Source organism: Aeribacillus sp. FSL K6-8394 (genome assembly GCF_038008865.1).
Taxonomy (GTDB): Bacteria; Bacillota; Bacilli; order Bacillales; family Aeribacillaceae; genus Aeribacillus; species Aeribacillus composti.
Window position 1 is genome coordinate 92501 of the sequence record NZ_JBBPAA010000002.1, and the last position, 56932, is coordinate 149432.

The following is a 56932-nucleotide window of genomic DNA, read 5'->3' on the forward strand; positions in this document are numbered from 1 at the left end:
TTATTATGCCGGTGTAGCTCAATTGGCAGAGCAACTGACTTGTAATCAGTAGGTTGGGGGTTCGATTCCTCTCGCCGGCATCATTTTAGTTGTTTTATTATGAATATGTCTTTCAATCAGTTGTCAGACAAGCAATGCTTCATCAAATTTGTGGCAGGTTGTTTTGCCCTGATGTCATTGATCGTTTTCCCAATAGTTAAGACAGAAGAGACAGCTGAAAAAATATTTTTGATCATGAGCCATTGCTCAGCAGGTAGTGCAACGAGCAAAGCCTCGTCGAATAAGCGGCGAGTTGTCCCGACGCATCTATCTTCCTCCAGAAGCTGGCAGAGGAAGGGACATCTGACAAATGAAAAATGGATTAGGAGAAAAAAATTTTTTATGAGCCATTAGCTCAGTCGGTAGAGCAACGAGCAAGGCTTCATCGAATAGGCGACGAGTTGTCCCGACGCATCCAGCATCCTCGAAAAGACTGGAAGAGGAAGGGACATCTGACAAATTTAAAATGAATTAGAAGAATAAGTTTTTTATGAGCCATTAGCTCAGTCGGTAGAGCAACGAGCAAGGCTTCATCGAATAAGCGACGAGTTGTCCCGACGCATCCAGCATCCTCGAAAAGACTGGCAGAGGAAGGGACATCTGACAAATGAAAAATGGATTAGGAGAAAAAAATTTTTTATGAGCCATTAGCTCAGTCGGTAGAGCAACGAGCAAGGCTTCATCGAATAAGCGACGAGTTGTCCCGACGCATCCAGCATCCTCGAAAAGACTGGCAGAGGAAGGGACATCTGACAAATGAAAAATGGATTAGGAGAAAAAAATTTTTTATGAGCCATTAGCTCAGTCGGTAGAGCAACGAGCAAGGCTTCATCGAATAAGCGACGAGTTGTCCCGACGCATCCAACATCCTCGAAAAGACTGGCAGAGGAAGGGACATCTGACAAATGAAAAATGGATTAGGAGAAAAAAATTTTTTATGAGCCATTAGCTCAGTCGGTAGAGCAACGAGCAAGGCTTCATCGAATAAGCGACGAGTTGTCCCGACGCATCCAACATCCTCGAAAAGACTGGCAGAGGAAGGGACATCTGACAAATGAAAAATGGATTAGGAGAAAAAAATTTTTTATGAGCCATTAGCTCAGTCGGTAGAGCATCTGACTTTTAATCAGAGGGTCGGAGGTTCGAATCCTCCATGGCTCACCATTTTGACGCGGGTGTGGCGGAATTGGCAGACGCACTAGAATCAGGATCTAGCGCCTTTATGGCGTGGGGGTTCAAGTCCCTCCACCCGCATCATATGCGGAAGTAGTTCAGTGGTAGAACACCACCTTGCCAAGGTGGGGGTCGCGGGTTCGAATCCCGTCTTCCGCTTTTCTCTGCCGGGGTGGCGGAATTGGCAGACGCACAGGACTTAAAATCCTGCGGTAGGTGACTACCGTACCGGTTCAAGTCCGGTCCTCGGCACCATATTGGCGCCCGTAGCTCAATTGGATAGAGCGTTTGACTACGGATCAAAAGGTTAGGGGTTCGACTCCTCTCGGGCGCGCCATATACGGGAAGTAGCTCAGCTTGGTAGAGCACATGGTTTGGGACCATGGGGTCGCAGGTTCGAATCCTGTCTTCCCGACCAGGAATTTAAAGGGGCCTTAGCTCAGCTGGGAGAGCGCCTGCTTTGCACGCAGGAGGTCAGCGGTTCGATCCCGCTAGGCTCCATCTAAATATTTATTCATACAACCAATTCCAATAATCCGCTGAACCTTAGGGAGATTCCTAAGGTTTTTTTTATTGCCCATGAAAAATGGACATGGACGTATGGATGCGAAAAAATTATCAATAGCTGCTAACATATTCGAAACAGTTGTCAAGCAATTATTTGTGTTGCTTAACATAGTGCTTTGAAGCCGTTAGTATGATCCGAAAAGTGTATAGCGATGGGGGCAAACAAAACTATCGATATCGATCGAAACATAAAAAATGGGAGAATTTCTAATAAATCGCTAAATATGGTTGATTAATGGTATATTTGGTAATATTATTTAATTGATCAGATGAAGAGAAAGTGAGAGTTTAAATATGAGTTCAGCTACACAATGGCTCAGCAGCTTCATTATTTTTTAGTAAAAATTTAAGAAAATAGATAAACATCGCGTAATGAACATTGTTTCTAAATTTCGTTTTATGGTTTTATTGATGAGGTGCAGACTATGTCAAATGTAAGAATTTTTTTTCTTATTGCAATCAATGCTTTAAGAGCATATCAAAGCAATTTGTATGAAAAATTCGAAAAAATTTTACCTGAATTTAAGTATCTGGCGAAATATTATATATACTTTTATGCAGCGTCAAATATTTTATTATTAGGGATTATTCTTTTACTAGACCCTTCTCAAAATGTACATATTCATCGTATATTACATGGCTATAAATGGGAAATTTTAATCGCAAAATATTTAATGGAATTATTTATCATTATAAATTTGTTAAGATTTGAAGTTCCAAAAGGATTTAAAAAAGTTTATGGATTAATGCCGTCTATTTTTTATGTAATCACTGCTAATTTTAAAAACGTTTATACATGGATACTGATACAGTTTATATATCATACATTTTTAGATAAACAACTTTTTTTGATCTTATTTATTTTAAGCTGTATAATCATTTATCTTTCTTTGTTTGCCAAAATATCAGAATTTCAATACATATTAAATATTTTAAAAATGGCTCGTCTCATGTTTGTAATATTGTTAAGTTATCAAATCATTCAAGAAGTATCGCAAAAAGCAGGTTTTAGCTTCGCGAGTGCAACCAATAAAATCGAGGTTTTATTATTTTTATGGGTGGCTTTTCTATTAATTCTGTTAATATCTAACTATTTTTTATTAAGATATATTAAAGCTACTACACGAGTTTTCCAGGAAAAACAATTGATCCATTATTTCAAACTATTTTTTATACCCTTCATATTTTTGACTTTGATACAGATCGCGTCCAGCTTGTTTGTTTTCATCAGCAATATCGAAGAATCACTGATAATCATGTCCTATTTAATTTCATCTCTTTTTGTTAAAATCAAATTTATTGATTTTTTAACTATGGAAACTTATGGTTATTATTTATTTTATTTAAAGTCTTTAGACAAAAAAATTCAATCTGAGTTTATGATGAATATTAACTTAAATAATTTCTTCTTATTATTGCCCGTTTTACTATTTCACCTCTGTTATCTCATTTTAAATCAGCAATATATTTATGCTTTCCTGCTGATGCTTGTATACATATTAGACATTAAGGCAGATGAACTAATCATTTTAATCACGAGAAAAATATTGAAGAAAAGTGAATTGCCTAATTTGTTTATACACACAAAAAAAGGTTTATCCAACGTATTATTAATAGCGTTTGTTCCCAGTGCCATTATTAGCATTCTTGTAAACAGTAGCAGCATAAAGAGCTCCAGCTTAGCTACAACGATGTTGCTGCTCGTTTCCGTCATACTATTTTGTGTGTCAATATTGGCGCATTATTGGAGGAAGAGCTTTTTTGACGAATTACATAAGTGAGGTAAAAAATAAATGTTAGAAATTAAAAATTTAACGTATAGCATAGGGGAGAAAAAAATTTTAGATCATATATCTTTTTCAATACCTGAAAATGAAGTGACAGCCATTGTCGGGCCAAATGGCGTGGGCAAAACTACAACCGTGCAAATATTGTCGAATATAATCAAAACGGAAAATGCTTCTGTTAAGAGCTTAAATCGTAATAAGAAAATCGTTTACTTGGATATTGAATATTTAGTTTTTGATGAATTGACAGCACAAGAGTTTCTCGAGTTACATTCACGAATTCATAATAAAAATAAAGAAGAGCTTGAAGAGCTATTAAACGAATTTGAAGTATTGAATATTAAAGAATTTTTACCGAACAAGTTAAAGGGTCTTTCTTTAGGGCAAAAGCAAAAATTGATTATATTAATGGGATTTATGTCCAATGCAGATATTTTAATATTTGATGAGCCATTTAACGGTTTAGATTATAAATCTGAAATGAATTTTAAAGAGCTGCTCAGAAAAAATAAGTTTAACTTCACAATTATCATCACTACCCATAATTTTCATGATATCGAAAGGTACACTAAGCAGTGCATTGTGATGGAAGATAGCAAAACGATTAAGCAGATTACAAACGTAAATACTCAAAGTTATAAAAAAAATATATTTCAGTATTTAGGTTTAGAACAGGAGCAGTATAGATGAATCGTCAGTTCGTCATAAAAAGGGAAGAGTTCATGAAAATTCCTCTGCTTATATTTGGTTTTTTATTGGCAGGATTCTTCTTTGGCGCATTATTAGAAGTCGATTTAAAAAGGGAAGCTCTCGATCTAAATTTTATTGATATTTTTTTCAATAACGCCTCAATCGGCATTATGTTAGTTCTGCTAACAAGTTTCATATCTTATCCGATTATTTTATATAATTCATTTTTTTAGGGTTAAACATATATTTTGGCATAGAGCTCTTTGGCGTATATAAAACTTTCATGACTTTAATTTTCCATACGCCGATAGAAATAGTAGGATGGATCATATGTATCATCGCTTCGAAAAGAATGAAAGATTTTTATAAAACTGTGTTAAAAAAAGAAATAAACAAAGAAAATATAAAGGCTGTTTGTATGTTATTGCTGACAATGATAGCTGTTTACTTTGTTGCAGCCATAGTGGAATATTATGCTTTTGAATTTCTGGGGGGACATAAATGGTTAAATTAAAAGCAAATGAAAAAATATTATTAATACTGTTTACGCTTTGGTATTTATTATCCATACAATTTATCAGTCAATACATGATCATGAATCAAGGCAGTGTAATCTATGAAATGAACATTTTTAAAACGAAAGAAATCATGTTTGTATTCCTAAATTTTGTCATAATGATCTTTTCGATTGTTTTTCTTTTCTTTCAAGCTTTTATCTATCGATTTATCATACTATTATTTAAACCGCAGAAATATCCATCCATATTTTCAAGCTTTTTTTATTTAATGATTGGATATTTGCCATTTTCCATTACGATCATTATCACAAACTTTATTCATCAAGAGTATGTTTACAATATTTCAACGAATATATACGCAAAAATTTTCATAACGATTATTGTAAACGTAATATATATATTCATCATTGTTAAAAAAAATATCATCGATTCCAAAAAGGCGCTATTATTGTGTATGTTTTTAATCGTAATAAATGCTCTAGTTTTATTCATTAATTTCAATTCACTATAAAAAACGATCGCATGATCATTGACTGTTTTCCAGAGGAACTTTGCAAAATATATGAGAGGATATGAAAATGGTTAATGAAATAAAAATGTATTTTTCTCGTCACAAACCAATTTATGTTATACTTGCTGCAATCATGATAGGATGCGGACTGCAATATTTCATACTTAGCAATGAGAATATGAAGTCTGTACAGGATGCTTTATCGGAAGAATCGGAGTCATTGATTTTCCAAAGCTTCTCTGTCGATATCATTGCCCTAATTGCCTTGCTATATTATATTTTTTGCTCTGCTGCTTCAATCATGAAAGATGGAGTTTTTGAAAAAAATAAAAGCACCCGTAAAATGATTTTACATAAAATATACGCTTCTTATTTGTTCGTATTTATTTGCAACGGAATCATTGTATTATTGACTAGCATAATCGTTATCATACTTTATGGATTTCATCATGATATTTTTTATCATGCATTGTTATTACTTATTGCGAAGTCCTATACCGCAATTTTTTATGTAACATGATCTATGTTTTTGGCTGTTCTATTCAAAAAGTATATGTTTATTTTTTCCATGCTTTTTGTTGTGGAGATTGCAAAAATTGCGGTTTTTGCATTTCTGCGTAAATTTGCTGTTTTTGATTACGTTATATTCAATCATTTAGATATTTCTTCTTATTTCCATTTGCCGTCTTCAGGAATTGATAAGGGATATAACATATTATTTTCCATTGCCATATATTTAGCGTATATATTCCTTCTGCAAGCTTTGAGTGTTTATATATTCAACAAGAAAAGAGAGCGTGTAACCGATTAATTAACATTTATCGTTGTTATGGATGGCATTATCACCATTGTAAAGATTTTGAAAAGGCCGTTTAGCTCGCTAGATTAGCTGTTAAAAATACTTTGGCTTCATATCGAAAGAAAAGAAAAGTCAGACCTGTTCTCTTTTGTCCATTATATGATTAACTGAATATACCAATGGAAAATTTCCGTTTCATAAAAATATGAAAGCACGGCTCCAATGCTGATGAAAGGTCCGAATGGTATCGCCGATTTACGGCTTAATTGTTTCGTGATGATGCCAAATAGACCGAATAATGCACCAATTAAGGTAGACAGGAAAAAAGCTAATAAAACTCCTTTAAGACCTAAAGCATATCCTAAAACAGCAAATAGTTTAATATCTCCGCCTCCCATTCCGCCATTGCTTACAATGGCAATGATATAAAGAAGGACAAAACCGACAGTCATTCCAATTATCGAATCATACCAAGGATGAAGCGGAATCCAGGTCCGCAGGAGAACAAATAGAACGAAGAAAAATATTAAAATTCGATTCGGAATCAATTTGTACGATAAATCACTCACCGTAATAATGATAAGAAGTGAAACAAAGGGTAGTGCTACTAAAAGCTCCTCGTTAAATCCAATTTTGTAAAAACTAAAAACAAATAGTAAACCTGTGATCAGCTCCATCACTGGGTAAATAGCCGAAATCGGAACACGGCAGCTGCGGCATTTTCCTTTCTGAAGCACATATGAAAAGATGGGTATTAATTCATACCAGGATAAGAAATGGCCACAATGCGGGCAGTGCGACCTCGGCTGAACGATTGAGTGTTTTTTCGGGATGCGAAGACCGACAACATTAAAAAAAGACCCGAAAATGATTCCGATAGCAAAGAAAAAAAGGTAAACGAAAACCATTGCCAAACTCCTCGTACATTAGTATTTAGGGCTGTTTTTACCATTTTGCGATTCCTTATTTGTTTCTGATGAATGACTTTTATCTGCTGAATCAAAATAAAAGGTAGTTACTGTAGATGAGCAAATTCGCTAACATAAATTTACAACCAAACAAAAAAAGAGACATGAACCCGATTCCTTGATTAGAATAGATGTGTCACCAAAACTATTCACAAGGAGGTTCATGTCTCATGAATAGATTAGCACATCATCAAGGAATCCACAAGTTTTTCACGATGTTGGGGTTGGCACTTTATTTTTCAAAACCTGTCATGAAGCATCTCGTTCATATCGTGGATGCGCTGACCACCAAAGGATTTGCGGGAACATTGACCGATCTTCATCATTGGAGCTTTCATCCGAACCACCGCACGACACTCAGCCATTTTTTCACGAAAAGCCCTTGGGATGAAGAGACGCTGCTTCGCAAACTTCAACAGTGGATGCTTCGTCGTGTCGAACGCATCGCCAAACAGGAGAATCAACCCCTTTTTGTTTCGATCGATGATACGATTTGCCAAAAAACCAAGCCTTCGTCACAGGCAACGCACGCCATTCAAGGGTGTGATTGGCACTATTCTCACACAGAGAAAAAGTCGATCTGGGGACATTCTCTCGTTTGGCTCATGGTTCATACGATGACCCAGGCTTTTCCCTTTGCGTTCCGCCTCTACGACAAGGCGGCTGGGAAAAGCAAGGGGGAACTCGCGATCGAGATGCTTTCTTCTTTGGATGTACACCGTCCTGTTTATGTGCTGATGGACTCTTGGTATCCATCGCAAGCGCTCGTGGAAGCCTGTCTGAAAAAAGGATTTCACGTCATCGCAATGCTCAAAACGAACCGGATTCTCTATCCGAAAGGCATCGCCATCCAAGCCAAACAGTTTGCCCGCTATATCGAACCGAAAGACACTCACCTCGTCACGGTGGGAGAAGAGCGTTATCGGGTTTATCGCTACGAAGGCTCTCTCAAAGGTCTCGATGATGCCGTGGTGCTGCTCGCTTGGAAAGCCGATCAGCCGATGACACCCGAACATCTTCACTGCGTCTTGAGCACCGACCGGGATCTAAGCGATGAAGAGATCTTGCGCTACTATGCCCAGCGTTGGTCGATCGAATGTTTTTTCCGTCAAGCGAAAGACCAGCTGAAACTCGATGGATACCGCGTTCGCGGACGTCGGGCGGTGAAACGCTACTGGATCTTGGTGCAGCTTGCTTACGTGTACAGCATGTTCGAGTCGAACAGCGATTTTTCTGATGGGCTCGATCTTCTGCGCAAGAGAAAAGGACATAGCCTCGTGGAGTTCATTTACCGTGCAGCGAAACAAAATATTCCCATTGATACCGTGAAAAAACAGCTCCACGTGGCATAAGGGGTACCCTGTTTGTCTCTTTTACATGGTAATTATTGTAATTAAAATTGCTCAACTACAGGTAGTTAATTGAATTTCCATCGTAATGGTTTGATTCGTTTCGTCCTCTAAAAGCTCCTTTTCCCCCGGTTTCGTGAATGAAAGGACATCCACTCGGGTGATTCGCTCCAATTTTTCTATTTAAAGTAATAAATAATGCATTTTTGTATAATCATAGCAAATTTTGGAGAGAAAAATTTTTACGGATTTAGTAAAAATGTTCCATATACTTACATTCTATTATTATGATTCGTTTAAGACAATGGTTTTTAGTCAAAAAGTCCAATTTCAGAGGATATAGTTCCAATTCACTACAGCCATTGCGACTATTACTTAATATCTCAACTTTCGCACACAGAAATATTTAAGCATTGCTTGATATAATTAGGTATAGTGGCCAACCATTTATTCATTTGATTTTTAAAGATGTCCATGTTCAAAGAAACCTCAGCTTCCGCCAAAGTTTGGAAAAGGTCAATAAGTGATTGAAGGGCAGTAATAAAATCTATGTCTTTTACATCTTCGCAAAGGATGTAAAAAAGGTTGCCAATCGTCTTAGGATCCTCCTCTTTTCGCATTTGCCAAGCAATGAGAATATATCGTGTAAAAACAATGGTTGTATGGCTAATTAACATGTCGTAGGAACGTCCCTGGAATTCTTTCTCTAAATTTAAAAGGGATTTATTGCATTTGAAGAAGACTTCAATGTCCCAACGCATGCCGTAAATACGAATGATCTCTTCATTTTCTAATGTTGTATCTGTGCTGAGAATGGCAAGCCATTCGCTCCGTTTATTACGGTTTCGTACAAATAGAATTTTTACTGGAATTCCATTGTCTAAAGTAGCATAAACGGATCCGAGAATGTCTTTTTTACCCATGTGAGGTTTTGCCAATTTGTAAAGTTGATTCAGTGTGAAACGTTCACCATTGTAAACGTATCGCTGCTTTAATTGCTTCACCAAGCCAATGACAAATAACCCTTTGTTCGTAATCTTCTCAATTAAAGGCGCTTGTGTAAACCAGGAATCCATGAGAACATAGTCAGCTACAATCCCTTTTTCAAGCGCGTGATCAAGTAAAGCTGAAGCCACGTCCGGTTTTGATTTCAGAGCTTCCTGGCGACGCTTATAGCCAGATGTTCGTTTATCAATATTGGTATTGATTTCTTGCAGGCGATTTTCCTTTTTCGGTGAACTTAGAAGAGCAAAATCAACGGGAATAAAAGTAAAACTATCGGTCCAGCCAAGGGTAAGCATTTGAAACCCTTTCAAGTACTGATGGGTAGAGTGATCAAAAACCTTAGCCAACAGTTCAACCGACTTACTACGGTTTCTTGAAAAGACAGAATCATCAATCACAAAAGCTGTGACACGATCTTTTGAAGTTAATGGTTGAAGCAGACGGATCATTTCACTGCTTAATGAAAGCAGAAACTTTCTCCAATGATAGGTTGGTGTATTTAAAAAGCGATAGACTGTATCCTTTCCGGGCAGATCCTGAGATCGTTTACTCATAAAAGCACGAAACCAGTTCTTATATTGGAAGACTAAAAGAAAAATCAGTTTGAAAACAGTAAGACAAGAATACCCGGAAAGTTTCGTAATATTCGCTTTTCTTAAATGATATCCAATATTTAATTCGGAAAATCCTTGTTTAATTTCTTTTGGTAATTGCGCAAAGTAGTCTTTATTCGTTATCATAGTGGTGACACCTTTCTTTTGGATTTGGTTTCGTCACCAATAGTTTACCAAAAGAATAGGTGTCTTTCTTTATGTTTTAAAAAATGTCAAATGATAATTTTGTACTTCCCAAACCATTTACATCAAGCATTTAAACAAGATTTTGGACTGCGAAAGCTGAGTTAATATTTAAAAAAATGGGTGAATATTCTATGAAAATGAAGATTGTGAAGAAAATGGACGGGTTTACACTTGTGGAGATACTAATTTCTCTCGTCATTCTTTCCATCATTATTTTGGCATTTCTTAATCTTTTTGTTTTTACAAATAAAACAACTGTAGTAAACAATGATCAATTAGTGGCAATTCATCTGGCGAAATCAACAATGGAAAGAATTAAGATGAATCCTTTTTCTTATATTGATGAACCAGATAATGATCGCTTTAATCAGCCGCAAGTTTATACTTCTGACAGCTGCTCGAACCGTCCAGATCCCGATGAATGTGAACTTTTGTTTTCTCCACTTATAAATAATAAAACGTATGCAGTTCAAGTAACGGTCAGTCAAACTGCTAATGAAAAAGAGATTCGATTAATGAATGTACTTGTTGAAGTGAATTTACAAAATTCAAAAACACCCATTACTTCAAAGGTTGAAGGGTATGTGAGCTATGAGTAAAAAAATCATATCCTCTAGTAAAGGAATTACGTTAGTAGAAGTTCTTTCAGTGGTTTTATTGGGTTCTGTTATCGGACTGATCGCTTACTCTGTTCTTTTTAGCGGATTAAAAACATATGACCGTGCGATGGAAGAAGCAGCATTGCGCGATGAAGCAGATTATATACTCGCCCATTTAATTGATGAGCTGTTTGTGTTAAAGGTTAGTGAGATTAAGGAGCGGAAATTGCCGGATCCAAGCGGGAATTACTTTTTGATCAAACATGACGGCAGCAAAATTGGTTTTGATCATGAACATTCACGTGTAGTGATTAATAACAAAGAATTGTCGTTAACAAACGGAAATATCGTGCTTTCTCGCGAATCAAAATTGATAGAAACGGAACGAGAAGATGTGTTTGAAATTTTGTTAGTTTTACAATCTACTAAAACACAGCAAACAATGAAACTGAAAAGTATTGTGAACATTATTGATGATCGAAAAGGAGTGCAAAATAATAATGAAAATCATAATGAATGAAAAAGGATACTCCTTAATCTTAACCATGTTGATCTTTTTACTATTTACAGTCTTGTCTGTTTCCGTTTTGACAGTTGCTTTATCTGGAGTGAAAAGAAATCAAACAAGCGAGGATTATGTTCAAGCTCGTGAATTAGCCAATAAAGGAATTGAACATATTACGAATCAGATTCAAAGCGATTTGAAAAATGAACTCGGTGAAGAAGGAATCACCCGCAGCGAGTTTATAACGAAATTAAATACGATTTTAAATCGCTATAAAGACGTGATAAATAGTGTTCACAATACTGGCGCAACTGGTGAATATCGAGTATATATACGAAATATAGAAAATGTAATAGAAAATGGTGAAGAAAACCCGCTAAAGAAGAAGATAACCTTTTTAAGCAGAGGATTTGTTGATGGCAAGGAAAAAACGGTTATTTCAGAAGTTGAAATTGGTGCACAATCTGTTTTGGAGACGTTACATTATGCGCTCGGTGCCAACAAATTATGTAAAACTCCAAATACCTGTATACCTGGTGAAGGAAATTTGTTTTTGCACGGCGGGGTTTCAATCACAGGGGATATGAAGGTAGACGGGAATTTAATCATAACAAACCGCGGATATGCATATTTAAGTGGTGAGAAATGGATTGCGTCCGTTTACCCGAGCATTTTACCAACACAAGGAAAAGCAAACGCAAACTTACTACTTGGTGGAAATATTTTTACCTTTAATCATACCCCTCCATATGAACAACATATCACAACTTCTAATTTTGGAAGTTCTTATACAAAGCTAACAGATCGTATTGATGATGCTTTTTACAATCGGCAAGCCCCGGTTATTGTAAAAAGGCAGCCGATCCGTGATGACATTCAAATTCCTGCACAAAAATCGGTTTTTTATTATAAACATAATTCTCCCGGTGTAACGATCATAAAAGCTAATAATAGAATAATCTCAAACCAAAATCGGCCTAATGACAAAGTTTATGCGAGTCATGAATGTTTTTTTATATGGTGTAATGAGAAATACGATGGAGATTACACATTTACTGGGAATAATCTTTTTAAAAGCTTTGCCACTGCAGGTTCATTAACAATTCGCAATTTAGATAATCAATTCAAACAGACCACCTTTAAGGAGGGAGCCTATATAGAGAAAGATTTAACAATTGGCGACGAGTGGTCTGATTCGTACAACCCAAATAATTATGACAAAATTCGGGTGGACGGCCCCATATTTGTGAACGGTGATCTGACGATTAGAGGGGCTGATGCGGAATTTAATTCAATTATGTATGTAATGGGGGATGTGACGATTGAATATTCGCGCATCAATGGATTAGGTCAAAACGGTTCATTAATTATTTTTGCAAAAGGAAATATAAACATTAGAAATAATAGCGTTAACCAGGATGAACCTAGTAATATTAAAGGGTTTTTCTATTCAGAACAAGCATTAGAAATGTTTGGAGTTGGTTCAAATATTCGTATAGAAGGAGGAATATCAGCGAGGCGCATTGTTTTAAATGCGATAAGAGGGCGTGCTAGTAATCGATATTTTGAGGGAGCACAAAGGATTACGAATAACGATTATTTTGAAGGTGCACAAAACCAAATAGGCAAGCTTTCTAGGCTGCAAATTATTTATGATCCGGAAATTATCAATACGTATGCAGATATAAAGTCTAGAGAGCCCGTTATTAAAAACTTAGATCCGCCTAAAATTATTAATCGTGACATAGAATAAATACCTTTCATCTTATTTTTTTGCCGATATGACCGCCGTCTCTCGTGTATAGCGAAGGCGGTGGAGGAATCGGCTTCTTTTTTTGTTTTTTGTGATGTTTTTCCGTTGCAATACTTTCCGTTATGATCATAAAATGAAAAATTAAGAAAAAAAGCCAATTTTTCGAGAAAATTGTCGAAAGCCGAAATGGATATTTTTGCTGTTACAAAAACATCTTTAATTGATTTGAATGATGCAAACCGTTTTAATTAATCTGATAAAAGCGATGGAGGCGAGATTTGCTTATCCATGTAAAAAAGTATGGACGAAACAATTATTCGCTGCAATGCGGTTTGAGAAGCTCAAGCCTCTTTTATCCTCTTGTAAATGGAAATATACAACAAACAGAAGAAACAGCTTAAAACAGAACGAACAAAAACGACAAATTTACGAACAACTAAGAGCTCGCTTCTTCTGAAGATCCTCCACAGCTATTGCAATCAAGCTCGCTTTCTTTAAAACCTTCAATCGGAGTATAATTAATTGATCGCTACTTTAGAAACATAAACTGTTCCATTCTTGAAGCATATGAGCAGTGAAAGCTTCGTTTGATTTAAAAGCCAGCTCTAAATGTGCTTTTTTGTTTCATATCGCTCTTAGGCTCATACTCAAGAACGATTGAATATTGAGCACTGTTCATCGCATATAATGGGAAAGTATAATACTGTATCATTTCAAAATTCATATATGGCCAAAACAGAAAAAGTCATTTGGATGGTAAGGAGGAATGATAATGCCTGAGGAATGGCAAATTATGTTGATTCGCATTGTTTTAGCAGTCATTTTAAGTGGATTTATCGGCCTTGAACGAGAATTTAAACGGCATCCAGCAGGCTTTCGCACGCATTTGTTAGTTGGTGTCGGCTCCTGCATGATGATGCTGCTGTCTCTTTATGGCTTTGAAGAATATATGGATCGTTATGAAAATATTCGTTTTGACCCAGCAAGAATTCCTTCTTATGTCATTAGCGGCATTGGTTTTTTAGGTGCTGGAACGATATTAGTGAGAGGGGTTACGGTAAGAGGATTAACGACGGCAGCCTCGATTTGGGTTGTTGCAGGACTTGGCCTTGTTGTTGGGGCAGGAATGTATCCGTTGGCGATTTTTTCTACCTTGATTGTATTGTTGAGTTTGATCTTTCTCAATAAGGTGGAGGCTTTTTTTGCTGAGAAGTCAAGCAAAAAATGGATACAAGTTAATCTTCCAGAAGATGATTTGGTGGAATTTACTCGGAAACTTGAACAATTAAATATTTCTGTTTATAAAATTCATTTTACATTGTCAAAGCCAAAAGAAACTAAACATGCGAAGCGTTCATATTTACTTGAAATTGGCCTTCCAAAAGATGAAATGCCTGAAATCATAAACGAATTATTGAAATTTCAAGAAGTTAAAAAAGTTTTTTAAAGAGCGGGTTTTTTCCATATTGTAAAGGGCAATATTATTAGTGAGCTTTTTTGTTGAAATGACACAAAAAAAAATTTATATTATAATTAAGGTCAAATATAGTCAAAGTCAAGTGACTAGTTGTTATCGTTTAGGAAATAAGCATTACGTAAACATCTTGCCTCCTATCCCTCAAGGATATTGCACATTTCTTGAGCGTTTTGCAATTCCAATCAAAAAGTTGAAGGAGGTGTTTTTCGAGGTGCGGAATATATCTGATATTATCGAGCAATATTTAAAGCATGTATTAGATTCAAGCGGAAAAGAAATTGTTGAAATTAAAAGAAGTGAAATTGCGGATAAATTTCAATGTGTTCCATCGCAAATCAATTACGTGATCAACACTCGTTTTACAATTGAACGGGGTTACATTGTCGAAAGCAAAAGGGGTGGAGGCGGTTATATCCGAATTATGAAAATTCGAATCAATGACCGTATCCAGCTGATCAATCAAATTTTAAATGCCATTGGTAAAAGGCTGTCACAATCGTCGGCGGAGGATATTATTTTGAGATTGGCTGATGAAGAGGTTATTTCAGAAAGAGAAGCGAAAATTATGTTGAGCGTAATTGATCGGTCTGTTTTATATATTGATTTGCCTGATCGAGACGAATTGAGGGCAAGGATGATGAAGGCGATGCTCACCTCGTTAAAATACAAGTGAGGATGTGATGGACGATGATTTGTCAAGAATGTCATGAAAGGCCCGCTACTTTCCACTTTACAAAAATCATCAACGGCGAAAAGACTGAAGTGCATATATGTGAAAAATGTGCACAGGAAAAAAGTGATGTATTCATATTCAATATGAATCCAGGCTTTTCTATAAACAACTTATTGTCCGGATTATTAAATATGGACAGCGCCATTAGCAGCCAAGGGCAAAATGTTTTCAAGAAAAATCAGGTCATTCAATGTGAGAAATGTAATATGACGTTTGATCAATTTACGAAAATTGGTAAATTCGGGTGCTCCCATTGTTACAAAACGTTTTATCACCAAATTACCCCGATTTTAAAACGTGTTCATGGCGGGAATACAACTCACGGCGGTAAAGTACCGAAACGGACCGGTGGAAGTATTCATTTGAAAAAGCGCCTGAAAATGCTTAAACAGGAACTGCAAGAATTAATTGCGAAAGAGGAATTCGAAAGAGCAGCTCAAGTTCGGGATGAAATTCGGTCCATTGAAGCGAAGATAAATGGACGGAACGAAAGGGGAGTATGACATGTCCTTTCAAAAATTTATTCGTTCAGCCATGAGCCCTTGGATGAATCAAGAAGGACCTGATTCCGATATTGTGCTGAGCAGCCGAGTCAGATTGGCGCGAAATATAGAAAATATCAGCTTCCCTACCATTATGTCGAATGAAGAAGCCTTGGCTGTTTTAAATACATTTGAAGAATCATTTTCACAAAGAGTGTTTGACGGTTTAGGGACATTCGTGCTGCTGAAAATGAATGAACTTCAGCCTATTCAAAAACGCGTACTTGTAGAGAAGCATTTGATTAGTCCTTATTTAATGGAAGAATCAGCACTTGGAGGGTGCCTTTTATCTGAAAACGAAGAAGTGAGCATCATGATAAACGAGGAGGATCATATTAGAATTCAATGTTTGTTCCCGGGCCTTCAGCTAAAAGAAGCGTTGAAAATGGCAATGAATCTTGACGATTGGATTGAGGAAAAAGTAGATTATGCATTTGATGAACATAGGGGCTACTTAACTAGCTGTCCAACAAATGTCGGTACCGGCTTGCGGGCTTCCGTGATGATGCACCTTCCAGGACTTGTCTTAACACAGCAGATTAACCAAATTATACCTGCTATCAATCAATTAGGATTGGTTGTGAGAGGTCGGTACGGAGAAGGAAGTGAAGCGATAGGTAATATATTCCAAATTTCGAACCAAATTACGCTAGGTAAATCAGAAGACGATATTGTCGATGATTTAATAGGTGTTGTCGGGCAATTAATTGCTCAAGAACGGGCTGCAAGAGATGCTTTATATAAAACGAATCCGCATCATCTAGAAGACCGTGTATATCGTTCCTACGGCACTCTCAAATACAGCAGGATTATTCCATCGAAAGAAGCAATTCAATGTTTATCAGATGTGCGCTTAGGAATTGACCTGGGAATTATTCAAAATGTTCCACGCAGTGTTTTAAATGAGCTTATGATTTTAATTCAGCCCGGATTTCTGCAACAATATTCAGGAGGAGTTCTACGGCCGAATGAACGGGATATTCGCAGGGCAACATTAATTCGTGAAAGGCTTCAATTAGAAAGGAAGCAAAGGGAGGATGATGAACAATGATGTTTGGGAGATTTACGGAACGGGCGCAAAAAGTGCTTGCTTTAGCGCAGGAAGAAGCTGTACGCCTCGGACATAACAATATCGGCACAGAGCACATATTGCTTGGGCTCGTGCGCGAAGGAGAAGGAATTGCCGCTAAAGCGCTTCACGCTCTAGGATTAAGTCCAGAAAAAATCCAAAATGAAGTGGAAAGCCTGATAGGACGGGGACAAGAAATTTCGCAAACGATCCATTACACACCGAGAGCAAAGAAAGTCATTGAACTGTCAATGGATGAAGCAAGAAAATTAGGACATTCTTATGTCGGAACAGAACATATCCTATTGGGATTAATTCGAGAAGGCGAGGGAGTTGCTGCGCGTGTTTTAAACAATCTCGGAGTAAGCTTGAACAAAGCGCGTCAGCAAGTTTTACAGTTGTTAGGCAGCAACGAAGTATCCTCAAGCCATCAAGGAAGTTCGATGACAAACGCAAATACTCCGACGCTTGATAGTCTTGCGCGGGACTTAACGGCTGTTGCACGAGAGGGCGGACTTGATCCAGTCATCGGCCGAAGCAAAGAAATTCAGCGTGTCATCGAGGTTTTGAGCCGAAGAACAAAAAATAATCCTGTTTTAATAGGTGAACCTGGTGTTGGGAAAACTGCCATAGCAGAGGGACTTGCTCAGCAAATTGTGAATAATGAGGTTCCTGAAATTTTGAGAGATAAGCGCGTTATGACCCTTGATATGGGAACAGTTGTAGCTGGCACAAAATATAGAGGGGAATTTGAGGACCGCCTTAAAAAGGTAATGGATGAAATTCGCCAAGCAGGAAACATCATTTTATTTATTGACGAGCTTCATACACTGATCGGCGCAGGCGGGGCGGAAGGTGCAATTGATGCTTCCAACATTTTAAAACCTGCTTTGGCTCGGGGAGAATTGCAATGTATTGGGGCAACAACTTTGGATGAATACCGTAAATATATTGAAAAGGATGCTGCACTTGAACGGCGCTTCCAGCCAATCCAAGTCGACGAACCGTCCATTGAAGAGAGCATTCAAATTTTAAGAGGCTTAAGAGACCGATATGAAGCACACCACCGGGTATCCATTTCCGATGAGGCGATTGAAGCGGCTGTTAAACTTTCAGATCGGTATATTTCCGATCGGTTCCTGCCTGATAAAGCAATTGACTTGATTGATGAAGCAGGCTCCAAAGTCCGTCTTCGTTCATTTGCAACACCTCCGAATTTAAAGGAATTGGAGCAAAAATTAGAAGAAGTGCGAAAAGAAAAAGAAGCTGCAGTCCAAAGCCAAGAATTTGAAAAAGCAGCTTCATTAAGAGATACAGAGCAGCGGCTCAGAGAGGAATTAGAGGAAACGAAAAAATCATGGAAGGAAAAACAAGGTCAAGAAAATTCTGAAGTGACCGTAGAGGATATTGCAATGGTTGTTTCAAGCTGGACGGGAATTCCGGTTGTTAAACTTGCCCAAACAGAATCAGAGCGGCTTTTGAATCTCGAAGAAATTTTACACTCGCGCGTTATTGGTCAAGAAGAAGCTGTCACTGCAGTCGCAAAAGCTGTCAGACGGGCACGTGCAGGCTTAAAAGATCCGAAGCGTCCGATCGGTTCATTTATCTTCTTAGGACCGACAGGTGTAGGGAAAACGGAATTAGCCCGTGCATTAGCTGAAGCAATGTTTGGTGACGAAGATGCTATGATTCGAATCGATATGTCAGAATATATGGAGAAGCATTCTACGTCAAGGCTCGTTGGTTCGCCTCCTGGATATGTAGGCTATGAAGAGGGAGGACAATTGACGGAAAAAGTGCGCCGCAAGCCATACTCAGTCGTATTATTGGATGAAATTGAAAAAGCTCATCCAGATGTGTTTAACATTTTGCTGCAGGTGCTTGAAGACGGAAGACTCACAGACTCAAAAGGGCGCACAGTTGATTTTCGAAATACGATTTTAATCATGACTTCAAATGTAGGGGCAAGCGAATTAAAACGGAATAAATATGTCGGCTTTAATGTTCAAGACGAAAATGAAAATTATAAAGATATGAAAAACAAAGTGATGGATGAACTGAAAAAAGCATTTCGTCCTGAATTTTTGAACCGGATTGACGAAATTATTGTGTTCCACTCTTTAGAGAAAAAACATTTGAAAGAAATTGTTTCGCTGATGGTGGATCAGCTGACAAAACGATTAAAAGAACAGGATATAGAACTCGAATTAACGGATCGTGCAAAAGAAAAGCTGGCTGAAGAAGGCTTTGACTTAGAATATGGAGCGCGTCCGTTGCGGAGAGCGATTCAAAAATATGTCGAAGATCGCTTATCAGAGGAATTATTGAAAGGCACGATCTCGCAAGGTCAAAAAGTTGTATTGGATGTGCAAAATAATGAATTTGTCGTAAAAACTGCAGAAAAGGTTCAATAATCCAATGGGCATACAGCTTCACGTATGCCCCTCTCTTTCATTATATTGTCGTTTATCGATTGAACGAAGTGGGGAATAACCGAATGTCAAAGATCAAATCAAAATATATTTGTCAATCATGCGGATATGAATCGCCGAAATGGATGGGAAAATGTCCAGGGTGCGGCGCATGGAATTCAATGGTTGAAGAAGTTATCAAGCCAAAGGGAAAACACCGCATTGCTTTTAGTCATTCCGAATCATCCACTGTCAGCAAACCTTCTCCAATTCATCAAATCCAAGCTGCGCAAGAACCTAGAATGCTTACAGGACTTCATGAGTTTAACCGCGTATTGGGAGGCGGAATTGTAAAAGGGTCTCTCGTTTTAATTGGAGGGGATCCTGGAATTGGAAAATCCACTCTCTTATTGCAAGTCTCCTCACAGCTGGCAGAGAGAGGGAACGATGTTTTATACATTTCGGGAGAAGAATCTTTAAAACAGACAAAACTTCGCTCCGACCGACTCGGGGTAAAAGGCGAAAGACTTTTCGTGCTTTCTGAAACGGACTTAGAAATCATCATTCAATCCATAATGGAAACTGAACCGGCTTTTGTCATCATTGATTCCATTCAAACGATTTATAACAGTGAAATTGCTTCTGCTCCTGGAAGCGTATCTCAGGTTCGAGAATGTACGGCTGAATTAATGAGATTGGCAAAGACAAAAGGAATTCCGATTTTTATTGTCGGTCATGTAACAAAAGATGGCACAATTGCAGGGCCGCGCATTTTAGAACATATGGTTGATACTGTATTGTATTTTGAAGGTGATCGACACCATACGTACCGAATTTTACGGGCAGTTAAAAACAGGTTCGGATCCACTAACGAAATAGGAATTTTTGAAATGAAGGAAGCAGGTCTTAAAGAAGTGCTCAACCCGTCAGAAGTGTTTTTAGAAGAGCGTGCAAAAGGGGCATCTGGTTCAACAGTAGTCGCTTCCATGGAAGGGACAAGACCTGTTCTAGTCGAAATACAAGCTTTAATCACCCCGACAAGCTTTGGAAACCCAAGAAGGATGGCAAATGGGATTGATCATAATCGTGTTTCTTTGTTGATGGCGGTATTGGAAAAACGTGTTGGTTTATTGCTCCAAAACCAAGATGCCTATTTAAAAGTTGCCGGCGGGGTGAAATTAGACGAGCCTTCAATTGACTTGGCAATTTGCATCAGTATAGCTTCAAGCTTTAAAGATGTTCCGACGAACATTTATGATGTTTTTGTAGGTGAGGTTGGTTTAACAGGAGAAATTAGAAGGGTTTCACGAATTGAACAGCGTGTACAAGAAGCTGCCAAACTGGGATTTAAGCGGATTTTTTTACCGAAAGCCAATCTGGGCGGTTGGAAATGGCCGGAAGATATAGAAATTGTCGGTGTGCAAAACATTTCAGAAGCGCTCGAACTTGCAATAGGGGGATAAGCTATGAAACAAGAAAAATCGCTTAAGGAAATCTTGCAATTTGTAGCCCCAGGCACACCAATCCGGGAAGGAATTGAAAACGTGCTGCGCGCAAAGACCGGGGGGCTAATTGTGGTAGGATATAACGAAAAAATCAAACAAATTGTAGACGGGGGATTTTATATCAATTGCCCTTTTTCCCCCGCCTATTTATATGAACTAGCTAAAATGGATGGAGCCATTATTTTAAGCGACTCAGGGCAAAAAATTTTATACGCAAACGCACAGCTCGTTCCGGATACGAGCATAGAGGTAAGAGAAACAGGCATGAGGCATAGAACAGCTGAACGAGTAGCAAAGCAAACAGGAAATCTCGTAATTGCTATTTCTGAAAGAAGAAATGTCGTCACATTATATTTTGGCAATTCCCGCTATGCTTTGAGGGATATCGGCGTCATTTTGACGAAGGCCAATCAAGCTTTGCGGACGTTGGAAAAGTATAAATCTGCCACTGACCAATCCATTAATAATTTAGGATCTTTAGAGTTTGAAGATTTAGTCACGATCGATGAAGTGATCCTAGTTTTACATAGAATAGAAATGGTGCTACGAATTAAGAGTGAAATTATTAATTATATTTACGAACTCGGTACAGAAGGGCAGCTGATTCAGCTTCAGATGACCGAGCTTTTAGCAGATATTGAAAAAGAAGCGGCTCTGCTTATCAAAGATTACAGCATGGAGCGGCTGAATGATCCTATTCCTGTATTAAAGCAGCTGCAAGAATTGTCCAGCTCAGCATTATTAGATGATGCGGTTTTATTGAAGCTGCTCGGATATCCCCATTTTACCAATATGAATGAACCTGTTGTTCCTCGAGGATACCGGTTTTTGCATAAAATACCAAAGCTTCCTTCCGTTATTATTGAAAATTTAGTGACAACCTTTGAAAATTTGAAACAAATTGCAAATGCTACCGTAGAAAAGCTTGATGAAGTGGAAGGAATAGGTGAAGTTAGGGCGAGGAAAATTAAGGAAGGATTAAGGCGCCTCCAAGATCAGTATAACATTGCAAGGGAGCTCTAACACATCCTTTACAGTAATTTATCAATATTTTTACAATCCTTGTTTTTAGATGTTTGAAAGGTTTGAAAGTGTATATAATGAAATAAAGGAGGTGGAGGTATGTTAAAACGAATTGTTCAAATATTTTTCTTTTTTGTTGGCGGAACGTTAGGTGTTTTGTTTATACCGGAATTATTATTTCTCTTAAATCTTGATGATGTTCCATTTCTGATGACACCATATACATTGGCGATATTAGGTGCAATTTTATTTTATATAACCTCCTTCTGGCTAGTGGATTATGTGGTGAATTGGATAAAATTTATAGAAGAGAAATTAGTGAAAGCTCCGGTTACGGATGTATTATTTGGCAGTTTAGGATTAATTTTTGGTCTGATTATTGCTTATTTGATTGGAATTTCATTATCTGAACTTCCATACCCAATTATCAATAACATTGTTCCGATCTTTTTAACCATAATTTTAGGATATTTAGGTTTTCAAATCGGATATAAAAAGCGCGACGAACTGTTGAACTTGTTTTCGATTACAGCAAGAATCAGCAAGAAGAAAGCCTCTCAAGAAGAAGAGGAAAATGTTGAAAAGAAAAGCTTAAAAATATTAGATACAAGTGTTATTATAGATGGCAGGATTGCAGATATTTGTCAAACAGGTTTTTTAGAAGGGACCATTATTATTCCTCAATTTGTGTTGGAGGAACTTCAGCATATAGCGGATTCTTCAGATGTGCTAAAAAGAAATCGAGGAAGAAGAGGTCTGGATATTTTAAATAAAATCCAAAAAGAGCTGAACATTCAAGTGGAAATATGGGAAGGCGACTTCGAAGATATACAAGAAGTCGACAGCAAGCTTGTAAAACTGGCAAAAATCATTCAAGGCGTTGTGGTCACAAACGATTTCAATTTAAATAAAGTATGTGAGCTCCAAAACGTCTCTGTTTTGAACATCAACGATTTAGCCAATGCGGTAAAACCGATTGTACTACCAGGGGAAGAGTTAAATGTCCAAGTAATTAAGGATGGAAAAGAGCATAACCAAGGTGTTGCTTATCTTGATGATGGCACGATGATTGTTGTCGAGGACGGAAGGGACTATATCGGGAAAAATATTGATATTCTCGTTACAAGCGTTCTTCAAACATCTGCCGGACGAATGATTTTTGCAAAGCCAAAGCTGCTGGAAAAAGCATTGTAATAAGGGAGAAAGAAGATGGAATATCGGGTTGTTATACCAGCTGCAGGGCAAGGGAAAAGAATGAGGGCAGGAAAAAATAAACAGTTTATCAAACTTAATTCTTTACCTGTGATTGTTCATACTTTAATGGTGTTTGAAAAAGATCCTCAATGCACCGAAATTGTTCTAGTCATAAACGAGAAAGAGCGTGAAGAATTTCTTTCTTTACTGAAAAAATATAAAATAAAAAAAGTGCAAAAACTAGTTCCCGGAGGACAGGAACGACAATATAGTGTTTACAACGGGTTAAAAGCCGTTGAAGAAGATGGTATAATATTAATTCACGATGGTGCAAGGCCTTTCATTCGCAGGGAAACCATACATCAGCTTGTTGAAAAGGCTCATTTAGAGGGCGCAGCGGTCGTAGCCGTTCCTGTAAAGGATACTGTGAAAAGGGTTCGTAATATGGAAGTCATTGATACTGTTGAACGTTCTAGCTTGTGGGCAGTTCAAACGCCACAAGCTTTTCGTCTTTCCATCGTATTAAAAGCTCATGAAGCGGCCAATAGGGATCAATTTGTAGGAACAGACGATGCAAGTCTTGTAGAAAGAATTGGCGAAAAAGTTTGTATTGTACATGGGGATTATTCAAATATAAAGCTTACAACCCCTGAAGATTTGATTTTTGCCCGTGCGATTTTAGAGAGTGAAAGAGGGGAAAGGGAATGATTCGGATTGGACAAGGTTTTGATGTTCATCAGCTTGTAGAAGGAAAACCGCTTGTGATCGGTGGAGTCAACATTCCTTATGAAAAAGGATTGCTTGGACATTCTGATGCTGATGTTCTTCTTCATGCATTGACAGATGCCTGCTTGGGAGCGATTGGAGAAGGAGATATCGGCAAGCATTTTCCTGATACGGATCCTGCATATAAAGATATTGACTCGGCGAAATTGCTTCAAGAGGTATGGAACTTGGTAAAGGAGAAAGGCTATATATTAGGCAATGCGGATTGTACAATTATTGCTCAAAAACCAAAAATGGCGCCTTACATCCATCAAATGCGTACTAGAATTGCGGAGCTCTTGGAGGCTGAACTTGACCAAGTGAATGTTAAAGCAACGACGACGGAGGAGCTTGGGTTTACAGGACGCGGGGAAGGAATCGCTGCACAGTCAATCGTTTTATTGCAAAAGAAAAAGTAATCTTTGAACATTAATGGTTTGGTGGTACAATATTTTAAAGAATTACGGTTTGATTATTGGAGGGACAAAATATGACTGACAACGGAATACGGGTTCGCTATGCACCGAGTCCGACAGGGCATTTACATATTGGAAACGCACGCACTGCATTATTTAATTATTTGTTCGCTAGAAGCCAAAATGGGAAATTTATTATCCGAATTGAAGATACCGATCAAAAGCGGAATATCGAAGGAGGAGAACAAAGCCAGCTTTTTTATTTAAAATGGCTTGGAATTGATTGGGACGAAAGCATAGACAAGGGCGGAGATTACGGTCCTTATCGACAATCGGAGCGGACAAGCATTTATAAAAAATATTATGAAGAGCTCTTGGAAAGAGACTTGGCGTATAAATGTTATTGTACGGAAGAGGAGCTTGAAAACGAGCGTCAAGCGCAAATCGATCGCGGTGAAATGCCAAGATATTCAGGGAGATGCGCGCACCTTTCTAAAGAACAGCAAGAGGCACTCGAAAAAGAAGGACGGAAACCAAGCATTCGTTTCCGGGTTCCAAAAGGAAAAATATATAAATGGAACGATATCGTAAAAGGAGATATTTCTTTTGAGTCCGATGATTTTGGGGATTTTGTCATCGTGAAAAAAGACGGAACACCGACTTATAATTTTGCCGTCGCCGTCGACGATCATTTAATGGAAATCAGTCATGTGTTGCGCGGAGAAGACCATATCTCCAATACACCGAAGCAAATGATGATTTATGAAGCTTTTGGATGGGAACCGCCTGTTTTTGGTCATATGACGTTAATCGTCAATGAAAACAGAAAAAAATTAAGCAAGCGTGATGAGAGCATCATTCAATTTATTGAACAATATGCTGAATTAGGGTATTTGCCTGAAGCGCTCTTTAATTTTATCGGTTTGTTAGGATGGTCTCCTGTTGGGGAAGAAGAGATTTTCAGCAAAGAAGAGTTTATTAAAATTTTTGATCCAAACCGATTATCAAAATCACCTGCTGTTTTCGATACACTGAAATTAAAATGGATGAACAATCAGTACATGAAAAAGCTTGATCTCGAAAAAGTAGTCGACCTTTCGCTGCCCCACCTTGTAAAAGCCGGGCGCATCAGTGAAAATATGTCAGAAGATGAAAGAGATTGGGTGCAACGTCTCATTTCCCTGTATCAAGAGCAAATGAGCTACGGTGCAGAAATTGTCGAATTAAGCGAAATGTTTTTTAAGGAAGAGATAGAGATCGATGAAGAAGGAAAGCTTGTGCTTCAAGAAGAACAAGTTCCTTCCGTGTTAAGCGCATTTTTGGAAGAAGTGAAAGCAATTCAAGATTTCAAAGCAGATGAAATCAAAAAAGCGATTAAGTCAGTTCAAAAGGCGACAGGTCAAAAGGGGAAAAAATTGTTCATGCCGATTCGCGTTGCGACGACCGGGCAGACACACGGTCCTGAGCTGCCGCTTGCCCTTGAGCTCTTAGGAAAAGAAAAGATTATCACAAGGCTGGAAAAAGCACTAGATTAACTTTTTAAAAAAATTGTAATATAGTATTGATGAACAGATGACGGAAAAACGTTGAGAAGGAGAAGTAAGAAAGCAAACGGCTTTTCAGAGAGAACCTCCTTTGGCTGAAAGAGGTTTAAGCACGCGCTTTCTGAAATGCCCCTTCGAGTCTTTTGTCGAAACCAGCGGGAGTAGACAAAAGCGGAGACTCACCGTTATAAGAGTTAAAGTTGAGGGAAAAGAAAAGCTATACTTTTCCCTAAACAGAGTGGAACCGCGCTTATTTGCGTCTCTGTATCTATACAGAGGCGCATTTCTTTTTCAGTGGGGTATTATGATTACTTTTTATGGGAGGGAGAAAAATATGTGGAAAATATTAAAAGAAGATGTGGAAGTCGTTTTTGACCAAGACCCTGCTGCGAGATCTTATTTAGAAGTGATCTTAACTTATTCAGGCCTTCACGCCATATGGGCTCATCGGTTGGCGCATGCGTTTTACAAACGGAAATTATACTTTATCGCCAGGGTCATTTCGCAAATAAGCCGTTTTTTCACGGGAATTGAAATCCACCCTGGTGCCAAAATCGGTCGTCGTTTTTTCATCGATCATGGCATGGGTGTCGTTATTGGCGAGACTTGTGAAATTGGCGATAATGTTACTGTATATCAAGGAGTTACATTAGGCGGAACAGGTAAAGAAAAGGGGAAACGGCATCCTACCATCAAAAATAATGTTCTCATTGCAGCTGGCGCGAAGGTATTAGGATCTATTACGATTGGAGAAAACTCGAAAATTGGCGCAGGTTCCGTCGTTTTGCGCGATGTTCCGGATAATTCGACTGTTGTAGGCATTCCGGGGAGAGTTGTTGTGCAAAACGGGAAAAAGGTGAGAAAAGATTTAAATCATAGAGATTTGCCGGATCCTATTTCAGATAAATTAAAAGAGCTTGAAAAAGAAATAGGAAAATTAAAGGCAGAATTAGATAATCTGAAAAAAAAGGAGGGCGTTCAATGAGTATCAAAATTTATAATACATTATCCAGGAAAAAGGAAGAATTTATTCCTTTAGAGGACAACAAGGTAAAGATGTATGTTTGCGGTCCTACCGTTTACAACTATATTCACATCGGAAATGCTAGACCAGCCATTGTATATGATACAGTTCGTCGATATTTGGAGTACAGAGGGTACGATGTGAAATATGTGTCGAATTTTACCGATGTGGATGATAAATTGATTAAAGCTGCAAATGATTTGGGCGAAACGGTTCCGGAGATTGCAGAACGATTTATTAAGGCCTATTTTTCTGATATTGATGCACTGGGATGCAAAAGAGCGGATGTTCATCCTCGTGTGACGGAAAATATGGAGACAATCATTGAATTCATCCAAGCTCTCATTGACAAAAATTATGCCTATGAAGTCGACGGAGATGTGTATTATAAAACACGGTATTTTAAGGAATACGGAAAGCTTTCGCATCAATCAATAGATGAGCTTCATGCCGGTGCCAGAATACAAATTGGCGAAAAAAAGAGAGATCCGCTTGATTTTGCACTTTGGAAAGCAGCAAAAGAAGGGGAAATTTCATGGGATAGCCCTTGGGGAAAAGGACGTCCTGGCTGGCATATTGAATGCTCCGCAATGGCAAGAAAATATTTAGGGGATACAATTGATATTCATGCAGGCGGCCAAGATTTAACTTTTCCGCATCATGAAAATGAGATCGCACAATCCGAAGCGCTTACCGGCAAACCTTTTGCGAAATATTGGATGCATAACGGTTATATTAATATCAACAATGAGAAGATGTCTAAATCACTCGGAAATTTTATTCTTGTTCAAGACGTTTTAAAGCAGTATGACCCACAAGTATTTCGATTTTTTATGCTGTCTGTACACTACCGACATCCTATCAATTATTCGAAAGAACTTTTGGATAGTACAAAAAACGGATTGGAAAGAATCCGCACCTCATATATCAATTTAAAGCATCGGCTGGAAAGTAGTGCGAATCTCACTGATGATGATGAAAAATGGCTGGAAGAAATCAGCCGGCTAAAGAAGGAATTTATTCATGAAATGGACGACGATTTCAATACGGCGAATGCTATATCTGTCATTTTCGATTTAGTGAAAAATGCAAACTATTATTTGGAAAGAAAAAACACCTCCGAAAAAGTAATTAAGGCATTTTTGCAGCTATTTAATGAATTTGGCGATGTATTAGGTTTGACATTTGATGTTCAAGAGCTGCTGGACGAAGACATTGAAAGGCTGATAAACGAGCGAAATCAAGCTAGAAAAGAAAGAAATTTTGCTTTAGCCGACAAAATTCGAGATCAGCTCAAGGAAATGAACATTATATTGGAAGATACGCCTCAAGGAACAAGGTGGAAAAGAGGATAAATATGATTGAGCTTGAAAAAATAAAAGAAGCACGGCAGCTTAACGGTCTTGTTTTAGCATATATGGGCGATGCTGTATATGAAGTATTTGTCAGGCATCATCTGTTATCAAAAGGAACTGTCAAACCGGGCCAGCTTCATAAATTGGCGAAGTCGTTTGTTTCAGCCAAAGCGCAGGCAGCGATTTTAAAAACATTAACTGACAACGGCTTTTTCAATGAAGAAGAGCTGGAAATAATGAAAAGAGGGCGAAATGCCAAATCAAACACGGTGCCGAAAAATACCGATGTACAAACATACCGATACAGCACGGCTTTCGAATCTTTAATCGGCTATCTTTTTTTAACAGGTGATCAAGATCGGCTAAACAACGTCATAGATGCTGCAATCGCTGCAACATACGAGAAAGGGGGAGTTGAACGTGGCGGATGAATATATATACGGGAAGAATTCGGTTATCGAAGCATTGAAATCGAACAGGGATATTAACAAAGTGTTTATTGCGGAAAATTCATATACTAAACAAGCGCAGCAAATTATAATGCTGGCGAAAAATAAAGGGGTAGCAGTTCAATTCGTTCCAAAGAAAAAGCTCGATCAGATCGTTTCGGGCAGCCACCAAGGAGTCATTGCGCAAGTTGCTGCATATAAGTATACGGATTTTGAAGATTTGTTCAAATTGTCTGACGAACGCGGGGAAGCGCCCTTTTTTCTGATTCTAGATGAAATTGAAAATCCGGCAAATCTCGGCTCGATTATGAGAACAGCTGATGCTGCTGGAGTACACGGCATTATTATTCCAAAGAACCGGGCGGTCGGTTTAACCAATGTAGTGGCAAAAACGTCAACGGGAGCAATTGAATATGTTCCCGTAGTCCGCGTGACAAACTTGGCACGCACGATTGACGAGCTGAAAAACAGGGGTATATGGATTTACGGCACTGATGCAAAAGGGGAAGACGATTATCGGACAATTGATGGGAAACTGCCCGTTGCATTAGTAATCGGCAGTGAAGGGAAAGGAATCAGCCGCTTAGTAAAAGAAAAGTGCGACTTCCTTGTGAAAATCCCGATGGTTGGTCATGTTACTTCTTTGAACGCCTCCGTTGCTGCCAGTCTATTAATGTATGAAGTTTTTCGTAAACGGCGGCCATCAGGAGAGTAGCCAATGGATATTTTATTAGTCGATGGATACAACATTATTGGTGCTTGGCCTGATCTGCAAAAATTAAAAGATGAAAACAATTTGGAGGATGCAAGGAAGATCCTGATCAACAAGATGGCCGAATATCAAGCATACACGGGGATGAAGGTGATTGTCGTTTTTGATGCTCATTTAGTGAAAGGAATTGAAAAAAAATATTTGGATAATCGCGTGGAAATTATTTTCACGAGAGAAAATGAAACCGCTGATGAACGGATTGAAAAGCTGGCCAAAACATTAAAAAATATTAAGACGAAAATTTATGTAGCAACGTCCGACTATATAGAACAATGGACGATTTTTTCCCAGGGAGCTTTGAGAAAATCGGCGCGCGAGCTATATAACGAAGTGGTGTCTATTGAAGAAAGCATTCGAAAAAAAATTCAGCAAATTCAGGGCGAGCGCCCCGCTTCGAAGATTCGCCTTTCTTATGAAGTTGCCGAAAGGTTCGAAAAATGGAGAAGAGGAGATTTATCGTAATTTTGACATAAGTTGACGTTTATGGAAATCTTGCAGTATAATATTTCTAATAATTGTATGCGCGGTCGGGGTGATTTGCATGAGTGTTCAAGACAACAAGGGGGAAAAAATAAAAAAATTGCAGAAGCTTGAAGATGAACAAATTGTAGAGCTCGTCCACAAAGGCGACAGCGCTGCATTGGATTTCTTGATCACAAAATACCGGAACTTTGTGCGGGCCAAGGCAAGATCCTACTTCCTCATCGGGGCGGATCGTGAGGATATAATTCAAGAGGGGATGATTGGATTATATAAAGCGATTCGTGACTTTAAAGAGGACAAGCTTACCTCCTTTAAGGCTTTTGCCGAGTTGTGCATTACCCGCCAAATGATTACTGCCATTAAAACTGCTACCCGTCAAAAACATATTCCTCTAAACTCGTATGTTTCATTGGATAAACCCATTTATGATGAAGAGTCAGATCGCACACTGATGGATGTAATATCTGGAGCAAAAGTAATGGACCCAGAAGAACTCATCATTAACCAGGAAAAGTTTGATGATATAGAATTGAAAATGGGGGAAATATTATCTGACCTTGAACGGAAAGTGTTGTCCCTTTATTTGGAAGGTCGTTCCTATTTAGAAATTTCAGAAGAATTAAACAGGCATGTAAAATCTATTGACAATGCCTTGCAGCGGGTGAAAAGAAAGCTAGAAAGATACTTAGAGCTGAGGGAATTTACTTCATAACTCATTGACATAAAAATTGCCATTATGTTACTGTTTAATAGAGTAAGTATCGGTAGGTGTAATATGAGGAAAAAAATAGTTCTAGCTTGTTCTCAATGCGGCAGCCGAAATTATTCAACGATGAAAAAGGCGACCGAAGAACGGTTGGAAATCAAAAAGTTTTGTAAAACGTGCCAAGCTCATACCACTCATCGGGAAACAAAGTAAATTGCACGATTCTTGGATTTCTGGAGGTAAACAAATGCAGCGCTTGACTGGATTTTTTCGAGATGTCGTAAAAGAAATGAAAAAGGTCAGCTGGCCGAAAAGAAAGGAATTGGTTCGCTATACGATTACGGTCATTACAACGGTAGCCTTTTTTGCTATATTTTTTGCTATTGTCGACTTAGGAATTTCTGAGTTATTAAGGCTTATTCTTGAATAAAAGCCTTTTATCCATGATATAATAGATATTATTCATAAGTCCGTCAGTAAACCCGGTAAACGGGTTTTTTCATTGCCTAAAAATGAAATGGGGAGGGAAGGACAAGGTCCTCTGATATGGAAAAGAACTGGTATGTTGTGCATACATATTCCGGCTATGAAAATAAAGTAAAAGCGAATTTAGAAAAACGCGTAGAGTCAATGGGCATGCAGGACAAAATTTTTCGTGTGATCGTCCCTGAAGAAGAAGAAATGGATATGAAAAGCGGAAAGAAAAAAGTGACGAAAAAAAAGGTTTTCCCTGGGTATGTTTTAGTAGAGCTCATCATGACGGATGATTCATGGTATGTGGTTCGCAACACTCCCGGAGTTACCGGATTCGTCGGCTCTGCAGGGTCTGGATCTAAACCAACTCCGCTTTTGCCGGAAGAAGTACAGGCAATTTTCAAACGCATGGGAATAGAAGAGGCTCGTGTGGAAGTTGATTTTGAATTAAAAGAAACGGTAAAAGTAAATGACGGCCCGTTTGCTAATTTCACGGGCGTTATCGAAGAAATCGATACAGATAGAAAAAAAGTCAAAGTTCTCGTCAATATGTTTGGGCGTGAAACACCAGTTGAACTAGATTTTTCCCAAGTTTCCAAATTGTAAAATGTAGAAAAACAAACTTGAAATCATTAATTAAAAATGGTAATATTTCTTAAGTCGATATGTCTCTGAAAGAGACTGAATGATGCATTAATCTTTCTCTCATTCATATAAAGAAGGATGTTGCATGAGTGGGAGGGTTTTACCCTATTACCACATCACGGACTTAAGGAGGTGTGTCTCGTGGCTAAAAAAGTGATTAAAATCGTGAAATTGCAGATTCCTGCAGGTAAAGCTAATCCTGCGCCGCCAGTAGGACCTGCTCTCGGTCAAGCTGGGGTTAATATCATGGGATTCTGTAAAGAGTTCAACGCTCGCACGGCTGATCAAGCTGGCTTAATTATTCCTGTTGAAATTACGGTATTTGAAGACCGTTCATTTACATTTATTACGAAAACTCCGCCTGCTGCCGTTCTTTTGAAAAAAGCAGCTGGAATTGAATCAGGTTCTGGTGAACCGAATCGTAATAAAGTGGCAACAATTAAACGCGATAAAGTTCGCGAAATTGCCGAAACGAAAATGCCTGACTTAAATGCAGCTAGCGTTGAAGCAGCAATGCGTATGGTTGAAGGCACAGCCCGAAGCATGGGCATTGTGATCGAAGACTAATCAATATGCATTGGTGTAGTAGGTTGCGAGTTTGTTTATTCAAGTTCGCAACCTTTATTCGTGGGAGGTTATTCCGCTAAAACCACATAAGGAGGAAAATGATATGGCAAAAAGAGGTAAAAAATATTTAGAAGCTGCAAAGCTTGTTGATCGTTCAAAAGCTTATGACGTAAAAGAAGCAATTGAATTAGTAAAGAAAACGAATATCGCAAACTTTGATGCGACAGTTGAAGTTGCATTCCGCCTTGGCGTTGATCCTCGTAAAAACGATCAGCAAATCCGCGGGGCTGTTGTGCTGCCGAACGGTACAGGTAAAACACAACGTGTATTAGTGTTCGCTAAAGGGGAAAAAGCAAAAGAAGCGGAAGCTGCTGGTGCGGATTATGTTGGCGACAGCGACTACATCAATAAAATTCAACAAGGCTGGTTTGACTTCGATGTTGTTGTGGCTACCCCTGATATGATGGGTGAAGTCGGTAAACTTGGACGTATTTTAGGTCCTAAAGGTTTAATGCCGAACCCTAAAACAGGAACGGTAACATTTGAAGTTGAAAAAGCTGTCAAAGAAATTAAAGCTGGTAAAGTTGAATACCGTGTAGATAAAGCTGGGAACGTTCATGTTCCAATCGGAAAAACTTCTTTTGACAGTGAAAAATTAGTTGAAAACTTTACAACAATCTACGACGCGCTATTAAAAGCAAAACCGGCAGCGGCAAAAGGCACTTACATGAAAAACGTTTCTGTAACGTCTACAATGGGCCCTGGAATTAAAGTAGATCCTTCCAGCCTTGTCGTAAAATAATAAACCGGTTTGACAAGCAGGGTGTATTTTAGTAAAATAAAAATGTTGTGTAATTAAATAGAATTCATTTATACCGTAGACAGTAGGTGCCGAAAGGCTTAATATCCTACCGAGGTGTATGATATAGATTAAGCGGAACGTTTGCTTATTTGTACGATACCTCCATGTCTGCGGGCATGGAGGTATTTCATTTCACCGGCGGTATAAGTGTTCATTTTCAATTTGCAGGAGGTGTAAACAAATGAGCAGCGCAATTGAAAAGAAGAAACAGATCGTTGAAGAAATTGCGGCCAAATTCCGTGAAAGCGTCTCTACTGTTATCGTAGATTACCGCGGTCTTAATGTAGCGGAAGTAACGGAATTGCGCAAAAAACTTCGTGAAGCAAATATAGAGTTCAAGGTTTACAAAAATACGTTAACTCGCCGTGCTGTTGAACAAGCGGAAATTTCTGGATTAGAAGAAGTGCTGACTGGTCCAAACGCTATCGCATTTAGCACTGAAGATGTCGTGGCGCCTGCTAAAATTTTGAATGATTTTGCAAAAGAGCATGAAGCGCTTGAGATTAAAGCTGGCGTCATCGAAGGCAATGTTGCAACAGTTGATGAAATTAAAGCGATTGCTGACCTTCCATCTCGCGAAGGCTTGCTTTCTATGTTGCTTTCTGTACTGCAAGCTCCTATTCGCAACTTTGCACTTGCAACAAAAGCAGTTGCAGATCAAAAAGAAGAGCAAGGCGCTTAAAGCAAATTTTCGTATGAAACTATTAGCAATTTAAAACATAAGGAGGAAAAACAAATGACAAAAGAACAAATTATTGAAGCGATAAAAGAAATGACTGTTCTTGAACTTAACGACTTAGTAAAAGCAATCGAAGAAGAATTTGGTGTAACTGCTGCTGCTCCTGTTGCTGTGGTTGGTGGCGCTGGCGGCGGTGAAGCTGCTGCAGAAAAAACTGAATTCGATGTTATTCTTGCTAATGCAGGTGCACAAAAAATTAAAGTTATCAAAGTTGTTCGTGAAATCACTGGCCTTGGCTTAAAAGAAGCAAAAGAATTAGTTGACAACACTCCAAAACCATTAAAAGAAGGCGTATCTAAAGAAGAAGCTGAAGAACTTAAAGCAAAACTTGAAGAAGTTGGAGCAGAAGTTGAAGTTAAGTAAAAGCTGTTAAATAAATAGAAAAGCTCGCTGATTCATTGGCGGGCTTTTCTTTTATGTATGAATTTCTGCTCGTAGAAAATACTCCTAAAAAAGGGGTGCAGAAAATGAGCGAACATTATTTTTCAGAAAAACCGGAAGTGGAAAGCAATAGGAGAAAAATTGAGTGCACGTTGAGAAATCATCCATTTGCGTTCATGACCGACCGCGGAGTTTTTTCAAAACGGGAGGTTGATTTTGGAACGCAGCTATTAATTGAAACTTTCGCTGCTCCCGAAATTCCAGGTGATATTTTGGATGTAGGCTGCGGATACGGACCGATCGGATTGTCAATTGCAAAATCGGAACCCGATAGAATGATTGATATGATCGATATAAATGAAAGAGCAGTCGAACTTGCAGAACTGAATGCTCGAATAAACAACATTCAAAATGTCCGTGTGTTTCAAAGCAATTTGTTTGAAAAGCTGGAAGGGAAATGGTATGCTGCTATTTTAGCAAACCCTCCCATTCGGGCTGGAAAACAAGTCGTCCATCATATATTTGAAAAAAGTTTTGATCATTTAAAAGACCATGGAGAGCTTTGGATCGTTATCCAAAAAAAGCAGGGGGCTCCTTCCGCTAAACAAAAGCTGGAGACTCTGTTTCGTTCGGTAGAAGTGGCAGAGAGAAAAAAAGGCTATTATATTTTTAAAGCAAAAAAAGATTGACCTGCAATCCAGGATATGTTAACATTATAAAATGCCAATATATTAATTTCCATTTGTAGCTAAATTTTTTCTTGGATGTATAGAACCAACCCATTAAGGAAAAAATAATAAAATCAACTATTTCTGCGCAGTGGTTTTCTTTTTTCATAAAGAAAATCCTTTTTCTTTTTACTTGTAATAGTATTTATTTTATTATATAAAACATGGAATGCTATTTACAAGATATTATTATGCTGATTTGAGGGGTGACTCAGTTGACAAGTCAACTAGTTCAGTACGGACGACACCGCCAACGCAGAAGTTATGCGCGTATTAAAGAAGTGTTGGAATTACCTAATCTTATTGAAATCCAAACCTCTTCGTATCAGTGGTTTCTTGATGAGGGTCTTCGTGAAATGTTTCAAGACATATCTCCTATCGAAGATTTCACTGGTAACCTCTCGCTTGAGTTTATTGACTACAGCTTAGGTGAACCGAAATACTCCGTTGAAGAAGCAAAAGAACGCGATGTTACTTATTCTGCCCCGCTGCGGGTAAAAGTGCGCCTAATTAATAAAGAAACAGGCGAAGTGAAAGATCAAGATGTATTTATGGGCGATTTTCCGCTTATGACGGAAACCGGCACATTTGTGATCAATGGCGCAGAACGAGTAATTGTTTCCCAATTAGTCCGTTCACCTAGTGTTTACTACAGCGACAAAATTGATAAAAACGGTAAGAAGGGCTTTACAGCTACCGTCATTCCAAACCGTGGCGCTTGGTTAGAGTACGAAACAGATGCAAAAGATGTTATATATGTCCGCATTGATCGCACTCGCAAATTACCAGTTACGGTTCTTTTACGTGCCCTTGGGTTTGGCTCTGATCAAGAAATCATCGATGTGTTCGGAGAAAATGAATATTTAAGAAATACGTTGGATAAAGACAATACCGAAAGCCCAGAAAAGGCGCTTCTTGAAATTTACGAACGCCTGCGTCCTGGTGAACCGCCAACAGTTGAAAACGCAAAAAGCTTATTGATCTCCCGTTTCTTTGATCCAAAAAGATATGATTTAGCAAGTGTCGGCAGATATAAAATTAACAAGAAACTTCATATCAAAAACCGACTCTTTAATCAACGATTAGCAGAAACTCTAGTCGACCCTGAAACTGGAGAAATCATTGCTGAAAAAGGAACTATTATTGATAGAAGAACGCTGGATAAAATTTTGCCTTACCTTGAAAAAGGAATAGGTTTTAAAAAATTTACTCCTGATGGTGGAGTAGTTGATGAAGACATCACGTACCAATCTATTAAAATTTATGCTCCAAACGATCCGGATGGAGAAAAAATTCTCAACGTTGTTGGCAACGCAAACATTGATGAAAGTGTAAAAAACATTACGCCAGCAGACATTATTGCGTCCATCAGCTACTTCTTTAATTTGCTATATGGAGTAGGAAATACAGATGATATTGACCATCTAGGAAACCGCCGTCTTCGTTCGGTAGGGGAGCTTTTGCAAAACCAGTTCCGAATCGGACTTTCACGGATGGAGCGTGTTGTGAGGGAAAGAATGTCCATTCAGGATGCCAATACGATTACTCCGCAGCAATTAATCAACATCCGTCCAGTAATTGCGGCCATTAAAGAATTTTTTGGCAGCTCCCAATTGTCCCAATTCATGGATCAAACAAATCCTCTTGCAGAACTGACGCATAAGCGCCGTTTATCTGCATTGGGACCTGGCGGACTCACACGTGAACGAGCAGGCTTTGAAGTTCGCGACGTCCATTATTCCCATTATGGACGCATGTGTCCAATTGAAACGCCTGAAGGTCCAAATATCGGATTGATTAACTCATTATCAACATATGCAAAAGTAAACCGTTTCGGTTTTATTGAAACGCCGTATAGAAGAGTTGACCCTGAAACAGGGAAGGTAACAGACCGAATTGACTATTTGACAGCTGACGAAGAAGATAACTATGTTGTTGCTCAGGCTAACGTGCCAGTAGCAGAGGATGGAACGTTTTTAGAAGATAATATTGTTGCCCGTTTCCGCGGGGAAAACATAGTGGTGAAAAAAGACCGTGTCGACTACATGGACGTTTCGCCTAAGCAAGTTGTATCAGCAGCAACAGCTTGTATCCCGTTCTTGGAAAACGATGACTCCAACCGTGCATTAATGGGTGCGAACATGCAGCGCCAAGCTGTTCCTTTGCTTCAACCAGAAGCGCCTATTGTTGGTACCGGAATGGAGTATGTATCGGCTAGAGACTCTGGAGCAGCTGTCATCTGCAAGCACGCAGGCGTTGTCGAACGAGTTGAAGCCAACAGAATTTTAGTTCGCCGTTATGAAGAAGTGGACGGCCAAAAGGTTAAAGGTGATCTCGACGAGTACAAATTGTTGAAATTCGTCCGTTCCAACCAAGGAATGTGCTACAATCAGCGCCCAATTGTATCTGTTGGAGACGAAGTCGAGAAAGGCGAAATTTTAGCTGACGGTCCTTCCATGGAAAAGGGAGAGCTTGCTTTAGGCCGAAATGTACTTGTCGCCTTTATGACATGGGATGGATATAACTATGAAGATGCCATCATCATGAGCGAGCGTCTTGTAAAAGAAGACGTCTATACTTCCATCCATATTGAAGAATATGAGTCCGAATCCCGTGATACAAAATTGGGTCCGGAAGAAATAACTCGTGATATTCCAAATGTCGGAGAAGACGCTCTTCGCAACTTGGATGAACGAGGCATTGTCCGCATTGGAGCAGAAGTTAAAGACGGCGACTTGCTTGTTGGGAAAGTAACGCCAAAAGGAGTTACAGAACTGACTGCTGAAGAACGATTATTGCACGCTATTTTTGGAGAAAAAGCACGTGAGGTTCGTGATACATCACTTCGTGTTCCGCATGGGGGCGGAGGTATTGTTCTTGATGTAAAAGTGTTTAACCGTGAAGACGGAGATGAACTGCCTCCAGGTGTCAACCAGCTGGTGCGTGTATACATTGTACAGAAGCGTAAAATCTCTGAAGGGGATAAAATGGCAGGCCGCCATGGAAACAAAGGGGTTATTTCCCGAATTCTCCCTGAGGAGGACATGCCGTTTTTGCCGGATGGAACACCAGTTGACATCATGTTAAATCCATTAGGAGTACCTTCCCGGATGAACATCGGGCAAGTATTGGAATTGCACTTAGGAATGGCGGCTAAGAAGCTGGGCATTCATGTTGCAACTCCGGTATTCGATGGTGCGACAGAAGAAGATGTATGGTCAACAATTGAAGAAGCTGGGATGGCTCGTGATGCGAAAACGGTCCTTTACGACGGCCGCACTGGGGAACCTTTCGATAATCGCGTGTCTGTCGGAATCATGTATATGATCAAACTGGCGCACATGGTTGACGATAAACTGCATGCTCGTTCCACAGGTCCATACTCGCTTGTTACACAGCAACCGCTCGGCGGTAAAGCACAGTTCGGTGGACAGCGGTTCGGAGAAATGGAGGTTTGGGCTTTAGAAGCCTATGGAGCAGCATATACATTGCAAGAAATCCTTACTGTAAAATCAGACGATGTTGTCGGTCGTGTAAAAACATACGAGGCAATCGTAAAAGGCGAAAATGTGCCTGAACCTGGAGTTCCTGAATCTTTCAAAGTATTAATTAAGGAGCTTCAAAGCTTAGGACTGGATGTTAAAATTCTCTCAAGCGATGAACAAGAAATCGAAATGAGAGAATTGGAAGATGAGGTAAATTCCGCCCAGTCAGATGGCCTCTCTTTAACGACTGAAACAATCGAAGAGGAAATTGTTGATAAAGAAGAAAAAGATGCAGTTGCCAAAGAGTAAAGGAATTTTTTGCTACGGAAGATAAAAAGGGAGGTAGGCCCCTTGCTGGATGTAAATAATTTTGAGTATATGCACATCGGTCTTGCTTCACCTGATAAAATTCGTTCATGGTCATATGGTGAAGTGAAAAAACCAGAAACGATCAACTATCGTACTTTAAAGCCTGAAAAAGACGGTTTGTTTTGTGAACGTATATTCGGTCCGACAAAAGATTGGGAATGCCACTGCGGAAAATATAAACGGGTTCGCTATAAAGGCGTAGTATGCGATCGATGCGGTGTTGAGGTTACGCGAGCAAAAGTGCGTCGGGAGAGAATGGGGCACATCGAACTTGCTGCCCCTGTCTCTCATATTTGGTATTTCAAAGGGATTCCAAGCCGTATGGGACTAGTTCTTGACATGTCACCTCGAGCATTGGAAGAAGTTATTTATTTTGCCTCTTACGTCGTGACAGATCCTGGGGACACACCACTTGAAAAGAAACAGCTTTTATCTGAAAAAGAGTATCGCACATACCGCGAGAAATACGGAAATGCCTTCCAAGCATCAATGGGTGCGGAAGCAATTAAAAAATTATTGCAAGATATCAATCTTGATAAAGAAGTAGAAGCGTTAAAAGAAGAGCTTAAATCTTCTCAAGGCCAGCGGCGCACAAGAGCGATTAAACGCCTTGAAGTGATGGAGGCATTCAGAAATTCCGGAAATGACCCTTCATGGATGGTGTTGGACGTACTTCCTGTCATTCCGCCTGAATTGCGGCCGATGGTTCAATTGGATGGCGGACGCTTTGCAACTTCCGATTTGAACGATTTGTATCGCCGTGTTATTAACCGAAACAATCGTTTAAAAAGACTGTTGGATCTTGGAGCGCCAAGTATCATCGTGCAAAATGAGAAACGGATGCTTCAAGAGGCTGTTGACGCACTTATTGACAATGGACGCCGTGGTCGTCCAGTTACTGGACCGGGAAATCGTCCACTGAAGTCACTCTCTCATATGCTGAAAGGAAAGCAAGGACGCTTCCGTCAAAACCTGTTAGGGAAACGGGTTGACTACTCTGGACGATCCGTTATCGTTGTCGGCCCAAATCTGAAAATGTATCAATGCGGTTTGCCAAAGGAAATGGCGCTTGAGCTCTTTAAGCCTTTTGTCATGAAGGAGCTTGTTGAAAAAGGGCTGGCACATAACATTAAAAGCGCCAAACGGAAAATTGAACGCGTCCATCCTGAAGTTTGGGATGTGTTGGAGGAAGTCATTAAAGAACATCCGGTTCTGCTTAACCGGGCACCGACTTTGCACAGATTAGGAATCCAAGCGTTCGAACCGACGTTAGTCGAAGGGCGTGCCATTCGTCTACATCCGTTGGTATGTACAGCCTATAATGCTGACTTCGACGGTGACCAAATGGCTGTTCACGTTCCGTTATCGGCAGAAGCACAAGCAGAAGCAAGGCTGTTAATGCTTGCGGCTCAAAACATTTTAAATCCGAAAGACGGAAAACCGGTTGTTACGCCTTCACAAGATATGGTGTTGGGGAACTATTACTTAACAATGGAACGTGAAGGAGCGATCGGAGAAGGGAAAATTTTCAAAGATCCTGATGAGGCGCTCATTGCCTATCAAAACGGCCATGTACATTTGCATACACGAATTGCAGTACATGCCGGTTCCTTAAAGAACGAAACATTTACAGAAGAACAAAATAAAAAGCTTCTGATCACAACGGTAGGAAAATTAATATTCAACGAAATACTGCCGAATTCGTTCCCGTATATTAATGAGCCGTCAACTAAGAACATTCAAGAATGCACGCCTGATAAATATTTTGTTGATCCGGCACAGGTAGATGTGCGGGAGCACATTAAAAACCAAGAAATCATTCCGCCATTTAAAAAAGGAATTTTAGGAAAAATTATTGCCGAAGTCTTTAAGAGATTCCATATTACTGAAACATCGAAAATGCTTGACCGCTTAAAAGATTTAGGCTTTAAATATTCGACTAAGGCCGGAATTACAATCGGTGTTTCTGATATTGTTGTGTTGGCGGAAAAAGAAGCAATTTTAAAAGAGGCGCAAGCTAAAGTTGACAATGTCTTGAAGCAATTCAGACGCGGATTAATCACTGAAGATGAGCGGTACGATCGTGTTATCTCTATTTGGAGTGCTGCTAAAGACACCATTCAAAGCAAGCTGATGAATTCATTAGATAAGCGGAATCCGATTTTCATGATGAGCGATTCAGGAGCTCGCGGAAATGCATCTAACTTCACACAGCTTGCGGGAATGCGCGGACTGATGGCTAACCCTGCTGGACGAATTATTGAGCTTCCGATTAAATCGAGTTTTAGAGAAGGTTTGACAGTGTTAGAATACTTCATCTCGACCCATGGTGCCAGAAAAGGTCTGGCAGATACAGCATTAAAAACTGCTGACTCCGGTTATTTAACACGCCGCCTTGTAGATGTTGCGCAAGATGTGATTATTCGTGAGGAAGACTGCGGAACAGACAGAGGAATTTTAGCGAGAGCGCTGAAAGACGGTTCAGAAGTTATCGAAAAACTCGAGGAACGGATTATCGGACGATATGCAAGAAGATCGGTTATTCATCCTGAAACGGGCGAAGTGCTTGTCAGGGAAAATGAAATGATTACCGAAGACATAGCAGCTCAAATTGTCAATGCAGGGATAGAAGAAGTTTGGATTCGCTCTGCATTCACATGTAATACAAGACATGGTGTATGTAAAAAATGTTATGGACGGAACTTGGCTACCGGCACTGATGTCGAAGTAGGCGAAGCGGTAGGAATTATCGCTGCTCAATCGATCGGAGAGCCGGGTACACAGCTGACGATGCGTACTTTCCACACCGGTGGGGTTGCCGGCGACGACATTACCCAAGGTTTGCCGCGTGTTCAAGAATTGTTTGAAGCCCGTAATCCAAAAGGGCAAGCGGTTATTTCAGAAATTGACGGGGTAGTTGCTGAAATTAATGAAGTGAGAGATAAGCAGCAAGAAATTGTCGTCCGCGGTGAAGTGGAAACACGCACATACACGGCGCCATTTAACGCCCGCTTAAAAGTAGCTGTGGGGGACCGTGTAGAACGCGGCCAAGAAATTACGGAAGGTTCAATAGATCCAAAAGAATTGTTGAAAGTAAAAGACATTTTAGCCGTTCAAGAATATTTGCTTCGTGAAGTGCAAAAAGTGTACAGAATGCAAGGTGTGGAAATCGGCGATAAACATATTGAAGTAATGGTGCGGCAAATGCTGCGGAAAGTCCGTGTCATCGATTCCGGCGATACGGATGTTCTGCCGGGAACACTCCTTGACGTTCATCAATTTACAGAAGCAAATAAAAAGGTGCTTTTGGAAGGAAAACGCCCTGCAACAGGACGGCCGGTATTGCTCGGTATTACAAAGGCATCGCTTGAAACGGAGTCCTTCTTGTCTGCCGCATCATTCCAAGAGACAACACGCGTATTAACGGATGCGGCCATTAAAGGAAAACGGGATGAACTGTTAGGCTTGAAGGAAAATGTTATTATCGGTAAGCTTGTTCCGGCTGGAACAGGAATGCAGCTCTATAGAAAAATAAAACCGGTCATGAATAAAAAATCCGTTGACGAAACGATTTCGGTTGAATAATTGTCGGGGAAAAGATGGATGCCGTAAAATGCACAGTTGACATCCATCTTTTCCAATGTTAATATTATCAAGGTGTGTAAATATCACCTGTCACTTTGGAGGATATGAAATATGTCTTATGAAAAAGTAGCACAGGCTGAAAAGGTTATTATTGGTACAAAGCAAACAGTGAAAGCTCTGAAAAATGACACTGTAAAGGAAGTTATCATTGCAGTGGATGCTGACCCGAAAGTAACAAACAAAGTGGTTCAGCTGGCTGAAGAGAAAGAAGTTCCTTTAATTAAGGTCGATTCTATGAAGAAGCTCGGAAAAGCTTGCGGAATAGAAGTTGGAGCGGCAGCTGTTGCAATTATAAAATAAACATTGTTTTTGTAGATTTCTGCAAAAACAATTGTTTTTACCAAATTATGAACCGCCTGGATGTGTGGGTTTGAAAAAACGTTTGAAGGGAGGAAATGTATATGCCTACAATTAACCAATTAGTGCGAAAAGGCCGCACGCGCAAAGTAGTAAAATCAAAATCTCCTGCGTTAAACAAAGGATACAACAGCTTCAAAAAAGAACAGACAAATTTATCTTCGCCGCAAAAACGCGGGGTATGTACACGTGTTGGAACAATGACACCTAAAAAACCAAACTCAGCTCTTCGTAAATATGCACGTGTCCGCTTGTCAAACGGAATTGAAGTAACAGCTTATATTCCGGGGATCGGACATAACCTGCAAGAGCACAGCGTTGTGCTAATCCGCGGCGGACGTGTAAAAGACTTGCCTGGTGTCCGCTATCATATCGTACGCGGAGCCCTTGACACAGCTGGAGTTGAAAACCGTAAGCAAGGCCGTTCCAAATATGGAACGAAACGTCCTAAAAACTAAAAGATAATATAATAAATACAGAATGAAGGGAGGAATTTAGTGATGCCACGTAAAGGACCTGTACCAAAACGTGACGTACTACCAGATCCAATTTACAATTCAAAATTAGTTACTCGTCTGATTAATAAAATCATGATTGACGGTAAAAAAAGCAAAGCGCAAAAAATTCTTTACAATGCATTTGATATCGTGAGAGAACGAACTGGCAAAGATCCAATGGAAGTGTTTGAACAAGCGTTGAAAAATATTATGCCAGTATTAGAAGTTCGTGCACGCCGTGTAGGGGGTGCAAACTACCAAGTACCTGTAGAGGTTCGTCCTGAACGCCGCACAACTTTGGGTCTTCGCTGGTTAGTAAACTATGCCCGCCTTCGTGGTGAAAGAACGATGGAAGAACGTCTTGCGGCTGAAATCATTGACGCAGCAAACAACACAGGTGCGGCAGTGAAAAAGCGTGAAGATACACATAAAATGGCTGAAGCGAATAGAGCATTTGCACATTACCGCTGGTAATAAACATAATATTTATCAATACCCATGAAGGAAGGAGAAATTACCCGATGCCAAGAGAGTTCTCCTTAGAAAAAACTCGCAATATCGGTATTATGGCGCACATTGATGCTGGTAAGACGACAACGACTGAGAGAATTTTGTTCTATACAGGCCGCATTCACAAAATCGGGGAGACTCACGAAGGAGCTTCCCAAATGGACTGGATGGAGCAAGAACAAGAACGCGGTATTACCATTACATCTGCCGCTACAACAGCTCAATGGAAGGGACATCGGATCAATATTATTGATACGCCAGGGCACGTAGACTTCACGGTTGAAGTTGAACGTTCTTTGAGAGTCCTAGACGGAGCAGTTGCAGTTCTTGATGCTCAGTCTGGCGTTGAGCCGCAAACGGAAACAGTTTGGCGCCAAGCAACAACATACGGAGTGCCGCGCATTGTATTTGTTAACAAAATGGATAAAATCGGCGCAGACTTTTTATACTCTGTCAAAACACTTCACGATCGCTTAGAGGCTAACGCACACCCTATTCAGCTCCCGATTGGAGCAGAAGATCAATTTGAAGGTATCATTGACCTTGTGGAAATGAAAGCATATTACTATCTGGATGATCTAGGTACGCGTTCGGAAGCTCGTGAAATTCCAGACGAGTATAAAGAACAAGCAGAAGAGCTGCACACTCGATTGATTGAAGCAGTTGCAGAGCTTGATGAAGAATTGATGATGAAGTACCTTGAAGGAGAGGAAATTTCCGTTGACGAGCTGAAAGCAGCTATCCGTAAAGGTACTTGTAACGTTGAGTTTTATCCTGTTTTATGCGGCTCAGCTTTTAAAAATAAAGGCGTGCAGCTAATGCTGGATGCGGTAATTGATTACTTGCCATCGCCAATCGATGTGCCACCGATAAAAGGCGTCATCCCTGATACAGAGGAAGAAACAGTTCGCAAATCAAGCGACGATGAACCATTTGCTGCATTGGCGTTTAAAGTAATGACAGACCCATATGTAGGAAAATTAACTTTCTTCCGCGTATATTCAGGAACATTAAGTTCCGGTTCATACGTATCCAATTCCACAAAAGGTAAACGTGAACGGATTGGACGTATTCTACAAATGCACGCGAATCACCGCGAAGAAATTCCAATGGTATATGCAGGTGATATTGCTGCTGCAGTTGGTTTAAAAGATACAACAACTGGAGATACTCTATGTGATGAAAACCATCCGGTTATTTTAGAATCGATGGAGTTTCCAGAGCCTGTTATCAGAGTTGCGATTGAACCTAAATCAAAAGCAGACCAAGACAAAATGTCAACAGCATTGCAAAAACTATCTGAAGAAGACCCAACATTCAAATCGCATACGGATCCGGAAACTGGCCAAACAATTATTGCCGGTATGGGCGAACTTCACCTAGACATTATCGTTGACCGTATGAAACGTGAATTTAAAGTTGAATGTAATGTAGGTGCGCCGCAAGTTGCGTATCGCGAAACATTCCGCTCATCCGCACAAGTTGAAGGTAAATTCGTACGTCAATCAGGCGGACGCGGACAATACGGTCACGTTTGGATCGAATTCAGTCCAAATGAAGAAGGAAAAGGATTTGAATTCGAAAACGCAATTGTCGGTGGTGTCGTTCCACGCGAGTACATCCCAGCGGTTCAGGCTGGTTTGGAAGATGCAATGCAAAACGGTGTGCTTGCAGGCTATCCGTTAATTGACATTAAAGCTAAACTTTTTGATGGGTCTTACCACGATGTTGACTCAAGTGAGATGGCGTTTAAAATTGCCGCTTCACTTGCCCTTAAAAATGCTGCTCAAAAATGTAACCCGGTACTCCTTGAGCCAATTATGAAAGTTGAAGTAATTGTACCTGAAGAGTACATGGGAGACATCATGGGTGATATCACTTCACGCCGTGGACGTGTGGAAGGAATGGAAGCACGTGGAAATGCACAAGTTGTAAAAGCAATGGTTCCACTTGCTGAAATGTTTGGTTATGCAACCGCACTTCGTTCCAATACACAAGGACGCGGTACATTTACGATGCACTTCGATCATTACGAAGAGGTGCCTAAAAACATTGCAGAAGAAATTATCAAAAAAAATAAAGGCGAATAATTGATTTTCAACCATTGTTCAAGTATAAATACTTATGTAGCCCTTGGATGCGGATGCACTTGCGCCGCCTCCAAGTATTCTATATATTTATTTAAAATGAAACATATTTTTTTAAGGAGGAAAAATTACTTATGGCTAAAGCGAAATATGAACGCTCTAAACCACATGTTAACATTGGTACAATCGGCCACGTTGACCATGGTAAAACTACTTTGACTGCAGCTATTACTACTGTTCTTGCAAAACAAGGTAAAGCTGAAGCTCGTGCATATGATCAAATTGACGGTGCTCCAGAAGAGCGTGAACGCGGAATCACGATTTCAACTGCACACGTAGAATACGAAACTGACAACCGCCACTATGCACACGTTGACTGCCCTGGACACGCAGACTATGTTAAAAACATGATCACTGGTGCTGCTCAAATGGACGGCGCTATCCTAGTTGTTTCTGCTGCTGACGGTCCTATGCCGCAAACTCGTGAGCACATTCTTTTATCTCGCCAAGTAGGTGTGCCTTACATCGTTGTATTCTTAAACAAATGCGATATGGTAGACGACGAAGAATTATTAGAACTAGTTGAAATGGAAGTTCGTGACCTTCTTTCTGAATATGACTTCCCTGGCGACGATGTACCTGTTATCAAAGGTTCTGCGCTTAAAGCACTTGAAGGAGATGCTGAATGGGAAGAAAAAATCATTGAATTAATGAACGCAGTTGACGAATACATCCCAACTCCAGAACGCGATACAGAAAAACCTTTCATGATGCCTGTTGAAGACGTATTCTCTATCACTGGTCGCGGTACAGTTGCAACTGGTCGTGTAGAACGCGGCGTTGTAAAAGTTGGTGACGAAGTAGAAATCGTTGGTTTAGCTGAAGAATCTAAGAAAACAACTGTTACTGGTGTTGAAATGTTCCGTAAGCTTCTTGATCAAGCTGAAGCTGGAGACAACATCGGTGCTTTACTTCGCGGTATCGCACGTGACGAAGTAGAACGCGGTCAAGTTTTAGCAAAACCTGGTTCTATCACACCGCACAAAAAATTCAAAGCACAAGTTTACGTTCTTTCTAAAGAAGAAGGTGGACGTCATACCCCATTCTTCTCTAACTACCGTCCACAATTCTATTTCCGTACTACAGACGTAACTGGAATTATCACTCTTCCAGAAGGTGTAGAAATGGTAATGCCTGGAGATAACGTTGAAATGACTGTTGAACTCATTTCTCCAGTTGCGATTGAAGACGGTACGAAATTCTCTATCCGCGAAGGCGGTCGTACTGTAGGTGCAGGATCTGTTTCAGCTATCCTTGACTAATTGAAAAAAGCGAGTCGAATAGGCTCGCTTTTTTTATTATAAATATGAAGTCTGCAAAGCATTAACTTTTAAAGAAACAACACTAAATTTTATAGGAAATCCTGAATTTTTCTTGCATTAGACACCTGTTTTTTATATAATGTATAACGTTGGTCTTTGACTGCGATGAAGCGGGAGGTTGCTGATACACCCGGCCGCTTTGCCATGGCGGGCGTACAGGAAATTCTCGTGGAGAATTGTCTATGGAAAGTAGGCGAAAAGGAGGGAAAATAATGGCAAAACAAAAAATTCGAATTCGATTAAAAGCGTATGATCACAGAATCCTTGATCAATCTGCCGAAAAAATTGTAGAAACTGCAAAACGTTCGGGAGCAAATGTTTCTGGTCCAATTCCGCTACCGACTGAAAAAACAGTTTATACAATTCTTCGAGCAGTGCACAAATATAAAGATTCTCGTGAACAATTTGAAATGCGTACACATAAACGTTTAATCGATATTGTCAACCCTACACCGCAAACGGTTGATGCGTTAATGCGTTTAGATTTGCCTTCTGGTGTAGACATTGAAATTAAACTGTAACGATAGATTAAAACATTTGAAATTTAGGAGGTGTGACTCATGACCAAAGGAATCTTAGGAAGAAAAATTGGAATGACGCAAGTATTTGCAGAAAACGGTGAATTAATTCCTGTTACTGTAGTTGAAGCATCCCCAAACGTCGTTCTTCAAAAGAAGACTGTTGAAACAGACGGCTACGATGCTATTCAACTAGGTTTTGAAGACAAGCGTGAAAAGCTTGCAAACAAGCCGGAAAAAGGTCACGCTGCAAAAGCAAATACTGCTCCTAAGCGCTTCATTCGTGAAGTTAGAGGTGCTAATGTAGACGAGTATGAAATTGGTCAAGAGGTTAAAGTAGACATTTTTTCTGCTGGGGAACTTGTTGATGTGACAGGTATTTCTAAAGGGAAAGGATTTCAAGGTGCGATTAAACGTCACGGACAATCACGTGGCCCAATGTCTCACGGTTCACGGTACCACCGTCGTCCTGGTTCAATGGGAGCCATTGCACCAAACCGTGTTTTTAAATCAAAAGAACTTCCTGGAAGAATGGGCGGTGAACGCGTAACCGTTCAAAATCTTGAAGTTGTAAAAGTAGATGCTGAACGCAATCTTCTTTTAATCAAAGGGAATGTTCCGGGACCGAAAAAATCATTAGTTATTATTAAATCTGCAGTAAAAGCGAAGTAATTTCAACAGGAAAGGAGGAAACGGAAAAATGCCGAAAGTTACGTTATATAACCAAAACGGATCAGCAGTTGGCGAAATCGAATTAAATGATTCTGTTTTTGGTATTGAGCCGAATAAACACGTATTATTTGAAGCTGTCATTATGCAAAGAACTTCTCAAAGACAAGGCACTCATAAAGTAAAAAACCGTTCTGAAGTTAGTGGCGGTGGCCGTAAGCCATGGCGTCAAAAAGGTACAGGACGCGCACGTCAGGGATCCATCCGTTCACCTCAATGGCGCGGAGGTGGGACAGTATTTGGACCAACACCTCGCACATATGCATACAAATTACCGAAAAAAGTCCGCCGCTTAGCAATCAAATCAGCTTTATCTTCTAAAGTTCAAGAGAACAATATTGTTGTATTAGAAGATTTAGTGTTGGAAGCTCCAAAAACGAAAGAAATGGCTGGAATTCTCAAAGGGCTTTCCGTTGACAGAAAAGCGCTGATTGTAACAGGAGACGAAAACGAAAATGTAATCCTGTCTGCACGCAATATTCCAGGTGTAACAGTTGTTACGGCTAATGGAATCAACGTGTTGGATGTGTTGAGCCATGATAAACTTGTTATTACAAAAGCAGCGGTGGAAAAAGTAGAGGAGGTGCTTGGATAATGAAGGATCCTCGAGATATTATTAAGCGCCCCATCATCACTGAACGTTCAATGGATCTAGTAGCTGACAAAAAATATACATTCGAAGTAGATGTGAAAGCAAACAAAACAGAAGTGAAGGACGCTATTGAAAAAATTTTCGATGTCAAAGTTGAAAAAGTCAACATTATGAATTACAAAGGAAAACTTAAACGTGTTGGCCGGTTCAGCGGTTTGACAAATCGCCGTAAAAAAGCAATCGTGAAATTAACGGCAGACAGCAAAGAAATCAAATTGTTCGAAGCATAATTTTGAAAGTGAAGGAGGGAAACTGAGATGGCGATTAAAAAATATAAACCAACCTCTAACGGTCGCCGCGGCATGACAGTATCTGATTTTGCTGAAATCACTACTGACAAGCCGGAAAAGTCGTTGCTTGCTCCGCTTCATAAAAAAGCAGGACGCAACAACCAAGGTAAGCTAACTGTTCGTCATCAAGGCGGAGGCCATAAACGTCAATATCGTATTATTGATTTTAAGCGCGATAAAGATGGAATACCAGGACGCGTTGCTACTATTGAGTACGATCCAAACCGCTCCGCAAACATTGCATTAATTAACTATGTTGACGGAGAAAAACGCTATATTCTGGCTCCTAAAAACTTAAAAGTAGGAATGGAAGTAATGTCAGGACCTACAGCTGATATTAAAGTTGGAAACGCACTTCCTCTTCAAAATATCCCAGTAGGTACTGTCATTCATAACATCGAATTAAAACCAGGAAAAGGCGGACAATTGGTTCGTTCTGCAGGTACTTCAGCTCAAGTGCTTGGTAAAGAAGGAAAATATGTATTAGTTCGTTTAGCTTCTGGTGAGGTCCGCATGATTTTGGCAACTTGCCGTGCCACTGTCGGCCAAGTAGGGAATGAGCAGCATGAATTAATTAATATTGGTAAAGCAGGTCGTTCCCGCTGGTTAGGCAAACGTCCAACAGTTCGCGGATCTGTTATGAACCCTAGCGATCACCCGCACGGTGGGGGAGAAGGAAAAGCACCTATTGGTCGTAAATCTCCTATGACGCCTTGGGGTAAACCGACTCTTGGGTTTAAAACTCGCAAAAAGAAAAACAAATCCGATAAATTTATCGTTCGCCGTCGTAAAAAATAACGGGGTTGTTCTACGGTTCATCAGAACCGTAGCGCAATCACGAAGGGAGGTAACATTATGGGTCGTAGCTTAAAAAAAGGACCATTCTGCGATGATCATTTAATGAAAAAAATCGAAAAATTAAATGAAACTGGAAGCAAACAAGTCATCAAAACTTGGTCTCGCCGTTCAACTATTTTCCCATCTTTCATCGGTCATACCATTGCGGTCTATGATGGAAGAAAACATGTTCCGGTATACATTACTGAAGACATGGTAGGACATAAGCTTGGAGAGTTTGCTCCAACTCGTACTTACAGAGGCCATGCCGGCGATGACAAGAAGACAAAACGCTAATATGAGAGGAGGATTTTAGGATGCAGGCTAAAGCTGTTGCGAGAACAGTACGAATTGCTCCTCGTAAAGCTCGTTTAGTTATTGACTTGATCCGAGGAAAGCAAGTTGGTGAGGCAATTGCCATTCTTCGCCATACACCTAAAGCTGCTTCACCAATTATTGAAAAAGTGTTAAAATCGGCTGTTGCAAATGCAGAGCATAACTATGACATGGACGGAAACAATTTATATATTGAAAAGGCTTATGTTGATGAAGGACCAACTTTGAAACGCTTTAGACCACGTGCACAAGGTAGAGCGAGCCAAATCAACAAACGCACAAGCCATATTACGATCATTGTTTCGGAAAAAAAGGAGGGATAATTAGTGGGTCAAAAGGTAAATCCAGTCGGTCTTCGAATTGGCATCATTCGTGATTGGGAATCGAAATGGTATGCAGAAAAAGATTATGCAGACCTGTTACATGAAGACCTCAAAATTCGTGAATACATTAATAAACGTTTAAGCGATGCATCCGTTTCCCGCATTGAAATTGAACGTGCGGCAAACCGTTTAAATATCACTATCCACACAGCTAAGCCAGGAATGGTTATCGGTAAAGGTGGTACAGAGGTCGAAGCTTTAAGAAAGGCTTTGAACCAACTAACTGGCAAACGTGTGCACATTAATATTTTAGAAATTAAAAAAGCTGATTTAGATGCAAAACTTGTTGCGGAAAATATTGCACGTCAGCTAGAAAACCGCGCTTCGTTCCGTCGTGTTCAAAAACAAGCGATCCAACGTGCAATGCGCGCAGGTGCATTAGGTATTAAAACAATGGTATCCGGCCGTCTTGGTGGTGCAGATATCGCACGTTCTGAACATTACAGTGAAGGAACGGTACCGCTTCATACTCTTCGCGCAGACATCGATTACGGAACTGCAGAAGCGGATACAACGTACGGAAAATTGGGCGTAAAAGTTTGGATTTATCGTGGAGAAGTTCTTCCAGCTAAAAAGAACAATGAGGAAGGAGGCAAATAATTATGTTAATGCCTAAACGCGTAAAATATCGTAGAGAACATCGAGGGAAAATGCGCGGACGTGCAAAAGGCGGCACTGAAGTTCATTTCGGTGAATATGGCATTCAAGCTCTTGAGCCTGCTTGGATCACCAACAGACAAATTGAAGCAGCACGTATCGCGATGACGCGTTATATGAGACGTGGCGGAAAAGTTTGGATTAAAATTTTCCCGTCTAAACCATACACGGCTAAACCTTTAGAAGTACGGATGGGTTCCGGTAAAGGGGCACCTGAAGGCTGGGTTGCCGTAGTGAAGCCGGGCAAAGTATTGTTCGAGGTTGCGGGTGTTTCTGAAGAAGTTGCACGTGAAGCACTGCGTCTTGCATCTCATAAATTACCAATCAAAACAAAATTTGTAAAACGTGAAGAAATTGGTGGTGAATCAAATGAAAGCTAAAGAAATTCGTGATCTAACCACTGCCGAAATTGAACAAAAAGTGAAATCTTTAAAAGAAGAATTGTTTAACTTGCGCTTCCAGCTTGCGACTGGTCAGCTTGAAAATACTGCCCGCATCCGTGAAGTACGCAAAACGATTGCTAGAATGAAAACTATTATTCGCGAAAGAGAAATTGCTGCAAACAAATAATCGTGAGAGGAGGTTTGCCAAATGAGTGAACGCAACAAGCGCAAAGTTTATACTGGACGCGTCGTGTCGGATAAAATGGATAAGACCATCACTGTTCTTGTTGAAACTTATAAAAAACACCCGCTTTATGGAAAACGCGTGAAATATTCTAAAAAGTTCAAAGCTCATGATGAGCAAAACAAAGCGAAAGTCGGCGATATCGTTCGCATTATGGAAACTCGCCCGCTATCTGCAACAAAACGTTTCCGTTTAGTTGAAATTGTAGAAGAAGCAGTTATTATTTAATTTGGTTCGGATGAAAAAAATTCCGAAGGGAGGTCACGAACATGATTCAACAAGAATCTCGTTTAAAAGTTGCTGATAACTCTGGTGCACGTGAATTGTTAACAATTAAAGTTCTTGGCGGATCTGGTCGTAAAACAGCAAATATCGGTGATATTATTGTCGGTACGGTTAAACAAGCAACACCAGGAGGCGTTGTTAAAAAAGGTGATGTAGTAAAAGCTGTTGTTGTGCGTACAAAACGTGGTGTGCGCCGTCCTGACGGTTCGTACATTCGTTTTGACGAAAACGCATGCGTCATCATCCGCGAAGACAAAAGCCCAAGAGGTACTCGTATTTTTGGACCGGTTGCGCGTGAACTTCGCGATAAAAACTTTATGAAAATCGTTTCTCTTGCTCCAGAAGTACTTTAATTATGAGTTTGGCTTACCAAGGAGGTGTGTAATCGATGCATGTTAAGAAGGGTGACAAAGTAATGGTGATCGCCGGAAAAGATAAAGGAAAACAAGGCGTGATCCTTGCAGCATATCCGAAAAAGAACCGCGTGCTTGTGGAAGGCGTGAACATCGTGAAAAAACATGCGAAGCCTTCTCAAGATAATCCACAAGGCGGAATTATCAGTAAAGAAGCGCCTATTCATGTATCAAATGTAATGCCATTAGATCCAAAAACAGGTGAACCGACTCGTGTCGGTTATAAAATTGTGGACGGCAAAAAGGTGCGTGTAGCAAAAAAATCAGGTGAAATTTTAGATAAATAATTTGGAAGGGAGGTCTATTTATGAACCGCCTTAAAGAAAAATACGTAAAAGAAATCATACCTGCACTAATGAACAAGTTTAACTATAAATCTGTTATGCAAGTTCCTAAAATCGAAAAAATTGTCATCAATATGGGCGTCGGTGATGCAGTCCAAAATGCGAAAGCGCTGGACAGTGCTGTTGAAGAATTAACTCTCATTTCTGGTCAAAAACCTGTAGTGACTCGTGCGAAAAAATCCATTGCCGGCTTCCGGCTTCGTGAAGGAATGCCAATCGGCTGCAAAGTTACGCTTCGTGGAGAGCGTATGTACGATTTCTTTGACAAATTGATTTCCGTTTCTTTACCACGTGTGCGCGACTTCCGTGGTGTATCTAAAAAATCATTTGATGGCCGCGGCAATTATACGCTTGGTATTAGAGAACAACTTATTTTCCCAGAAATTGATTACGATAAAGTAAATAAAGTAAGAGGTATGGATATCGTAATCGTTACAACAGCAAAAACCGATGAAGAGGCTCGCGAGCTATTAACTCTGTTCGGCATGCCGTTCCAAAATAATCGCTAATTTAGATTGGAGGCGAAAATGTGGCTAAAAAGTCAATGATTGCGAAACAAAAACGCAAGCAAAAATTTAAAGTGCGTGAATACACACGCTGTGAACGCTGCGGCCGTCCGCATGCAGTCATCCGCAAATTTAAGCTTTGCCGTATTTGTTTCCGTGAACTTGCTTACAAAGGTCAGATCCCTGGCGTGAAAAAAGCTAGTTGGTAGTATCGATAAATGGGAAGGAGGTTATTTATAATGGTGATGACAGATCCTATTGCAGATATGCTTACTCGCATTCGCAATGCGAACATGGTTCGTCATGAAAAACTGGAAGTTCCTGCTTCCAAAATTAAACGGGAAATTGCTGAAATTTTAAAGCGTGAAGGGTTTATTCGCGATTATGAATATATTGAAGATAATAAACAAGGTATTTTGCGCATTTTCTTAAAGTACGGGCCTAACAACGAACGTGTTATAACTGGCCTTAAACGAATCAGCAAACCAGGCTTGCGCGTTTATGCAAAAGCTAATGAAGTGCCACGTGTGTTGAATGGATTAGGAATAGCAATCGTTTCGACTTCTCAAGGCGTTTTAACTGATAAAGAAGCACGCGCGAAGCAAACAGGCGGAGAAGTGCTCGCATACGTTTGGTAATTTTTTAACACGAAATGGAGGTGTCATTCATGTCACGTGTAGGGAAAAAACCGCTTGAAATTCCTTCAGGTGTCACTGTTACGATTAATGGAAATACAGTAACAGTAAAAGGACCAAAAGGAGAATTAACCCGTACATTTCATCCAGATATGGATATAAAAGTTGAAGATCAAGTATTAACTGTTACTCGTCCATCTGACAATAAAGAGCACCGTGCTCTTCACGGGACGACTCGCAGCCTTCTTGCCAATATGGTTGAAGGTGTTTCCAAAGGCTTTGAAAAAAGTTTAGAACTGATCGGGGTCGGATACCGTGCATCAAAATCAGGAAAAAAACTAGTATTGAATGTCGGATACTCTCATCCAGTCGAATATGAACCTGAACAAGGCATTGAAATCGACGTTCCTTCTCAAACAAAAATCGTCGTTAAAGGTACAGATAAAGAGCGTGTTGGCGCAGTCGCTGCAAATATTCGTGCGGTTCGTCCGCCTGAACCATATAAAGGAAAAGGCATCCGCTATGAAGGAGAATATGTGCGCCGCAAAGAAGGTAAGACTGCTAAGTAATGCCGCATAAAGAAAGAAAGGAGTGACGTAGATGATTACAAAACCTAGTAAAAATGCGGTTCGCAAAACTAGACATGCACGCGTGCGTTCAAAGGTTTCCGGTACAGCCGCTCGCCCGCGTTTAAACGTATACCGCTCCAACAAGCACATTTATGCTCAAGTGATTGATGATACAAATCACCAAACGCTTGTGAGTGCTTCTACTTTGGATAAAGAGCTTAACTTGGAATCAACTGGGAATGTAGAAGCTGCTCAAAAGGTCGGCGAACTTGTTGCAAAACGTGCGCTTGAAAAAGGTATTAAATCTGTTGTGTTTGACCGTGGTGGATATTTATATCATGGACGTGTGAAGGCTTTAGCTGATGCAGCTCGCGAAGTTGGCCTTGAATTTTAATTGACAAAGGAGGGAAAAGTGATGCGTCGTATTGATCCAAGCAAACTTGAACTTGAAGAACGTGTTGTTACCGTAAACCGTGTTGCAAAAGTAGTAAAAGGTGGCCGTCGTTTCCGTTTTGCTGCTCTTGTTGTTGTCGGAGACAAAAACGGTCATGTAGGTTTCGGAACTGGTAAAGCGCAAGAAGTTCCTGATGCTATCCGCAAAGCAATTGAAGATGCAAAGAAAAACTTAATTGAAGTACCAATTGTAGGTACGTCCATTCCACACGAAGTAATCGGTAAATTCGGTGCAGGAAAGATTCTCTTGAAACCTGCTGTTGAAGGTACGGGGGTTATCGCTGGAGGACCTGTCCGTGCAGTACTTGAATTAGCAGGTGTTCACGATATCTTATCTAAATCTTTAGGCTCCAATACACCGATTAATATGGTTCGGGCAACAGTTGACGGGTTAAAGCAGCTGAAGCGTGTAGAAGATGTTGCTAAACTTCGTGGAAAAACGGTTGAAGAACTGTTAGGATAAGGAGGGAAAGACAATGGCAAAAAAATTGGCGATTACCCTCAAAAAGAGTGTAATTGGTCGTCCTGAAGACCAAAGAATAACCGTTAAAACATTAGGCTTGCGGAAATTGCATCAAACAGTTGTTCATAATGACAATCCGGCAATTCGCGGAATGATCAATAAAGTGTCACATCTCGTGAAAGTGGAAGAACAATAATCAAATAAGGAGGTGCCAAGGTTATGAAGCTTCATGAATTAAAACCGGCAGAAGGTTCTCGTAAAGAGCGGAATCGTGTTGGTCGCGGTATTGGTTCAGGTAATGGAAAAACTGCTGGACGTGGTCAAAAAGGACAAAATGCCCGATCTGGCGGTGGAGTTCGCCCTGGATTTGAAGGCGGTCAAACTCCTCTATTCCGTCGTTTGCCAAAACGTGGGTTTACAAACATTAACCGCAAAGAATATCAAGTTGTGAACTTGGACAAATTGAATCGTTTTGAAGACGGTACGGAAATTACTCCAGAGCTTCTTTTGGAAACAGGTGTTGTAAGCAAACTGAAAGCAGGTATTAAAGTGCTTGGAGACGGTAAATTAGAGAAAAAATTAACGGTTAAAGCACACAAATTTTCTGCTTCAGCAAAAGAGGCAATTGAAGCCGCCGGCGGTTCTGCTGAGGTGATTTAATGTTCAAGGCAATCTCCAATTTTATGCGCGTGGGTGACATTCGCAATCGAATCTTGTTCACCCTTCTTATGCTGGTAATTTTCCGGATCGGCACTTTTATCCCTGTCCCGGGTGTGAACGCAGACGTACTAAAAGCACAAGACCAATTGAACGTATTTGGCGTTTTGAACATTTTTGGAGGCGGGGCATTGCAAAACTTCTCCATTTTAGCAATGGGGATTATGCCTTACATTACTGCTTCAATCATTGTTCAGCTTCTGCAAATGGACGTTGTACCGAAATTTACAGAGTGGTCGAAGCAGGGTGAAGTAGGCCG

At 39.8% G+C, this 56932-nt stretch carries 65 protein-coding genes, 8 tRNA genes and 2 other annotated features (1 of these 75 only partly in view); of the genes, 71 read left to right on the top strand and 2 right to left on the bottom strand.

Going from position 1 to position 56932, the window contains the following annotated elements:
• Positions 1–7 precede the first annotated feature (7 nt).
• From NSR00_RS12795 to NSR00_RS12855, 13 genes are all read left to right on the top strand, one after another.
• Positions 8–80: transfer RNA gene (locus NSR00_RS12795), tRNA-Thr, on the top strand.
• 1047 nt (positions 81–1127) lie between these two features.
• Positions 1128–1203, top strand: a tRNA-Lys gene (locus tag NSR00_RS12800).
• A gap of 7 nt (positions 1204–1210) precedes the next feature.
• A tRNA-Leu gene (locus NSR00_RS12805) sits at positions 1211–1293 on the top strand.
• Between the two features lie 6 nt (positions 1294–1299).
• A tRNA-Gly gene (locus NSR00_RS12810) sits at positions 1300–1371 on the top strand.
• A 7-nt stretch (positions 1372–1378) separates the two neighbouring features.
• Positions 1379–1467, top strand: a tRNA-Leu gene (locus tag NSR00_RS12815).
• A 5-nt stretch (positions 1468–1472) separates the two neighbouring features.
• Positions 1473–1549, top strand: a tRNA-Arg gene (locus NSR00_RS12820).
• 4 nt (positions 1550–1553) lie between these two features.
• A tRNA-Pro gene (locus tag NSR00_RS12825) sits at positions 1554–1630 on the top strand.
• Between the two features lie 10 nt (positions 1631–1640).
• Positions 1641–1713, top strand: a tRNA-Ala gene (locus tag NSR00_RS12830).
• A gap of 491 nt (positions 1714–2204) precedes the next feature.
• A complete protein-coding gene (locus tag NSR00_RS12835) occupies positions 2205–3560 on the top strand; it encodes a hypothetical protein (RefSeq protein ID WP_340789342.1) in 1356 nt (451 codons plus the stop codon).
• A gap of 12 nt (positions 3561–3572) precedes the next feature.
• Entirely contained in the window at positions 3573–4256 is a 684-nt protein-coding gene (locus NSR00_RS12840) for an ATP-binding cassette domain-containing protein (RefSeq protein ID WP_063387110.1), read from the top strand.
• Entirely contained in the window at positions 4253–4489 is a 237-nt protein-coding gene (locus tag NSR00_RS12845) for a hypothetical protein (RefSeq protein ID WP_066247873.1), read from the top strand. Before NSR00_RS12840 ends, NSR00_RS12845 begins: the two co-directional genes overlap by 4 nt.
• Before the next feature lie 268 nt (positions 4490–4757).
• Positions 4758–5285, top strand: coding sequence for a hypothetical protein (locus NSR00_RS12850; RefSeq protein WP_144597982.1), 528 nt, complete (start codon positions 4758–4760; stop codon positions 5283–5285).
• Positions 5286–5352: 67 nt separating this feature from the next.
• On the top strand, positions 5353–5805 hold the full coding sequence (locus tag NSR00_RS12855) for a hypothetical protein (protein ID WP_340789346.1): 453 nt from the start codon (positions 5353–5355) through the stop codon (positions 5803–5805).
• A 434-nt stretch (positions 5806–6239) separates the two neighbouring features.
• Here the strand turns inward: NSR00_RS12855 and NSR00_RS12860 are convergent, their stop codons facing one another.
• Positions 6240–6992: a prepilin peptidase gene (locus tag NSR00_RS12860; RefSeq protein WP_340789348.1), complete on the bottom strand. Its 753-nt coding sequence runs from the start codon at positions 6990–6992 to the stop codon at positions 6240–6242.
• A gap of 230 nt (positions 6993–7222) precedes the next feature.
• On the opposite strand from NSR00_RS12860, the gene NSR00_RS12865 reads away from it, so the two are divergent.
• Entirely contained in the window at positions 7223–8404 is a 1182-nt protein-coding gene (locus NSR00_RS12865; protein ID WP_340789350.1) for an IS701 family transposase, read from the top strand.
• A 380-nt stretch (positions 8405–8784) separates the two neighbouring features.
• Here the strand turns inward: NSR00_RS12865 and NSR00_RS12870 are convergent, their stop codons facing one another.
• A complete protein-coding gene (locus NSR00_RS12870) occupies positions 8785–10146 on the bottom strand; it encodes an IS4 family transposase (protein ID WP_340789351.1) in 1362 nt (453 codons plus the stop codon).
• A 191-nt stretch (positions 10147–10337) separates the two neighbouring features.
• Here NSR00_RS12870 and NSR00_RS12875 point away from each other — a divergent pair, with 191 nt between their 5' ends.
• From NSR00_RS12875 to secY, 57 genes are all read left to right on the top strand, one after another.
• Positions 10338–10805, top strand: coding sequence for a type IV pilus modification PilV family protein (locus NSR00_RS12875; protein ID WP_340789353.1), 468 nt, complete (start codon positions 10338–10340; stop codon positions 10803–10805).
• Positions 10798–11325, top strand: coding sequence for a hypothetical protein (locus NSR00_RS12880; RefSeq protein ID WP_340789355.1), 528 nt, complete (start codon positions 10798–10800; stop codon positions 11323–11325). Before NSR00_RS12875 ends, NSR00_RS12880 begins: the two co-directional genes overlap by 8 nt.
• A complete protein-coding gene (locus NSR00_RS12885; RefSeq protein ID WP_340789357.1) occupies positions 11306–13063 on the top strand; it encodes a hypothetical protein in 1758 nt (585 codons plus the stop codon). Before NSR00_RS12880 ends, NSR00_RS12885 begins: the two co-directional genes overlap by 20 nt.
• Before the next feature lie 772 nt (positions 13064–13835).
• Complete coding sequence (locus NSR00_RS12890; RefSeq protein WP_242513753.1) at positions 13836–14510, top strand: MgtC/SapB family protein; 675 nt, start codon at positions 13836–13838, stop codon at positions 14508–14510.
• Between the two features lie 241 nt (positions 14511–14751).
• Complete coding sequence (locus tag NSR00_RS12895) at positions 14752–15213, top strand: CtsR family transcriptional regulator (protein WP_063387474.1); 462 nt, start codon at positions 14752–14754, stop codon at positions 15211–15213.
• Positions 15214–15227: 14 nt separating this feature from the next.
• Complete coding sequence (locus tag NSR00_RS12900) at positions 15228–15776, top strand: UvrB/UvrC motif-containing protein (protein ID WP_063387128.1); 549 nt, start codon at positions 15228–15230, stop codon at positions 15774–15776.
• 1 nt (position 15777) lies between these two features.
• Positions 15778–16866: a protein arginine kinase gene (locus NSR00_RS12905; protein ID WP_063387129.1), complete on the top strand. Its 1089-nt coding sequence runs from the start codon at positions 15778–15780 to the stop codon at positions 16864–16866.
• Positions 16863–19298: an ATP-dependent protease ATP-binding subunit ClpC gene (clpC, locus tag NSR00_RS12910; RefSeq protein ID WP_340789360.1), complete on the top strand. Its 2436-nt coding sequence runs from the start codon at positions 16863–16865 to the stop codon at positions 19296–19298. The genes NSR00_RS12905 and clpC overlap by 4 nt, the downstream gene beginning before the upstream one ends.
• A gap of 83 nt (positions 19299–19381) precedes the next feature.
• Positions 19382–20758, top strand: coding sequence for a DNA repair protein RadA (gene radA, locus NSR00_RS12915; protein ID WP_066247898.1), 1377 nt, complete (start codon positions 19382–19384; stop codon positions 20756–20758).
• Positions 20759–20761: 3 nt separating this feature from the next.
• The gene (gene disA, locus NSR00_RS12920) at positions 20762–21823 is read left to right on the top strand and encodes a DNA integrity scanning diadenylate cyclase DisA (protein WP_340789362.1); all 1062 of its coding nucleotides are present in this window, start codon (positions 20762–20764) and stop codon (positions 21821–21823) included.
• A gap of 99 nt (positions 21824–21922) precedes the next feature.
• Positions 21923–23017, top strand: a complete 1095-nt coding sequence (locus tag NSR00_RS12925) for a PIN/TRAM domain-containing protein (RefSeq protein ID WP_340789363.1) — start codon at positions 21923–21925, stop codon at positions 23015–23017.
• Between the two features lie 15 nt (positions 23018–23032).
• Complete coding sequence (gene ispD / locus NSR00_RS12930; protein WP_063387134.1) at positions 23033–23725, top strand: 2-C-methyl-D-erythritol 4-phosphate cytidylyltransferase; 693 nt, start codon at positions 23033–23035, stop codon at positions 23723–23725.
• Positions 23722–24201, top strand: a complete 480-nt coding sequence (gene ispF, locus NSR00_RS12935; protein ID WP_063387135.1) for a 2-C-methyl-D-erythritol 2,4-cyclodiphosphate synthase — start codon at positions 23722–23724, stop codon at positions 24199–24201. Before ispD ends, ispF begins: the two co-directional genes overlap by 4 nt.
• Before the next feature lie 71 nt (positions 24202–24272).
• The gene (gene gltX / locus NSR00_RS12940) at positions 24273–25733 is read left to right on the top strand and encodes a glutamate--tRNA ligase (RefSeq protein WP_340789364.1); all 1461 of its coding nucleotides are present in this window, start codon (positions 24273–24275) and stop codon (positions 25731–25733) included.
• Between the two features lie 42 nt (positions 25734–25775).
• Positions 25776–26009, top strand: a binding site (T-box leader).
• Between the two features lie 37 nt (positions 26010–26046).
• On the top strand, positions 26047–26727 hold the full coding sequence (gene cysE / locus NSR00_RS12945) for a serine O-acetyltransferase (protein ID WP_082829424.1): 681 nt from the start codon (positions 26047–26049) through the stop codon (positions 26725–26727).
• Positions 26724–28121, top strand: a complete 1398-nt coding sequence (gene cysS, locus NSR00_RS12950) for a cysteine--tRNA ligase (protein WP_066247902.1) — start codon at positions 26724–26726, stop codon at positions 28119–28121. The genes cysE and cysS overlap by 4 nt, the downstream gene beginning before the upstream one ends.
• Before the next feature lie 2 nt (positions 28122–28123).
• Positions 28124–28552 (top strand): Mini-ribonuclease 3, encoded by a 429-nt coding sequence (locus NSR00_RS12955; RefSeq protein WP_066247904.1) that lies wholly within the window; start codon positions 28124–28126, stop codon positions 28550–28552.
• Positions 28500–29285 (top strand): 23S rRNA (guanosine(2251)-2'-O)-methyltransferase RlmB, encoded by a 786-nt coding sequence (gene rlmB, locus NSR00_RS12960; RefSeq protein ID WP_063387140.1) that lies wholly within the window; start codon positions 28500–28502, stop codon positions 29283–29285. The genes NSR00_RS12955 and rlmB overlap by 53 nt, the downstream gene beginning before the upstream one ends.
• Before the next feature lie 3 nt (positions 29286–29288).
• Positions 29289–29804 (top strand): NYN domain-containing protein, encoded by a 516-nt coding sequence (locus tag NSR00_RS12965; RefSeq protein WP_063387141.1) that lies wholly within the window; start codon positions 29289–29291, stop codon positions 29802–29804.
• A 79-nt stretch (positions 29805–29883) separates the two neighbouring features.
• The gene (gene sigH / locus NSR00_RS12970) at positions 29884–30537 is read left to right on the top strand and encodes an RNA polymerase sporulation sigma factor SigH (RefSeq protein ID WP_063387142.1); all 654 of its coding nucleotides are present in this window, start codon (positions 29884–29886) and stop codon (positions 30535–30537) included.
• A 63-nt stretch (positions 30538–30600) separates the two neighbouring features.
• Positions 30601–30744, top strand: coding sequence for a 50S ribosomal protein L33 (gene rpmG / locus NSR00_RS12975; protein ID WP_082829425.1), 144 nt, complete (start codon positions 30601–30603; stop codon positions 30742–30744).
• Positions 30745–30778: 34 nt separating this feature from the next.
• Complete coding sequence (secE, locus tag NSR00_RS12980) at positions 30779–30961, top strand: preprotein translocase subunit SecE (RefSeq protein WP_063387143.1); 183 nt, start codon at positions 30779–30781, stop codon at positions 30959–30961.
• A 116-nt stretch (positions 30962–31077) separates the two neighbouring features.
• Positions 31078–31611: a transcription termination/antitermination protein NusG gene (gene nusG / locus NSR00_RS12985; protein ID WP_063387144.1), complete on the top strand. Its 534-nt coding sequence runs from the start codon at positions 31078–31080 to the stop codon at positions 31609–31611.
• A 180-nt stretch (positions 31612–31791) separates the two neighbouring features.
• Entirely contained in the window at positions 31792–32217 is a 426-nt protein-coding gene (gene rplK, locus NSR00_RS12990; RefSeq protein WP_063387145.1) for a 50S ribosomal protein L11, read from the top strand.
• Positions 32218–32320: 103 nt separating this feature from the next.
• Complete coding sequence (gene rplA / locus NSR00_RS12995) at positions 32321–33019, top strand: 50S ribosomal protein L1 (RefSeq protein ID WP_340789365.1); 699 nt, start codon at positions 32321–32323, stop codon at positions 33017–33019.
• Positions 33020–33074: 55 nt separating this feature from the next.
• Positions 33075–33217 (top strand) — a sequence feature (ribosomal protein L10 leader region).
• 43 nt (positions 33218–33260) lie between these two features.
• A complete protein-coding gene (rplJ, locus tag NSR00_RS13000) occupies positions 33261–33761 on the top strand; it encodes a 50S ribosomal protein L10 (RefSeq protein WP_327857009.1) in 501 nt (166 codons plus the stop codon).
• Positions 33762–33815: 54 nt separating this feature from the next.
• On the top strand, positions 33816–34181 hold the full coding sequence (gene rplL / locus NSR00_RS13005; RefSeq protein ID WP_063387148.1) for a 50S ribosomal protein L7/L12: 366 nt from the start codon (positions 33816–33818) through the stop codon (positions 34179–34181).
• Positions 34182–34285: 104 nt separating this feature from the next.
• A complete protein-coding gene (locus NSR00_RS13010; protein ID WP_063387149.1) occupies positions 34286–34888 on the top strand; it encodes a class I SAM-dependent methyltransferase in 603 nt (200 codons plus the stop codon).
• A gap of 254 nt (positions 34889–35142) precedes the next feature.
• Positions 35143–38721, top strand: coding sequence for a DNA-directed RNA polymerase subunit beta (rpoB, locus tag NSR00_RS13015; protein WP_340789367.1), 3579 nt, complete (start codon positions 35143–35145; stop codon positions 38719–38721).
• 42 nt (positions 38722–38763) lie between these two features.
• The gene (rpoC, locus tag NSR00_RS13020) at positions 38764–42366 is read left to right on the top strand and encodes a DNA-directed RNA polymerase subunit beta' (RefSeq protein ID WP_117017138.1); all 3603 of its coding nucleotides are present in this window, start codon (positions 38764–38766) and stop codon (positions 42364–42366) included.
• Between the two features lie 111 nt (positions 42367–42477).
• A complete protein-coding gene (locus NSR00_RS13025; protein ID WP_340789369.1) occupies positions 42478–42726 on the top strand; it encodes a 50S ribosomal protein L7ae-like protein in 249 nt (82 codons plus the stop codon).
• A gap of 101 nt (positions 42727–42827) precedes the next feature.
• Positions 42828–43241, top strand: a complete 414-nt coding sequence (gene rpsL, locus NSR00_RS13030) for a 30S ribosomal protein S12 (RefSeq protein ID WP_063387153.1) — start codon at positions 42828–42830, stop codon at positions 43239–43241.
• A gap of 42 nt (positions 43242–43283) precedes the next feature.
• Positions 43284–43754 carry a 30S ribosomal protein S7 gene (gene rpsG / locus NSR00_RS13035; protein ID WP_063387154.1) on the top strand — a complete coding sequence of 157 codons (471 nt, stop codon included), beginning with the start codon at positions 43284–43286 and terminating at the stop codon, positions 43752–43754.
• 47 nt (positions 43755–43801) lie between these two features.
• Positions 43802–45880 carry an elongation factor G gene (gene fusA / locus NSR00_RS13040; protein WP_063387155.1) on the top strand — a complete coding sequence of 693 codons (2079 nt, stop codon included), beginning with the start codon at positions 43802–43804 and terminating at the stop codon, positions 45878–45880.
• Between the two features lie 131 nt (positions 45881–46011).
• Entirely contained in the window at positions 46012–47199 is a 1188-nt protein-coding gene (gene tuf / locus NSR00_RS13045; RefSeq protein ID WP_063387156.1) for an elongation factor Tu, read from the top strand.
• A 272-nt stretch (positions 47200–47471) separates the two neighbouring features.
• Positions 47472–47780, top strand: coding sequence for a 30S ribosomal protein S10 (gene rpsJ, locus NSR00_RS13050; protein WP_063387157.1), 309 nt, complete (start codon positions 47472–47474; stop codon positions 47778–47780).
• A gap of 39 nt (positions 47781–47819) precedes the next feature.
• A complete protein-coding gene (rplC, locus tag NSR00_RS13055) occupies positions 47820–48449 on the top strand; it encodes a 50S ribosomal protein L3 (protein WP_063387158.1) in 630 nt (209 codons plus the stop codon).
• A 28-nt stretch (positions 48450–48477) separates the two neighbouring features.
• Positions 48478–49101 carry a 50S ribosomal protein L4 gene (rplD, locus tag NSR00_RS13060; RefSeq protein WP_340789371.1) on the top strand — a complete coding sequence of 208 codons (624 nt, stop codon included), beginning with the start codon at positions 48478–48480 and terminating at the stop codon, positions 49099–49101.
• Entirely contained in the window at positions 49101–49388 is a 288-nt protein-coding gene (rplW, locus tag NSR00_RS13065; protein ID WP_340789374.1) for a 50S ribosomal protein L23, read from the top strand. Before rplD ends, rplW begins: the two co-directional genes overlap by 1 nt.
• Before the next feature lie 27 nt (positions 49389–49415).
• On the top strand, positions 49416–50246 hold the full coding sequence (rplB, locus tag NSR00_RS13070; protein WP_063387161.1) for a 50S ribosomal protein L2: 831 nt from the start codon (positions 49416–49418) through the stop codon (positions 50244–50246).
• A 57-nt stretch (positions 50247–50303) separates the two neighbouring features.
• Positions 50304–50582 (top strand): 30S ribosomal protein S19, encoded by a 279-nt coding sequence (rpsS, locus tag NSR00_RS13075; protein ID WP_063387162.1) that lies wholly within the window; start codon positions 50304–50306, stop codon positions 50580–50582.
• A gap of 20 nt (positions 50583–50602) precedes the next feature.
• Positions 50603–50944, top strand: a complete 342-nt coding sequence (gene rplV / locus NSR00_RS13080; RefSeq protein WP_063387163.1) for a 50S ribosomal protein L22 — start codon at positions 50603–50605, stop codon at positions 50942–50944.
• 3 nt (positions 50945–50947) lie between these two features.
• Positions 50948–51604 carry a 30S ribosomal protein S3 gene (gene rpsC, locus NSR00_RS13085; RefSeq protein WP_063387164.1) on the top strand — a complete coding sequence of 219 codons (657 nt, stop codon included), beginning with the start codon at positions 50948–50950 and terminating at the stop codon, positions 51602–51604.
• 2 nt (positions 51605–51606) lie between these two features.
• On the top strand, positions 51607–52041 hold the full coding sequence (rplP, locus tag NSR00_RS13090; RefSeq protein ID WP_063387165.1) for a 50S ribosomal protein L16: 435 nt from the start codon (positions 51607–51609) through the stop codon (positions 52039–52041).
• A complete protein-coding gene (rpmC, locus tag NSR00_RS13095; RefSeq protein WP_063387166.1) occupies positions 52031–52231 on the top strand; it encodes a 50S ribosomal protein L29 in 201 nt (66 codons plus the stop codon). The genes rplP and rpmC overlap by 11 nt, the downstream gene beginning before the upstream one ends.
• Positions 52232–52252: 21 nt before the next feature.
• Positions 52253–52516 carry a 30S ribosomal protein S17 gene (gene rpsQ, locus NSR00_RS13100; protein ID WP_063387167.1) on the top strand — a complete coding sequence of 88 codons (264 nt, stop codon included), beginning with the start codon at positions 52253–52255 and terminating at the stop codon, positions 52514–52516.
• A 41-nt stretch (positions 52517–52557) separates the two neighbouring features.
• Complete coding sequence (gene rplN, locus NSR00_RS13105) at positions 52558–52926, top strand: 50S ribosomal protein L14 (RefSeq protein ID WP_063387168.1); 369 nt, start codon at positions 52558–52560, stop codon at positions 52924–52926.
• A gap of 35 nt (positions 52927–52961) precedes the next feature.
• The gene (rplX, locus tag NSR00_RS13110; protein ID WP_063387169.1) at positions 52962–53273 is read left to right on the top strand and encodes a 50S ribosomal protein L24; all 312 of its coding nucleotides are present in this window, start codon (positions 52962–52964) and stop codon (positions 53271–53273) included.
• A gap of 20 nt (positions 53274–53293) precedes the next feature.
• Positions 53294–53839 (top strand): 50S ribosomal protein L5, encoded by a 546-nt coding sequence (gene rplE, locus NSR00_RS13115; RefSeq protein ID WP_063387170.1) that lies wholly within the window; start codon positions 53294–53296, stop codon positions 53837–53839.
• Between the two features lie 20 nt (positions 53840–53859).
• Positions 53860–54045: a type Z 30S ribosomal protein S14 gene (locus NSR00_RS13120; RefSeq protein ID WP_063387171.1), complete on the top strand. Its 186-nt coding sequence runs from the start codon at positions 53860–53862 to the stop codon at positions 54043–54045.
• Between the two features lie 30 nt (positions 54046–54075).
• Positions 54076–54474, top strand: coding sequence for a 30S ribosomal protein S8 (gene rpsH, locus NSR00_RS13125; RefSeq protein WP_063387172.1), 399 nt, complete (start codon positions 54076–54078; stop codon positions 54472–54474).
• A gap of 29 nt (positions 54475–54503) precedes the next feature.
• Positions 54504–55040 carry a 50S ribosomal protein L6 gene (rplF, locus tag NSR00_RS13130; protein WP_063387173.1) on the top strand — a complete coding sequence of 179 codons (537 nt, stop codon included), beginning with the start codon at positions 54504–54506 and terminating at the stop codon, positions 55038–55040.
• 31 nt (positions 55041–55071) lie between these two features.
• A complete protein-coding gene (gene rplR / locus NSR00_RS13135; protein WP_063387174.1) occupies positions 55072–55434 on the top strand; it encodes a 50S ribosomal protein L18 in 363 nt (120 codons plus the stop codon).
• 21 nt (positions 55435–55455) lie between these two features.
• Complete coding sequence (rpsE, locus tag NSR00_RS13140; RefSeq protein ID WP_063387175.1) at positions 55456–55956, top strand: 30S ribosomal protein S5; 501 nt, start codon at positions 55456–55458, stop codon at positions 55954–55956.
• 13 nt (positions 55957–55969) lie between these two features.
• Positions 55970–56152: a 50S ribosomal protein L30 gene (rpmD, locus tag NSR00_RS13145; RefSeq protein ID WP_063387176.1), complete on the top strand. Its 183-nt coding sequence runs from the start codon at positions 55970–55972 to the stop codon at positions 56150–56152.
• Positions 56153–56175: 23 nt separating this feature from the next.
• Positions 56176–56616 (top strand): 50S ribosomal protein L15, encoded by a 441-nt coding sequence (rplO, locus tag NSR00_RS13150; RefSeq protein ID WP_063387177.1) that lies wholly within the window; start codon positions 56176–56178, stop codon positions 56614–56616.
• Positions 56616–56932, top strand: the 5' portion of a protein-coding gene (secY, locus tag NSR00_RS13155; RefSeq protein WP_063387178.1) for a preprotein translocase subunit SecY. The gene runs 976 nt beyond the window's last position; 317 of the gene's 1293 nt are visible here — the first part of the coding sequence; its start codon is at positions 56616–56618; its stop codon lies beyond the right edge, outside the window. The genes rplO and secY overlap by 1 nt, the downstream gene beginning before the upstream one ends.

Coding starts and splice junctions, on each gene's coding strand:
- rplR (WP_063387174.1), top strand. CDS start 55,072: ATGATTACAAAACCTAGTAAAAATGCGGTTCGCAAAACTAGACATGCA.
- NSR00_RS12900 (WP_063387128.1), top strand. CDS start 15,228: ATGATTTGTCAAGAATGTCATGAAAGGCCCGCTACTTTCCACTTTACA.
- NSR00_RS12855 (WP_340789346.1), top strand. CDS start 5,353: ATGGTTAATGAAATAAAAATGTATTTTTCTCGTCACAAACCAATTTAT.
- NSR00_RS13010 (WP_063387149.1), top strand. CDS start 34,286: ATGAGCGAACATTATTTTTCAGAAAAACCGGAAGTGGAAAGCAATAGG.
- fusA (WP_063387155.1), top strand. CDS start 43,802: ATGCCAAGAGAGTTCTCCTTAGAAAAAACTCGCAATATCGGTATTATG.
- secE (WP_063387143.1), top strand. CDS start 30,779: ATGCAGCGCTTGACTGGATTTTTTCGAGATGTCGTAAAAGAAATGAAA.
- cysE (WP_082829424.1), top strand. CDS start 26,047: ATGATTACTTTTTATGGGAGGGAGAAAAATATGTGGAAAATATTAAAA.
- rplF (WP_063387173.1), top strand. CDS start 54,504: ATGTCACGTGTAGGGAAAAAACCGCTTGAAATTCCTTCAGGTGTCACT.
- NSR00_RS12865 (WP_340789350.1), top strand. CDS start 7,223: ATGAATAGATTAGCACATCATCAAGGAATCCACAAGTTTTTCACGATG.
- rpsL (WP_063387153.1), top strand. CDS start 42,828: ATGCCTACAATTAACCAATTAGTGCGAAAAGGCCGCACGCGCAAAGTA.
- ispF (WP_063387135.1), top strand. CDS start 23,722: ATGATTCGGATTGGACAAGGTTTTGATGTTCATCAGCTTGTAGAAGGA.
- NSR00_RS12875 (WP_340789353.1), top strand. CDS start 10,338: ATGAAAATGAAGATTGTGAAGAAAATGGACGGGTTTACACTTGTGGAG.
- rpsH (WP_063387172.1), top strand. CDS start 54,076: ATGGTGATGACAGATCCTATTGCAGATATGCTTACTCGCATTCGCAAT.
- NSR00_RS12905 (WP_063387129.1), top strand. CDS start 15,778: ATGTCCTTTCAAAAATTTATTCGTTCAGCCATGAGCCCTTGGATGAAT.
- rpsS (WP_063387162.1), top strand. CDS start 50,304: ATGGGTCGTAGCTTAAAAAAAGGACCATTCTGCGATGATCATTTAATG.
- clpC (WP_340789360.1), top strand. CDS start 16,863: ATGATGTTTGGGAGATTTACGGAACGGGCGCAAAAAGTGCTTGCTTTA.
- NSR00_RS12880 (WP_340789355.1), top strand. CDS start 10,798: ATGAGTAAAAAAATCATATCCTCTAGTAAAGGAATTACGTTAGTAGAA.
- rpmG (WP_082829425.1), top strand. CDS start 30,601: ATGAGGAAAAAAATAGTTCTAGCTTGTTCTCAATGCGGCAGCCGAAAT.
- NSR00_RS12850 (WP_144597982.1), top strand. CDS start 4,758: ATGGTTAAATTAAAAGCAAATGAAAAAATATTATTAATACTGTTTACG.
- radA (WP_066247898.1), top strand. CDS start 19,382: ATGTCAAAGATCAAATCAAAATATATTTGTCAATCATGCGGATATGAA.
- sigH (WP_063387142.1), top strand. CDS start 29,884: ATGAGTGTTCAAGACAACAAGGGGGAAAAAATAAAAAAATTGCAGAAG.
- rplO (WP_063387177.1), top strand. CDS start 56,176: ATGAAGCTTCATGAATTAAAACCGGCAGAAGGTTCTCGTAAAGAGCGG.
- NSR00_RS12835 (WP_340789342.1), top strand. CDS start 2,205: ATGTCAAATGTAAGAATTTTTTTTCTTATTGCAATCAATGCTTTAAGA.
- rplP (WP_063387165.1), top strand. CDS start 51,607: ATGTTAATGCCTAAACGCGTAAAATATCGTAGAGAACATCGAGGGAAA.
- disA (WP_340789362.1), top strand. CDS start 20,762: ATGAAACAAGAAAAATCGCTTAAGGAAATCTTGCAATTTGTAGCCCCA.
- rpmC (WP_063387166.1), top strand. CDS start 52,031: ATGAAAGCTAAAGAAATTCGTGATCTAACCACTGCCGAAATTGAACAA.
- rplB (WP_063387161.1), top strand. CDS start 49,416: ATGGCGATTAAAAAATATAAACCAACCTCTAACGGTCGCCGCGGCATG.
- rpsG (WP_063387154.1), top strand. CDS start 43,284: ATGCCACGTAAAGGACCTGTACCAAAACGTGACGTACTACCAGATCCA.
- rplD (WP_340789371.1), top strand. CDS start 48,478: ATGCCGAAAGTTACGTTATATAACCAAAACGGATCAGCAGTTGGCGAA.
- rplC (WP_063387158.1), top strand. CDS start 47,820: ATGACCAAAGGAATCTTAGGAAGAAAAATTGGAATGACGCAAGTATTT.
- rlmB (WP_063387140.1), top strand. CDS start 28,500: ATGCTGCAATCGCTGCAACATACGAGAAAGGGGGAGTTGAACGTGGCG.
- rplW (WP_340789374.1), top strand. CDS start 49,101: ATGAAGGATCCTCGAGATATTATTAAGCGCCCCATCATCACTGAACGT.
- rplX (WP_063387169.1), top strand. CDS start 52,962: ATGCATGTTAAGAAGGGTGACAAAGTAATGGTGATCGCCGGAAAAGAT.
- NSR00_RS12955 (WP_066247904.1), top strand. CDS start 28,124: ATGATTGAGCTTGAAAAAATAAAAGAAGCACGGCAGCTTAACGGTCTT.
- NSR00_RS12925 (WP_340789363.1), top strand. CDS start 21,923: ATGTTAAAACGAATTGTTCAAATATTTTTCTTTTTTGTTGGCGGAACG.
- NSR00_RS12890 (WP_242513753.1), top strand. CDS start 13,836: ATGCCTGAGGAATGGCAAATTATGTTGATTCGCATTGTTTTAGCAGTC.
- rplV (WP_063387163.1), top strand. CDS start 50,603: ATGCAGGCTAAAGCTGTTGCGAGAACAGTACGAATTGCTCCTCGTAAA.
- rplL (WP_063387148.1), top strand. CDS start 33,816: ATGACAAAAGAACAAATTATTGAAGCGATAAAAGAAATGACTGTTCTT.
- NSR00_RS12845 (WP_066247873.1), top strand. CDS start 4,253: ATGAATCGTCAGTTCGTCATAAAAAGGGAAGAGTTCATGAAAATTCCT.
- rpsQ (WP_063387167.1), top strand. CDS start 52,253: ATGAGTGAACGCAACAAGCGCAAAGTTTATACTGGACGCGTCGTGTCG.
- nusG (WP_063387144.1), top strand. CDS start 31,078: ATGGAAAAGAACTGGTATGTTGTGCATACATATTCCGGCTATGAAAAT.
- rpsE (WP_063387175.1), top strand. CDS start 55,456: ATGCGTCGTATTGATCCAAGCAAACTTGAACTTGAAGAACGTGTTGTT.
- tuf (WP_063387156.1), top strand. CDS start 46,012: ATGGCTAAAGCGAAATATGAACGCTCTAAACCACATGTTAACATTGGT.
- rplN (WP_063387168.1), top strand. CDS start 52,558: ATGATTCAACAAGAATCTCGTTTAAAAGTTGCTGATAACTCTGGTGCA.
- gltX (WP_340789364.1), top strand. CDS start 24,273: ATGACTGACAACGGAATACGGGTTCGCTATGCACCGAGTCCGACAGGG.
- NSR00_RS12965 (WP_063387141.1), top strand. CDS start 29,289: ATGGATATTTTATTAGTCGATGGATACAACATTATTGGTGCTTGGCCT.
- rplA (WP_340789365.1), top strand. CDS start 32,321: ATGGCAAAAAGAGGTAAAAAATATTTAGAAGCTGCAAAGCTTGTTGAT.
- NSR00_RS12870 (WP_340789351.1), bottom strand. CDS start 10,146: ATGATAACGAATAAAGACTACTTTGCGCAATTACCAAAAGAAATTAAA.
- rplE (WP_063387170.1), top strand. CDS start 53,294: ATGAACCGCCTTAAAGAAAAATACGTAAAAGAAATCATACCTGCACTA.
- NSR00_RS12885 (WP_340789357.1), top strand. CDS start 11,306: ATGAAAATCATAATGAATGAAAAAGGATACTCCTTAATCTTAACCATG.
- rpsJ (WP_063387157.1), top strand. CDS start 47,472: ATGGCAAAACAAAAAATTCGAATTCGATTAAAAGCGTATGATCACAGA.
- NSR00_RS12860 (WP_340789348.1), bottom strand. CDS start 6,992: ATGGTTTTCGTTTACCTTTTTTTCTTTGCTATCGGAATCATTTTCGGG.
- rpmD (WP_063387176.1), top strand. CDS start 55,970: ATGGCAAAAAAATTGGCGATTACCCTCAAAAAGAGTGTAATTGGTCGT.
- cysS (WP_066247902.1), top strand. CDS start 26,724: ATGAGTATCAAAATTTATAATACATTATCCAGGAAAAAGGAAGAATTT.
- NSR00_RS13025 (WP_340789369.1), top strand. CDS start 42,478: ATGTCTTATGAAAAAGTAGCACAGGCTGAAAAGGTTATTATTGGTACA.
- rplJ (WP_327857009.1), top strand. CDS start 33,261: ATGAGCAGCGCAATTGAAAAGAAGAAACAGATCGTTGAAGAAATTGCG.
- NSR00_RS12840 (WP_063387110.1), top strand. CDS start 3,573: ATGTTAGAAATTAAAAATTTAACGTATAGCATAGGGGAGAAAAAAATT.
- ispD (WP_063387134.1), top strand. CDS start 23,033: ATGGAATATCGGGTTGTTATACCAGCTGCAGGGCAAGGGAAAAGAATG.